General features: G+C 67.3%; 55 protein-coding genes, 1 tRNA gene and 1 pseudogene (2 of these 57 only partly in view). 24 read left to right on the forward strand and 33 right to left on the reverse strand.

All coding sequences use genetic code 11. The features are described from left to right. The 3 genes from BN3385_RS12450 to BN3385_RS12460 form a co-directional block, all read right to left on the reverse strand. Positions 1-743: the 5' portion of an NDMA-dependent alcohol dehydrogenase gene (locus BN3385_RS12450; protein ID WP_059017068.1), read on the reverse strand. It extends 364 nt beyond the left edge of the window; only the first 743 of its 1,107 coding nucleotides appear in the window; the start codon lies at positions 741-743; the stop codon falls past the left edge of the window. A gap of 18 nt (positions 744-761) precedes the next feature. Continuing rightward, complete coding sequence (locus BN3385_RS12455) at positions 762-2,048, reverse strand: cytochrome P450 (protein WP_059017069.1); 1,287 nt, start codon at positions 2,046-2,048, stop codon at positions 762-764. Between the two features lie 95 nt (positions 2,049-2,143). Continuing rightward, positions 2,144-3,412: a sensor histidine kinase gene (locus BN3385_RS12460; protein ID WP_231748720.1), complete on the reverse strand. Its 1,269-nt coding sequence runs from the start codon at positions 3,410-3,412 to the stop codon at positions 2,144-2,146. Between the two features lie 36 nt (positions 3,413-3,448). Between BN3385_RS12460 and BN3385_RS12465 the strand changes: the two genes are divergently transcribed. Beyond that, a complete protein-coding gene (locus BN3385_RS12465) occupies positions 3,449-4,135 on the forward strand; it encodes a response regulator transcription factor (protein WP_059017071.1) in 687 nt (228 codons plus the stop codon). Here the strand turns inward: BN3385_RS12465 and BN3385_RS12470 are convergent. The 10 genes from BN3385_RS12470 to BN3385_RS12515 all read right to left on the reverse strand — a co-directional run bounded on the left by BN3385_RS12470 (position 4,128) and on the right by BN3385_RS12515 (position 16,059). Beyond that, positions 4,128-4,319, reverse strand: coding sequence for a ferredoxin (locus tag BN3385_RS12470; RefSeq protein WP_059021865.1), 192 nt, complete (start codon positions 4,317-4,319; stop codon positions 4,128-4,130). The genes BN3385_RS12465 and BN3385_RS12470 overlap by 8 nt on opposite strands. A 92-nt stretch (positions 4,320-4,411) precedes the next feature. Continuing rightward, positions 4,412-5,083, reverse strand: coding sequence for a response regulator (locus tag BN3385_RS12475; protein WP_197415295.1), 672 nt, complete (start codon positions 5,081-5,083; stop codon positions 4,412-4,414). Between the two features lie 11 nt (positions 5,084-5,094). Next, the gene (locus BN3385_RS12480) at positions 5,095-7,575 is read right to left on the reverse strand and encodes a DUF4118 domain-containing protein (protein ID WP_059021867.1); all 2,481 of its coding nucleotides are present in this window, start codon (positions 7,573-7,575) and stop codon (positions 5,095-5,097) included. Positions 7,576-7,677: 102 nt separating this feature from the next. Continuing rightward, positions 7,678-8,541, reverse strand: a complete 864-nt coding sequence (locus BN3385_RS12485; protein WP_059017073.1) for a potassium-transporting ATPase subunit C — start codon at positions 8,539-8,541, stop codon at positions 7,678-7,680. 1 nt (position 8,542) lies between these two features. Then, positions 8,543-10,702: a potassium-transporting ATPase subunit KdpB gene (gene kdpB, locus BN3385_RS12490; RefSeq protein WP_059017074.1), complete on the reverse strand. Its 2,160-nt coding sequence runs from the start codon at positions 10,700-10,702 to the stop codon at positions 8,543-8,545. After that, positions 10,699-12,372 (reverse strand): potassium-transporting ATPase subunit KdpA, encoded by a 1,674-nt coding sequence (gene kdpA / locus BN3385_RS12495; RefSeq protein WP_059017075.1) that lies wholly within the window; start codon positions 12,370-12,372, stop codon positions 10,699-10,701. The genes kdpB and kdpA overlap by 4 nt, the downstream gene beginning before the upstream one ends. Further along, positions 12,373-12,462, reverse strand: a complete 90-nt coding sequence (locus BN3385_RS28140) for a potassium-transporting ATPase subunit F (protein WP_156432735.1) — start codon at positions 12,460-12,462, stop codon at positions 12,373-12,375. It lies immediately after the preceding gene. Positions 12,463-12,657: 195 nt separating this feature from the next. After that, on the reverse strand, positions 12,658-13,668 hold the full coding sequence (locus BN3385_RS12505) for a glycosyltransferase family 2 protein (RefSeq protein ID WP_197415203.1): 1,011 nt from the start codon (positions 13,666-13,668) through the stop codon (positions 12,658-12,660). Between the two features lie 130 nt (positions 13,669-13,798). Beyond that, positions 13,799-14,485, reverse strand: a complete 687-nt coding sequence (locus tag BN3385_RS12510) for a response regulator (RefSeq protein WP_059017076.1) — start codon at positions 14,483-14,485, stop codon at positions 13,799-13,801. After that, positions 14,482-16,059 (reverse strand): sensor histidine kinase, encoded by a 1,578-nt coding sequence (locus BN3385_RS12515; protein WP_059017077.1) that lies wholly within the window; start codon positions 16,057-16,059, stop codon positions 14,482-14,484. The genes BN3385_RS12510 and BN3385_RS12515 overlap by 4 nt, the downstream gene beginning before the upstream one ends. 106 nt (positions 16,060-16,165) lie before the next feature. Here BN3385_RS12515 and BN3385_RS12520 point away from each other — a divergent pair, with 106 nt between their 5' ends. The 4 genes from BN3385_RS12520 (at position 16,166) to BN3385_RS12535 (ending at position 19,659) form a co-directional block, all read left to right on the forward strand. Then, a complete protein-coding gene (locus tag BN3385_RS12520) occupies positions 16,166-17,545 on the forward strand; it encodes a cation:dicarboxylate symporter family transporter (RefSeq protein WP_059017078.1) in 1,380 nt (459 codons plus the stop codon). A gap of 155 nt (positions 17,546-17,700) precedes the next feature. Further along, a complete protein-coding gene (locus BN3385_RS12525) occupies positions 17,701-18,915 on the forward strand; it encodes a SpoIIE family protein phosphatase (protein ID WP_059021870.1) in 1,215 nt (404 codons plus the stop codon). Next, the gene (locus tag BN3385_RS12530) at positions 18,915-19,256 is read left to right on the forward strand and encodes an STAS domain-containing protein (protein WP_059017079.1); all 342 of its coding nucleotides are present in this window, start codon (positions 18,915-18,917) and stop codon (positions 19,254-19,256) included. Before BN3385_RS12525 ends, BN3385_RS12530 begins: the two co-directional genes overlap by 1 nt. Beyond that, the gene (locus BN3385_RS12535) at positions 19,243-19,659 is read left to right on the forward strand and encodes an ATP-binding protein (protein WP_059017080.1); all 417 of its coding nucleotides are present in this window, start codon (positions 19,243-19,245) and stop codon (positions 19,657-19,659) included. The genes BN3385_RS12530 and BN3385_RS12535 overlap by 14 nt, the downstream gene beginning before the upstream one ends. Here BN3385_RS12535 and BN3385_RS12540 read toward each other — a convergent pair. After that, the gene (locus BN3385_RS12540; RefSeq protein WP_059017081.1) at positions 19,656-20,333 is read right to left on the reverse strand and encodes a LuxR C-terminal-related transcriptional regulator; all 678 of its coding nucleotides are present in this window, start codon (positions 20,331-20,333) and stop codon (positions 19,656-19,658) included. The genes BN3385_RS12535 and BN3385_RS12540 overlap by 4 nt on opposite strands. 114 nt (positions 20,334-20,447) lie before the next feature. On the opposite strand from BN3385_RS12540, the gene BN3385_RS12545 reads away from it, so the two are divergent. The 4 genes from BN3385_RS12545 to BN3385_RS27615 all read left to right on the forward strand — a co-directional run bounded on the left by BN3385_RS12545 (position 20,448) and on the right by BN3385_RS27615 (position 22,892). Next, on the forward strand, positions 20,448-20,687 hold the full coding sequence (locus tag BN3385_RS12545; protein WP_059017082.1) for a hypothetical protein: 240 nt from the start codon (positions 20,448-20,450) through the stop codon (positions 20,685-20,687). A 108-nt stretch (positions 20,688-20,795) separates the two neighbouring features. Further along, positions 20,796-20,872, forward strand: a tRNA-Leu gene (locus BN3385_RS12550). An 87-nt stretch (positions 20,873-20,959) separates the two neighbouring features. After that, complete coding sequence (locus BN3385_RS12555) at positions 20,960-21,949, forward strand: hypothetical protein (RefSeq protein ID WP_059017083.1); 990 nt, start codon at positions 20,960-20,962, stop codon at positions 21,947-21,949. Next, on the forward strand, positions 21,942-22,892 hold the full coding sequence (locus BN3385_RS27615) for a hypothetical protein (RefSeq protein ID WP_082690447.1): 951 nt from the start codon (positions 21,942-21,944) through the stop codon (positions 22,890-22,892). The genes BN3385_RS12555 and BN3385_RS27615 overlap by 8 nt, the downstream gene beginning before the upstream one ends. Here the strand turns inward: BN3385_RS27615 and BN3385_RS12565 are convergent. After that, complete coding sequence (locus BN3385_RS12565; RefSeq protein WP_059017084.1) at positions 22,880-23,383, reverse strand: hypothetical protein; 504 nt, start codon at positions 23,381-23,383, stop codon at positions 22,880-22,882. The two genes, BN3385_RS27615 and BN3385_RS12565, sit on opposite strands and share 13 nt — an antisense overlap. 244 nt (positions 23,384-23,627) lie before the next feature. Here BN3385_RS12565 and BN3385_RS12570 point away from each other — a divergent pair, with 244 nt between their 5' ends. The 4 genes from BN3385_RS12570 to BN3385_RS12585 all read left to right on the forward strand — a co-directional run bounded on the left by BN3385_RS12570 (position 23,628) and on the right by BN3385_RS12585 (position 28,674). After that, a complete protein-coding gene (locus BN3385_RS12570; protein ID WP_059017085.1) occupies positions 23,628-24,659 on the forward strand; it encodes a LamG-like jellyroll fold domain-containing protein in 1,032 nt (343 codons plus the stop codon). Between the two features lie 31 nt (positions 24,660-24,690). Beyond that, on the forward strand, positions 24,691-26,871 hold the full coding sequence (locus tag BN3385_RS12575) for a hypothetical protein (RefSeq protein ID WP_059017086.1): 2,181 nt from the start codon (positions 24,691-24,693) through the stop codon (positions 26,869-26,871). 11 nt (positions 26,872-26,882) lie between these two features. Next, positions 26,883-27,788 carry an NAD-dependent epimerase/dehydratase family protein gene (locus BN3385_RS12580; protein WP_059021875.1) on the forward strand — a complete coding sequence of 302 codons (906 nt, stop codon included), beginning with the start codon at positions 26,883-26,885 and terminating at the stop codon, positions 27,786-27,788. Positions 27,789-27,852: 64 nt separating this feature from the next. Beyond that, positions 27,853-28,674, forward strand: coding sequence for a glycoside hydrolase family 16 protein (locus BN3385_RS12585; protein WP_059021877.1), 822 nt, complete (start codon positions 27,853-27,855; stop codon positions 28,672-28,674). A 7-nt stretch (positions 28,675-28,681) separates the two neighbouring features. On the opposite strand, the gene BN3385_RS12590 is transcribed toward BN3385_RS12585, so the two are convergent. Further along, complete coding sequence (locus tag BN3385_RS12590; RefSeq protein ID WP_059017087.1) at positions 28,682-30,457, reverse strand: sensor domain-containing diguanylate cyclase; 1,776 nt, start codon at positions 30,455-30,457, stop codon at positions 28,682-28,684. Positions 30,458-30,680: 223 nt separating this feature from the next. Here BN3385_RS12590 and BN3385_RS12595 point away from each other — a divergent pair, with 223 nt between their 5' ends. The 3 genes from BN3385_RS12595 to BN3385_RS12605 are packed head-to-tail and all read left to right on the forward strand — an operon-like array spanning position 30,681 to position 32,859. Continuing rightward, a complete protein-coding gene (locus BN3385_RS12595) occupies positions 30,681-31,550 on the forward strand; it encodes a hypothetical protein (RefSeq protein WP_156432736.1) in 870 nt (289 codons plus the stop codon). A gap of 38 nt (positions 31,551-31,588) precedes the next feature. Next, entirely contained in the window at positions 31,589-32,083 is a 495-nt protein-coding gene (locus tag BN3385_RS12600; protein ID WP_059017089.1) for a VOC family protein, read from the forward strand. A 59-nt stretch (positions 32,084-32,142) separates the two neighbouring features. Beyond that, positions 32,143-32,859: a hypothetical protein gene (locus BN3385_RS12605; RefSeq protein ID WP_197415204.1), complete on the forward strand. Its 717-nt coding sequence runs from the start codon at positions 32,143-32,145 to the stop codon at positions 32,857-32,859. Between the two features lie 133 nt (positions 32,860-32,992). Here the strand turns inward: BN3385_RS12605 and BN3385_RS12610 are convergent, their stop codons facing one another. From BN3385_RS12610 to BN3385_RS12630, 5 genes are all read right to left on the reverse strand, one after another. Beyond that, positions 32,993-34,153, reverse strand: a complete 1,161-nt coding sequence (locus BN3385_RS12610) for a hypothetical protein (RefSeq protein WP_059017090.1) — start codon at positions 34,151-34,153, stop codon at positions 32,993-32,995. A 221-nt stretch (positions 34,154-34,374) separates the two neighbouring features. Beyond that, positions 34,375-35,157: a bestrophin-like domain gene (locus BN3385_RS12615; protein ID WP_197415205.1), complete on the reverse strand. Its 783-nt coding sequence runs from the start codon at positions 35,155-35,157 to the stop codon at positions 34,375-34,377. Continuing rightward, on the reverse strand, positions 35,154-35,984 hold the full coding sequence (locus tag BN3385_RS12620) for an acyl-CoA thioesterase (protein ID WP_059017091.1): 831 nt from the start codon (positions 35,982-35,984) through the stop codon (positions 35,154-35,156). Before BN3385_RS12620 ends, BN3385_RS12615 begins: the two co-directional genes overlap by 4 nt. Positions 35,985-36,015: 31 nt before the next feature. Continuing rightward, positions 36,016-36,357 carry a hypothetical protein gene (locus BN3385_RS12625; protein WP_156432737.1) on the reverse strand — a complete coding sequence of 114 codons (342 nt, stop codon included), beginning with the start codon at positions 36,355-36,357 and terminating at the stop codon, positions 36,016-36,018. 47 nt (positions 36,358-36,404) lie between these two features. Continuing rightward, a complete protein-coding gene (locus tag BN3385_RS12630; RefSeq protein WP_059017093.1) occupies positions 36,405-37,550 on the reverse strand; it encodes a GTP-binding protein in 1,146 nt (381 codons plus the stop codon). 144 nt (positions 37,551-37,694) lie between these two features. Between BN3385_RS12630 and BN3385_RS12635 the strand changes: the two genes are divergently transcribed. Both BN3385_RS12635 and BN3385_RS12640 read left to right on the forward strand, forming a co-directional pair. Continuing rightward, positions 37,695-38,708 carry a hypothetical protein gene (locus tag BN3385_RS12635; RefSeq protein ID WP_059017094.1) on the forward strand — a complete coding sequence of 338 codons (1,014 nt, stop codon included), beginning with the start codon at positions 37,695-37,697 and terminating at the stop codon, positions 38,706-38,708. Between the two features lie 58 nt (positions 38,709-38,766). Next, complete coding sequence (locus BN3385_RS12640) at positions 38,767-39,480, forward strand: MgtC/SapB family protein (protein WP_059021883.1); 714 nt, start codon at positions 38,767-38,769, stop codon at positions 39,478-39,480. Positions 39,481-39,490: 10 nt separating this feature from the next. Here BN3385_RS12640 and BN3385_RS12645 read toward each other — a convergent pair whose 3' ends face one another. From BN3385_RS12645 to BN3385_RS12655, 3 genes are read right to left on the reverse strand one after another with little or no spacing between them, the layout of a single operon-like run. Then, on the reverse strand, positions 39,491-40,114 hold the full coding sequence (locus BN3385_RS12645) for a flavin reductase family protein (protein ID WP_059017095.1): 624 nt from the start codon (positions 40,112-40,114) through the stop codon (positions 39,491-39,493). A gap of 8 nt (positions 40,115-40,122) precedes the next feature. Next, the gene (gene zwf, locus BN3385_RS12650) at positions 40,123-41,616 is read right to left on the reverse strand and encodes a glucose-6-phosphate dehydrogenase (protein ID WP_059017096.1); all 1,494 of its coding nucleotides are present in this window, start codon (positions 41,614-41,616) and stop codon (positions 40,123-40,125) included. A 46-nt stretch (positions 41,617-41,662) separates the two neighbouring features. After that, on the reverse strand, positions 41,663-42,673 hold the full coding sequence (locus BN3385_RS12655; RefSeq protein WP_059017097.1) for a CobW family GTP-binding protein: 1,011 nt from the start codon (positions 42,671-42,673) through the stop codon (positions 41,663-41,665). Between the two features lie 167 nt (positions 42,674-42,840). On the opposite strand from BN3385_RS12655, the gene BN3385_RS12660 reads away from it, so the two are divergent. Then, positions 42,841-44,736 (forward strand): glycoside hydrolase family 2, encoded by a 1,896-nt coding sequence (locus tag BN3385_RS12660; RefSeq protein ID WP_059017098.1) that lies wholly within the window; start codon positions 42,841-42,843, stop codon positions 44,734-44,736. Here the strand turns inward: BN3385_RS12660 and BN3385_RS12665 are convergent. Continuing rightward, complete coding sequence (locus tag BN3385_RS12665) at positions 44,711-45,514, reverse strand: acyl-CoA dehydrogenase family protein (protein WP_059017099.1); 804 nt, start codon at positions 45,512-45,514, stop codon at positions 44,711-44,713. The two genes, BN3385_RS12660 and BN3385_RS12665, sit on opposite strands and share 26 nt — an antisense overlap. Positions 45,515-45,574: 60 nt before the next feature. Here BN3385_RS12665 and BN3385_RS12670 point away from each other — a divergent pair, with 60 nt between their 5' ends. Further along, complete coding sequence (locus BN3385_RS12670; protein WP_059021885.1) at positions 45,575-46,681, forward strand: acyl-CoA dehydrogenase family protein; 1,107 nt, start codon at positions 45,575-45,577, stop codon at positions 46,679-46,681. Between the two features lie 6 nt (positions 46,682-46,687). Here BN3385_RS12670 and BN3385_RS12675 read toward each other — a convergent pair whose 3' ends face one another. Next, positions 46,688-47,539: an IclR family transcriptional regulator gene (locus tag BN3385_RS12675; protein ID WP_231748722.1), complete on the reverse strand. Its 852-nt coding sequence runs from the start codon at positions 47,537-47,539 to the stop codon at positions 46,688-46,690. An 80-nt stretch (positions 47,540-47,619) separates the two neighbouring features. Then, complete coding sequence (locus BN3385_RS28595; RefSeq protein WP_197415206.1) at positions 47,620-48,873, reverse strand: histidine phosphatase family protein; 1,254 nt, start codon at positions 48,871-48,873, stop codon at positions 47,620-47,622. 183 nt (positions 48,874-49,056) lie between these two features. Between BN3385_RS28595 and BN3385_RS12685 the strand changes: the two genes are divergently transcribed. Further along, positions 49,057-49,422 carry a cupin domain-containing protein gene (locus BN3385_RS12685; RefSeq protein ID WP_059017100.1) on the forward strand — a complete coding sequence of 122 codons (366 nt, stop codon included), beginning with the start codon at positions 49,057-49,059 and terminating at the stop codon, positions 49,420-49,422. Here BN3385_RS12685 and BN3385_RS12690 read toward each other — a convergent pair. From BN3385_RS12690 to BN3385_RS12705, 4 genes are all read right to left on the reverse strand, one after another. Continuing rightward, entirely contained in the window at positions 49,419-49,841 is a 423-nt protein-coding gene (locus BN3385_RS12690) for an organic hydroperoxide resistance protein (protein WP_059017101.1), read from the reverse strand. The genes BN3385_RS12685 and BN3385_RS12690 overlap by 4 nt on opposite strands. A gap of 17 nt (positions 49,842-49,858) precedes the next feature. Continuing rightward, on the reverse strand, positions 49,859-50,290 hold the full coding sequence (locus BN3385_RS12695) for a MarR family winged helix-turn-helix transcriptional regulator (RefSeq protein ID WP_059017102.1): 432 nt from the start codon (positions 50,288-50,290) through the stop codon (positions 49,859-49,861). Between the two features lie 51 nt (positions 50,291-50,341). Continuing rightward, positions 50,342-50,797: a hypothetical protein gene (locus BN3385_RS12700; protein ID WP_231748723.1), complete on the reverse strand. Its 456-nt coding sequence runs from the start codon at positions 50,795-50,797 to the stop codon at positions 50,342-50,344. A gap of 95 nt (positions 50,798-50,892) precedes the next feature. Continuing rightward, positions 50,893-51,897: a hypothetical protein gene (locus BN3385_RS12705; protein ID WP_059017103.1), complete on the reverse strand. Its 1,005-nt coding sequence runs from the start codon at positions 51,895-51,897 to the stop codon at positions 50,893-50,895. Positions 51,898-52,401: 504 nt separating this feature from the next. Between BN3385_RS12705 and BN3385_RS29320 the strand changes: the two are divergent. The 3 genes and pseudogenes from BN3385_RS29320 to BN3385_RS12715 all read left to right on the forward strand — a co-directional run. Further along, positions 52,402-52,797: pseudogene (locus tag BN3385_RS29320) on the forward strand (PE-PPE domain-containing protein); the annotation flags it as partial. A 115-nt stretch (positions 52,798-52,912) separates the two neighbouring features. After that, on the forward strand, positions 52,913-53,590 hold the full coding sequence (locus BN3385_RS29190) for a PE-PPE domain-containing protein (RefSeq protein WP_286141759.1): 678 nt from the start codon (positions 52,913-52,915) through the stop codon (positions 53,588-53,590). A 9-nt stretch (positions 53,591-53,599) separates the two neighbouring features. Then, entirely contained in the window at positions 53,600-55,060 is a 1,461-nt protein-coding gene (locus tag BN3385_RS12715) for an alpha-L-fucosidase (protein WP_059017105.1), read from the forward strand. Here the strand turns inward: BN3385_RS12715 and BN3385_RS12720 are convergent. Together BN3385_RS12720 and BN3385_RS12725 are read right to left on the reverse strand one after the other, a co-directional pair. Further along, the gene (locus BN3385_RS12720) at positions 55,057-55,830 is read right to left on the reverse strand and encodes an amino acid ABC transporter ATP-binding protein (protein WP_059017106.1); all 774 of its coding nucleotides are present in this window, start codon (positions 55,828-55,830) and stop codon (positions 55,057-55,059) included. The two genes, BN3385_RS12715 and BN3385_RS12720, sit on opposite strands and share 4 nt — an antisense overlap. Continuing rightward, positions 55,827-57,240, reverse strand: partial view of an amino acid ABC transporter substrate-binding protein/permease gene (locus tag BN3385_RS12725; RefSeq protein ID WP_059017107.1) — the 3' portion only. 65 nt of this gene lie beyond the right edge of the window; the window shows 1,414 of its 1,479 coding nt (coding positions 66-1,479); its start codon lies off the right edge, out of view; the stop codon is at positions 55,827-55,829. Before BN3385_RS12725 ends, BN3385_RS12720 begins: the two co-directional genes overlap by 4 nt.

Raw genomic sequence — 57,240 nt, forward strand, 5'->3', positions numbered from 1 at the left:
GTGAGGTCGGCCACCAGGGCCTGCGCCTCCTCGACGGTGGCCGCGGTGTGGGTGGCACCGAATTCGAGGGAGCGGGTGCGTTTGTACTCGATCGGGTCGAGGGCGACGATCACCCGCGCGCCGGCGATCTTCGCGCCCTGGACGGCGTTGATGCCGATACCGCCGACCCCCATCACCACGACGGTGTCACCGTCGCGGGTCTCCCCGGTGCGTACCGCGCTGCCGTAGCCGGTGGTCACGCCACAGCCGACCAGCGCCGCGGTATCCAAGGCGATCGACGGGTCGACCTTGACCACCGAGGACACCGGTACCACGGTGTACTCGGAAAACGTTCCCAGCACACACATCTGGCCCAGGCCCTGCCCCTTGGCGTGGAAGCGAAACGTCCCGTCGAGCTGTGGGCCGGCGATGATCGCCGCACCCAGCACGCACAGGTTGCTCATCCCGCGAGCGCACGGCTCGCAACGGCCGCACGCCGGGATGAAGCTGAGTACCACCGGATCACCCTCGGCCACGTCCTTGACCCCGGGACCGACCTCGACGACCACCCCGGCGCCCTCATGGCCGCCGACCACCGGCAGTTGCATCGGCATGTCCCCGGTGATCAGGTGGTCGTCGGAGTGGCACAGGCCGCTGGCCGTCAACCGAACCATCACCTCGTCCTGCTTGGGTCCGTCGAGCTCGACGTCCTCGACCTCCCACTTCTGGTGCAGGCCCCACAGCACCGCGGCTTTCGTCTTCATCGCGTGGCTCCCTGATTCTCAGTGCTTTTCGGGTGTCCAGGTGGCCGGCAGGCTGTTGATGCCGTTGATGAAGTTGGCGATTTGGAAGTTCGGTTCGGGTGCCGAGATATCCGGGATGCGGGTGTAGACCTCGGTGAGCAGGGTCCGCAGCATGGTACGGGCCAACGCCGCGCCCAGGCAGAAGTGTGGGCCGCCGCCGCCGAAGGCGATGTGCGGGTTCGAGTTTCGCATGATGTCGAAGGTGTGCGGATTCTCGAACACCTCCTCGTCACGGTTGCCGGAGTAGTACCAGAGCACCACTTTGTCACCGGCTTTGATCTCCGAACCGCGCACCGTGATGTCCTGGGTGGCGGTGCGCCGCATGTGCAGCAGCGGTGAGGCCCAGCGCAGTACTTCCTCGACGGCGGTGTCGATGCGGCCGGGAATGTCCTCGATCAGGTTGGCTTTCTGGTCGGGGAACTTCGAGAACGTGTAGATGGCATGTGCCGAGGCATGCCGGGTGGTGTCGTTGGCCGCCACCGCCAGCAGCACGAAGAACGCCTTGAGTTCGTCGTCGGTCATCTTCTTGCCGTCGAACTCGGCCTGCACCATCCAGGTGAGCAGGTCCTCGCCCGGTTCGGCGCGGCGCTGCGGAATCAGTTCGGCGGCAACGGCGTGTAGGTCCATGACCGAGGTCATGAACACCTCCAGTTCGCTCTGCTCGCCGCGAATGTTGGGGTCGGTCCAGCCCAGTAGGCGCTGCGCGGCGTTGACGGCCTTGTCCCGGATCTCGCCCTCGGGCAGGCCGAAGAAGCTGCCGAAGATGCGGCCCGGCAACTTCACCGAGACCAGTTCGACGAAGTCGCCTTCACCGAGGTGCGACATCTCGGTGATCAGATCGCGGGCGTGGCCGCGGATCCAGCCCTCCAGGCGGCGCATGTTCTTCGGTTTGAACGCGTCCATGGTGATACCGCGCAACTGGCTGTGCCGCGGGGCGTCCATCGCGATGAACGACTGGGCGATCTCCACGGCCTCCGGGGCGAAGTCCTCCATGGTGATGCCCTTGGCCGAGGAGAAGATCTCCGGATGCCGGCTGGCCATCCGGATGTCCTCATGCTTGGTCAACGACCAGTAGCCCTGCGGGTTGAGTTCCGGTGGCAGCAGATCGGATTCAGCGGGGCCGCTCCAGGGCACCGGGCTCTCCCGGCGCAGGATCGCGAAGGCCTCGTCCTTTTCCTCCGGCGTCTTCGCCCAGAAGCTGCGCGCGCCGAGATCGATATCGGTGCGGGTGGGTGTGCGGGTGGATGCGGTGGTGGGCGCGGTCATGGACGTCCTTCCGTCGTGCTCGCACCCATCGTCTTCAGGACGTCATCCGTCGGGGACAGCCGCGCGTGCCAATCCCTGGCCTGCGCGGGCCAGGATCAGGGCTCGATGGGCGCCCGGAACGTGGCCAGCAGGCCACCGCCGTCGCGGGCGGAGAAGTCGACCCGCCCACCCATCGCCTCGACGATCTGCTGAACGATCCACAGGCCCAGCCCGGCGGTGCCGCGTTGGCCGCCGGCGCTGACGTACTTGGCGGTGAGTTCGCCCAGGCTCTCGGCGGGGATGCCCGGGCCGCGGTCACCGACGGCGATCACCAGGTCGCCGTTGGTGCGCGTACAGGTGACGTCGACGGGGGCGCTGCGGCCGTGCCGCGACGCGTTCTCCAGCAGGTTGGTCAGGACCCGGCGCAGGCCTTGGGCGTTGATCGCGACGGCGGACAGCTCACCGGTGGTGCTGACCCGCAGGCGCGGTGCCGCGAGCCCGGCCGCGTCGGCGGCGGCGCCGATCACCTCGGTGACGTCGATCCGCCGGACCCGGCCGGTGGAGAACGTCGGCCGCCGGCTCAGCGCCACGTCGGACAGTGCGTCGATCATGTCGGACAGGTGGTGGACGTGGCGGCGCGCCAGCTGCAGGCCGGTGTCGTCGTCGGCGGTCAGGGCATCCATCAGCGCCTGCAGGGAGGCGATCGGGGTCCGGAACTCATGCACCAGCACCTGCAGCCCGTCCTGCTGGGACTGGTAGGACCGCAGCAGCCGGGCGCGCAGGTCGCGTTCCTCCTCGGCGGCGGCATGCTCGGCTTCGGCTTCGACGAGGGCGCGCACCCGGGAGCGGTGTTCGCGGTCGGCGAGTGCGGACAGGCCTGCGGTGAGGATCGCGATGAACACCAGATACAGCGCCGTCCACCCGGCCTGCAACAGCGGTGTCGGTGCCACCGTCGGTACGGGTTTGGCCGTCACGACCAGTGCGGTGTAACCCGCCCCCAGAAGTAGTGCCAGCGAGAGGGTTTCGACGAATGTCAGGCGGGCTGCCGAGGCGATCACCACGAGAGGCAGCACCGACACCAACGGGCTGTGCACACCTGCGGTCAGCGCGATCAGCGCCAGCGTGAAGAGGCTGTCCGCCGCGCCGACCAGCCAGGCGTAGCGAGTGCGCCGCACTTCCAGGTGCGGGTTGGCCAGCAGGACCAGCGAGTACACCATGGCGGCGGCGACGACGGCGCCGGCGATCGCGGCGTGCTGGCGCACCCAGTCCGGTCCGATCAGCAGCAGCACACCGATCGAGGCCACCACCGCGGTGCGCACCGCCACCACGATGCGGGCCACGCCCAGGTCGTTGTCGTCGATGGCGGTCGGATCGAGCTGTCTCACCCGGCTGACCATAGGGATACCGCTAGCATCGCGGCCATGAACGCCAAAGTCGGCGGCACGAAGATCGTCGTGGTCATCGTCGATGACCACGAGCTCTTCGCGCAGGGGCTGGCCCTGTTGCTGACCCGCGACTGGGGTGAGCTGTTCAGCGTCGGGGGGCAGACCACGTATGTCGAGGAGGCTGCCGACCTGGTGGCCTCCTGTGACGCCGACGTGGCGATCATCGACCTGACCATGCCGCCGCTGGGCGGGATCGCCGCGATCCGGCACATCAAGGCGCGCCACCCGCGAACCCGGATCCTGGCGCTGTCGGGAACCGATGATTTGAGCCTGGCCGAGGAGGCGCTGCGTGCGGGAGCCGACGGGTTCCTGTCCAAGACGGCCCGCCCGGAGTCTCTGGCGGGACCGCTGTGGACTATCGCCGAGGGGTTGCGGGTCGTCGACCCGACTCTGCTCGACGCGCTGCTGAGCAACACCCGCAAGCCGCCGTCGGCGTTGATGGACACCCTGTCCGACCAGGAGCTGCGGTTGTGGACACTGCTGGCCACCGGGATGGAGACCGGCGACATCGCCCAGCGCATGCTGGTGTCGGAGCGCACCGCCAAGCGGATGGTGGCGGCGCTGCTGCACAAGCTCGGTGTGACGAACCGGATCGCTGCGGCGGCCATGGCGGGTCGGTTCCGGTTGCTCGACGACCTGGCGGACGCCGACCGGCTCAGCTGACGGCGATCGCCAGCGCCGGGCACATGGCGGCGGCCCGCACGGCCCGGTCCCGTTCGGATTCCGGCGGATTCGGGTCCAGCACCACGACCTGGTCGGCGCCGTCGGGCAGGTCGAACAGTTCGGGTGCGGCCATCAGGCACTGCCCGTGCCCTTCGCACAGCGTGTAGTCGACGGTGATGTGCATGGCCGTCATTGTTGGCGCCGGGTGTGGGTCAGGGCCGGGCCGTCCGCGCCAATGTTGGCCCGCCGGGGCCACATCCGCCACCGTCGGCGAACCTAGGCTTCGAAGCGGTAGCCCATCCCGGCCTCGGTCAGCAGGTGACGTGGATGCGACGGGTCGTCCTCGAGCTTGCGGCGCAGCTGCGCCAGGTACACCCGCAGATAGTGGGTCTCCTTGGCGTAGGCCGGTCCCCAGACCTCGCGGAGCAACTCCTCGCGGCCGACGAGCTTGCCGCGGTTGCGCACCAGCATTTCCAGCATGCCCCACTCGGTGGGCGTCAGGTGTACCTCGGTGCCGTTCTTCACCACCTTCTTGGCGGCGAGATCGACAGTGAACGAGGAGGTTTCGATCACTGGTTCGTCGGTTTCGGAGGCGGCCGCACCTCGGCGCACGGCGGCCCGCAGCCGGGCCAGGAACTCGTCCATCCCGAACGGTTTGGTCACGTAGTCGTCGGCCCCGGCGTCGAGCGCCTCGACCTTTTCCGCGGAATCGGTCCGCGCCGAGAGCACGATCACCGGCGCCGACAGCCAGCCGCGCAACCCGCCGAGCACCTCGATTCCGTCCATATCGGGCAGGCCCAGATCCAGCACCACCACGTCGGGCGGATGCTCGGCGGCCGCCTTGAGCGCCGCCGCGCCGGTGGCCGCGGTGATGACCTCGTAGCCGCGCACGCTGAGGTTGATCCGCAACGCCCTCAGAATCTGCGGCTCGTCGTCGATCACCAGCACCTTGACCTTGTTCACGGCGCCGCCAAGTCGACGATGACGGTGAGCCCTCCGCCGGGGGTGTCGGTGGCCGAGATGCTGCCACCCATTGCCTCGACGAATCCCTTGGCCACCGAAAGGCCAAGTCCGACACCGTGCTTGTTGTTGCGGTCGCCCAGTCGCTGGAAGGCCTCGAACATCTGATCTTCGGTGCCGCGCGGCACACCCGGCCCCTCGTCGACCACGTTGATCAGAATACGGTCGCCGACCCGCCCGGCATTGACCCGCACGATGCTCTCGGGTGCGTAGCGCAGCGAGTTGTCGATCAGGTTGGCCAGCACCCGTTCCAGCAGACCCGCATCGGCCATCGCCACCGCATCACCGACGTCGACCTTGATCCGGTCCAGTCCGCTGCGGCCGAACCCGGTGGCGCCGCGCCCGATCGACAGCAGGGCGCGCTGCACCACCTCCTCGAGGTACACCCTTTTGAGCTCCGGACGAACGACCCCGGTGGCCAGCCGCGAAGAGTCCAGCAGGTTATCCACCAGGGCGGTCAACTGATCCACCGACTCCTCAATGGTGGCCAGCAGTTCGGCGGTGTCCTCGGCGGAGAAGTCGATGTCCTCGCTGCGCAGGCTGGACACCGCGGCCTTGGCGCCCGCCAGGGGGGTGCGCAGGTCGTGGCTGACCGCCGAGAGCAGGGAGCGACGCAATTCGTCGGCTTTCTCGATGGCCTCAGCCTTGCCGGCCTCTTCGGTCAGCTCACGCTGGCGCACCAGCCCGGCGGCCTGTTTGGCCACCGAGGTCAGCACCCGCCGGTCGCGAGCGGGCAGCTGGCGCCCGGCCATCAGCATCCAGAATTCGTCGTCACCCACCTCGATCGCGGTGTCGGCGGAATCCACCGTCACACAGGGATTCTCGCCGACGCAGGCGACGATCTGCTCGTCGTCGCCGAGCACCCGCAGCACGCTGACGGCGCGCTGGGAGTAGGTCTCGCGCACCCGCTCCAGCAGGGTGTCCAGATCCGCACCGCGCAGCACCGACCCGGAGAACAGCGTCAGCAACTCGGCCTCGCGGGAGGCCTGCCTGGCCTCCCGCTGGCGGCTGGCCGCACTGTCCACCAGGGCGGCCACCGCGACGGCCACGGCCAGCATGACGAATTGGGTGATGGCGGCGTCGGGTTCGGCGATGGTGAACGTGTAGCGCGGTGCGGTGAGGAAGTAGTTGAGCAGCAGACCGGACAGCACGGCCGATACGACGGCGGGCACCACGCCACCGAGCAGGGCCACCAGCAGGATGCCGACGAAGAACAGTGCGCTCTCACCGGCGGTGTTGAGGTAGCGGTCCAGGAACGCGACGTTGATGGCGCAGACCAGCGAGGGCACCACCACCGCGGCCACCCAGGACAGGGCCCGGCGTTCGCGCGGGGTCGCGGCGCGCACCGAGAACCCGCGCCTGGCCTCCTCATGGGTGACCATGTGGACGTCGATCTTGCCGGACTCCTGCACGATCGCCGCGCCGATACCCTCATCGAAGATGCGCGCCCACCGCGACCGGCGTGAGGTGCCGATCACCAGCTGGGTGGCGTTCATCTCGCGGGCGAAGTCCAGCAATGCCTTTGGCACGTCGTCGCCGACCACGGTGTGCACGGTGGCTCCCAGGCTGGCCGCCAGTTCACGCACCTTACCCATCTGCGGTGCACTGACTCCCGACAACCCGTCGCCGCGCACCACGTGCACGATCATCAGTTCGGCGCTGGACTTCGAAGCGATCCGGGATGCCCGGCGCACCAGCGTCTCCGACTCCGGCCCGCCGGTCACCGCAACCACCAACCGCTCGCGGGCCTCCCAGGTCGCGGTGATCTTGTTCTCCGCGCGGTACTTCGCCAGCGCCGCGTCGACCTGGTCGGCCAGCCACAGCAGCGCCAGCTCCCGCAGCGCAGTCAGGTTGCCGCGGCGAAAGTAGTTCGACAGCGCGGCGTCGACCTTCTCAGGGGCGTAGACGTTGCCGTGAGACAGCCTGCGGCGCAACGCCTCCGGGGTGATGTCCACCAGTTCGATCTGGGCGGCGCCGCGCACGATCTCGTCGGGCACCGTCTCCTGCTGCTCGATCCCGGTGATCTGGGCGACGACGTCGTTGAGGCTTTCCAGGTGCTGCACGTTGACCGTCGAGATCACCGAGATGCCGGCATCCAGCAGTTCCTCGACGTCCATCCAGCGTTTCGGGTTCTTGCTGCCGGGAGTGTTGGTGTGGGCCAGCTCGTCGACGAGCACCACCTGCGGGCGGCGGGCCAGTACCGCGGGCACGTCCAGCTCGGCGAACCGGCCACCCCGGTAATCGAGGTAGCGCGGCGGGATCACCTCGATACCGTCGAGCAGTTCGGCGGTCTTCTTGCGGCCGTGCGTCTCGACCACTGCGGCCACCAGGTCGGTGCCGCGCTCCAGGCGCCGGTGGGCCTCGCCGAGCATCGCGAATGTCTTGCCCACGCCCGGTGCAGCGCCCAGGTAGATGCGCAGCTCGCCCCGCCGCGGCTTGTCACCGGGCGGGGCGGACTGCGCACCGCTGCTGGTTACCCGCGGCGGCTGGACGGTATCCACATGATCATCATTCACCGCGGGTCAGCTCTTGAGCGGGTACTTCTCGTCGAGTGCGATGTTGAGCTGCACCACGTTGACCCTCGGCTCGCCGAAGAAGCCCAGCGTGCGGCCCTCGGTGTACTGCGCGACAAGCGTGCGGACGGCTTCGGCGCTCACCCCACGGACCTTGGCGACCCGGTTGACCTGCAGCTGCGCGTAGGCGGGGGAGATGTTCGGGTCCAGGCCGCTGCCGCTGGCCGTGACGGCGTCGGCGGGCACCGCGGGATCGGCGGGTGCTGCGCCGCGGATCGGCACGATCTGGCCGGCCGCGTAGTCCTCGCCGGCCTTGGCGCACTGCACCCGCACCCCTTCGTAGGTGTCCAGGAACGGACGCGCGGTGGTGTCGCAGGGTTCGTTGACGCTGATGACCTCGGTGGGGTGCACGACGGCGCCGCGCGCGTCACGCGGGCCGATCACCGACAGCACCGCACCCACCCCGTCGCCGGTGCAGAACGGGCGGGCGCCGTCGACGCCCTCGAGTTCACCGATGGCCTTGCTGCGCGTGCACACCTGGGTGAGCAGGCTGGGCTTGTCGGGTTGATCGACGATGCTCTCCGGGCCGAGGTTGGAGGCCCCGGTGGTCAGCGGGTCGTAGCCCGCGGCCGACGGGCGGCTCTGGAAGTACTGCGGTAGCGGGTTGCCGTTGGCGTCGGTGAAGGACTGGCCGATCAGGCTGGAGGCGACGGGTTTTCCGTTGACCTCCACGATTGAGCCGTCGGCCTTGTGCTGCAGGCCGGGGATCTGGGCCACCAGCCAGATGAACAGCGGGTAGCCGATGCCGAGAATGACGGTGAGCACGAGCAGCGCCCGCAGCGCGGCCCAGTGTTGGCGGATCAGGGAATTCATGTCACATTCCTGGGAAGAACTGGATGACGAGGTCGATGAGCTTGATCCCGATGAACGGGGCGATGATTCCGCCGAGACCGTAGATGTAGAGGTTGCGGCTCAACAGCTTTGACGCACTGCTGGGCGTGTAGCGGACGCCGCGCAGCGACAGCGGGATCAGCGCGATGATGATGATCGCGTTGAAGATCACCGCCGACAGGATGGCCGACTGCGGGCTGTGCAACCGCATGATGTTCAGCAGGTCCAGGCCGGGGAACAGCGCCACGAACATCGCCGGGATGATCGCGAAGTACTTGGCGATGTCGTTGGCGATCGAGAACGTGGTCAGCGCACCGCGGGTGATCAGCAACTGCTTGCCGATCTCCACGATCTCGATGAGCTTGGTCGGATCGGAGTCCAGATCCACCATGTTGCCGGCCTCTTTGGCCGCCGAGGTGCCGGTGTTCATCGCGACACCGACGTCGGCCTGGGCCAGTGCCGGTGCGTCATTGGTGCCGTCGCCGGTCATCGCGACCAGCTTGCCGCCGGCCTGCTCCTTCTTGATCAGGGCCAGCTTGTCCTCGGGGGTGGCCTCGGCCAGGAAGTCGTCGACACCGGCTTCGTCGGCAATGGCCTTGGCGGTCAACGGGTTGTCACCGGTGATCATCACCGTGCGGATGCCCATCTTGCGCATCTCGTCGAAGCGTTCCCGCATGCCCTGCTTGACAACGTCCTTGAGGTGGATGACGCCGAGCACTTCAGCTCGTCCGTCGAGTTTCTGGCCTACCACCAACGGTGTGCCGCCGCCGGCGGAGATGCCGTCGACCAGGGTGCCCAGGTCGGTGGGCACCGTGCCGCCCTGATCGCGTACCCACTGCGCCACCGAACTGGCTGCGCCCTTGCGTAATTGGTGGCCGTTCTCCAGGTCGACGCCCGACATGCGGGTGGTGGCGGAGAACTCGACCCACTCGGCGTTGACCAGTTCGCCCGGGGTGCGAGCCCGCAGGCCGAAGTTCTCCTTGGCGAACACCACGATCGAGCGTCCCTCGGGCGTTTCGTCGGACAGGCTGGACAGCTGCGCGGCGTCGGCGAGCTGTTCGGGGCTGACCGAGGGCAGCGGCACGAAGTCCGAGGCCTGCCGGTTACCCAGCGTGATGGTGCCGGTCTTGTCCAGCAGCAGGGTGTTGACGTCACCGGCGGCCTCCACGGCGCGCCCGGACATGGCCAGCACGTTGCGCTGCACCAGCCGGTCCATACCGGCGATCCCGATGGCCGACAGCAGCGCGCCGATCGTCGTGGGGATCAGGCAGACCAGCAGCGAGACCATGACGATGCCGGTGACACCGTCACCGGTGAGCGCCAGTGAGTCGGGTACCCCGGGGTTGTTGGCCTTGGAGTAGATCGCCAGTGGCTGCAGGGTCACGACGGCGAAGATGAAGATGATCGTCAGCGCGGCCAGCAGGATGTTCAGCGCGATCTCGTTGGGCGTCTTCTGCCGGTTAGCGCCCTCGACCAGAGAGATCATCCGGTCGATGAAGCTTTCGCCGGGCTTCTGGGTGATCTGCACGACGATGCGGTCCGAGAGCACCGTGGTGCCGCCGGTGACCGCCGAACGGTCGCCTCCGGACTCCCGGATCACCGGTGCGGATTCGCCGGTGATGGCCGACTCGTCCACCGAGGCGATACCTTCCACCACGTCACCGTCGCCGGGGATCACCTGTCCGGCTTCGACGACGACGACGTCGCCCTGTTGCAGCAGGGGCGCGGCGATCTCCTCCTCGGTGCCCGGCCTGCCCGGCGACCAGCCGGTGAGGCGGCGGGCCATGGTGTCGGCCTTGGTCTTTCGCAGCGATTCGGCTTGTGCCTTGCCCCGGCCTTCGGCGACGGCCTCGGCGAGGTTGGCGAACACGACCGTGAGCCACAGCCAGAACACGATCAGCCAGGCGAACCAGCTCGGCGTCAGGAACGCCAGGATGGTGCTCCACACCGCGCCGATCTCCACGATGAACATCACCGGGTTGCGCCACAGTGTGCGCGGGTCCAGCTTGCGCAGCGCGTCGGGCATCGAGGCCAGGAGCAGCTTCGGGTCGAGCAGGCCTGTCGCCTTCTTCTTCTCGCCCGTCGTCACTGCAGCGTGACGTTCGGCGACCAGTGTTGCGCCAGGTTGACGTTCGGCGGTCATGGGTGGATTCCTTCAGCGAGGGGCCCGAGTGCGAGCGCGGGCAGGAACGTCAGGGCCACCAGGATGAGTGTCACCCCGGTGACCATCCCGACGAACTGGGGACGGTGGGTGGGCAGTGTGCCGATCGATTCCGGTGTATGCCCTTGGCGGGCAAGCGAACCGGCCAGCGCCAGCACCAGGATGATGGGCAGGAACCGGCCGAAGACCATCGCCAGGCCCAGTGCGGTGTTGTACCAGACGGTGTTGACGCTGATCCCGGCGAAGGCCGAGCCGTTGTTGTTGGCTGCCGAGGTGAAGGCGTAGAGCACCTCGGACAGGCCGTGCGGGCCGGTGTTCAGCATGCCGGCGCGCTGGCCGGGCATCGCCATCGCCACCGCGGTGCCGGTCAGCACCAGCAGCGGGGTCACCAGGAAATAGCTTGCAGCAAGCTTGATTTCACGCGGAGTGATCTTCTTGCCCAGGTATTCCGGGGTGCGTCCGACCATCAGGCCGGCCACGAACACCGTGATCACCGCGAGGATCAGCATGCCGTACAGGCCTGACCCGGTGCCGCCGGGAGCCACCTCGCCGAGTTGCATGTTGAACAGCGTCATCATGCCGCCGAGGCTGGTGTAGGAGTCGTGGAACGAGTTCACCGCGCCGGTGGACGTCAACGTGGTCGCATCGGCGAAGATCGCGGAATCGGCGACGCCGAATCGTTGTTCGACACCTTCCATCGCCGCGCCGATCGCCGTCGGCACCGTGCCGTGATGCTGGGACTGGAACTGCAGCATCAGCGACACGCTGATCACCGCGAGCACCCCCATCACGGCCACGATCGCGTACCCCTGCTTCACATTGCCGACCATCCGGCCGAATGTGCGCGGCAGCGAGAAGCTGATCACCAGCAGCAGGAAGATCTCCACCCAGTTGGTCCAGGTGGTCGGGTTCTCGAACGGGTGCGCGGAGTTGGCGTTGTAGAAGCCGCCGCCGTTGGTGCCCAGTTCCTTGATGGCCTCCTGGCTGGCGACCGGCCCGCCGGTGATGGTCTGCTGCGCACCGGCCAGGGTGTTGACCACCTGGTCGTGCAGGTGGAAGTTCTGGATGACGCCGCCAGCGAGCAGAATGATCGCTGCCACAACGGAAATCGGCAGCAGGATGCGCAGACTGCCGCGCACCAGATCCACCCAGAAGTTGCCGAGCTCGCCGGCGTTGCGCCGGGCGAAGCCGCGCACCAGGGCCACGGCCACCGCCATGCCCACCGCCGCGGAGACGAAGTTCTGGACCGCCAGCCCGGCCATCTGCACCAGGTGGCCCTGGGTGGACTCACCGGAGTAGGCCTGCCAGTTGGTGTTGGTGACGAAGCTGACCGCGGTGTTCCACGCCAGTGCCGGGGTCATCGGGGTGGCCGGGTCGTTCAGGTGCAGCGGCAGCTTGCCCTGAACCAGCTGAAAGACGAACAGCGCCAGGATGCTCACCGCCGAGAAGGCCAGCACGCTGCGGGCGTAGGCGCCCCAGGTCTGCTCCGAGCGCGGGTCGGCGCCGATGGCCCGGTACACCGCACGCTCTACCCGGGAGTCCTTCTCCGAGGTGTAGACGCGGTACATGTAATCGCCCAGCGGTACGTGCACCGCCGCCAGTGCGGCGATCAGGGTGACGAGAAAGACGATCCCCGCCGATGTTGTAGTCACCTAGAACCTCTCCGGAAAGAGCAGCGCGGCGGCGACGAACAGCGCCAGCAGCACCGCGAGAACCAGGCCGACGGCGTTCTCGTAGTTCACAGCCGCTCGACCAACCTCTGCACCAGGCCGAGCACGGCGAAGACCGCCAGCGTCAGCACCAGGTAAATGACGACTCCCATGTCTCTCCGTTCTCCAGGGAACGGAAGTGACGCTAGGAGGCCCGGTCGGGGGTGACGGCTCGCCTTGACGCTTTCTTTACGGCCGGGTGGCGGCGTCTTGACGGATTCCGAATGCCTAGCGGTCGACCTGCCACTGGCGGGTATCGACGGCGGCGACCGACGGGTCGAGCCGGTGGATGCGTCGCACGCCGTGGCGCACCTCGTCGGTCATCCAGCCGGGGCGCTTGGGGCCGGGGACGCTACTGGCGTGCCGGCGCTTGGCGAGCTTGCGGATCTCCCTGGCATAGAGACGGTCCTGCAGGATCGTCCACAGCACCCGGAAGCCGTCCTTGAACGTGTTGAGGTTGGTGCTGCCGTGGTAGCGGTCGTGTTCGAAGCTGGGCACCTCGGTGATCGCGGCGCCGGACAGCGCGAACCGGCCGATGATCAGGGCTTCGATCTCGAAGCCGTCCCCGCGCAGCATCTCGGGCGCCTCGGCCTCGGTGTCGGGGAGGTCGAGCATGTAGAGCTGGTCGGCCCAGAAGGCGTTGTAGCCGTAACAGAGGTCGGTGAACCGGGTCTTGGTGAGCACACTGGCCAGGATGTTGAGGCCCTTGTTGCCCAGCGAGCGGATCACCGTGATGTCCTCGCTGCCGCCGCCGCGGCAGAAGCGGCTGCCCTTGGCCAGGTCGGCCCCAGCGGTCAGGGCGTTGATGAAGCGCGGGATCTCGTGCGGGTCGGCCGAGCCGTCGATGTCGAACATGACGATCGCGTCGCCGGTGACCTGGGCGAAGCCGCACGCCAGGGCGTTGCCCTTGCCTTTGCGGGTCTGGTACACCACCTTGGCGGTCGGCAGCGCGTCGCGGGCGGCCTGGGCCGATGCGTGGTCGTCCTCGCTGACGACGACGATCACCTCGTGGAAGTCCTTGAGGTAGGGCAGGATCTCGCGGATGTTGGGTGCCTCGTTCTTGGCGGGCACCACGACACTCACCCGCGGGTTAGCCGGGCGACGTTGACTCTTGGGGCGGCGGCGGTCGATGATCGGCTGACCGTCGGCGCCGATCATGGGGTTTCCGTCGGCGTCGAGGACGTATCGGACCGGTGTCCCGCCATTGACATGGTCGCGGGCAGCGCCGATATCGGTCACCTCGATACTCCTTCGCCACATTTCTTGGGCTTCCGTCATACAGCATCAATGGTATTCGACGGCTTGGTCAGAAAAATTAGCAAAAAGTAATGCAATTGGTTGTTTCGTCAAGCAGCTGAATTTGCCACGTTCAGCGCCACCGATAGCGGGTGCTGGGCCGGCCCGTCTTGCCGTACTCGGTCTGCCGCGTGACGGTGCCTTCGTCGGCCAATCGTTCCAGGTAGCGCCATGCGGTGACGCGGGAAACCCCGACCTGTTTGGCGACGTCGTCGGCGGTGACGCCGTCGGTTCCGTCGCGAACGGCGCGGGCGATTTCGTCATTGGTTGCTGGCGCGACACCTTTCGGTGCGACGGATTTGTCGGCGCTGCGCAATTCGGCCAGCGCGCGGTCCACTTCGGCCTGACTGGCCGCTTCCGTTCCGGCCGGAAGGGCGCTGCGGTAACGGCTATAGCGTTCCAGCCGGTCCCGAAATGCTGCAAAAGTGAAAGGCTTCAGCAGATACGCCAATGCGCCATGTGAGACGGCCGCGCGGACCATTTCCAGGTCCCGCTCGGAGGTGATCGCGATGATATCGGGGGCTGGCCGCAGACCCGACAGCGCCGAGGCCAGGGCAATGCCGCTGGCGTCGGGCAGGCCGAGGTCGAGCAGCACCAGGTCGATCGGCGTTGGGGTGGCCGACGCCTCGGAGGCGATCCGCATGGCATCGCGCGCGGTTGCTGCCACTCCGGCCAGCGAAAAGCCTTTCAGCCGCTCCAGGTAGGTGCGGTGGGCTTCGGCGATCAGCGGCTCGTCCTCCACGATCAGCACCGTGATCATCGGTCCGGCCTCTCGATCGTCACCGTCACCACCGAGGCGTAGCTGATGTCGGCAGCCAGGGTGCCGCCGTGGCGTTTGACGATCTGGGCGATTAGCGCCAGGCCCAGGCCCTGGTGGCCGGCGGCGTCGTAGGCCCCCTCGTCGGCCCTGTTGTCGGCTTTGGTGGAGTAGCCGCGCTGCATCGCGCGGTCGAAGGTTTGGGCGTCCATCCCCGGCCCGCTGTCGGCGACGGCGATCTGCAGCCGCTGGTCGTCCTGGGTCACGGTCACCTCCACCCAGGGGTCGTCGCGGTCGCAGGCGTCCATCGCGTTGTCGATCAGGTTGCCCAGCACGGTCACCATCTCCTGCGGGGTCAGCATGAGGTCGTCGGCCTCAGCGGGCAGCTGGGTGTCCTCGGTGATGGTCAGGGCGATGCCGCGCTCGTCGGCCTCAGCCGTCTTGCCGAGCAGCAGTGCCATCAACGCGGGATCGCCGACAGCCTCGGAGAGCCGGTCCACCAGCTGTTGGGACAGCGCGAGCTCCTGGGTGGCGAACTTCACCGCCTCCTCGGGGCGGCCCATCTCGACCAGCGTGATGACGGTGTGCAGTTTGTTGGCTGACTCGTGGGCCTGGGCGCGCAGCGAGTCGCTGAACATCTGCAGCGCGCTGAGTTCGCCGAGCGCACCCTGCAATTCGGTGCGGTCGCGGATGGTCACCACCTCGGAGTCCGAGGCGCTGACCGCCGAGCGGTTGACCACCAGCACCCGGTCGTCGGTGACGCGAAGCTCGTCGCGCACCCCGGGGTCGTTGCCGCGCAGGAACTCCGGCAGATCGGTGCGCTGGATCGGACCGGCAGGCAGGCTCAGCAGCCGGCGGGCCTCGTCGTTGACCAGGGCCACCCGGTCGCGGTCGAGCACGATCAGGCCTTCGGAGACCGAGTGCAGGATCGCGTCGTGGTGGTCGTACATCACCCGCAACTCGTCGGGGGCCAGGCCGTGGGTCTGGCGCAGAATGCGACGGCGGATGGCCCACACCCCGACGAACGAAAGTGCCAGGGCGCCAACGCCCATCCCGACGATCGCCGGCCACTGGGAGCGCCAGCGCGTCGCCAGGCTCTGTTCGGTGATGCCGGCGGCGACCAGTCCGACGACCTGGCCCGCCGCGTTGCGCACCGGGGCGACGGTCCGGATCGACGGCCCCAGTGTGCCGGTGTAGATCTCGGTGTACGTCTCGCCGCGCAGGGCGGGTTCGATGTTGCCGATGTACTTGCCGCCGATCATCGCCGGGTTGGTGTGGGTGAACCGGGTGCGGTCGGGCGCCATGATCGTGATGAACGCGATGTCGGTGCCCTTGCGCACCGCTTCGGTCACCGGCTGCAAAACCCTTGTCGCGTCGCCTCTTTCGATGGCCTCGGCGGTGGATGGGGCGTCGGCCAATGCGACGGCGATCGCGGTCACCTGTTCGCGGGCGGCCTGGTCGCCGTCGCGCTTGGCGTCGTAGAGGGCCAGCCCGCCGCCGGCCAGCACCACCAGCGCGATCACCACGGCCTGCAGCGCGAAGGCCTGGCCCGCCAACGAGCGGGGCAGTACCGCCATTGCGCACCTCCACCGCTGTACTAAATGAACTTAAGCGTGACCTGGCTCACGCGAGTTGTGACCATCCTTACAGACCACAGGCTCGTGAACTGGAAGGAAACCGACTATGACCACGGTTTTGGATCGCCCCAGCGGCGACACGCCGGCGCCCAAGAAGCGCCGCGACCGCACCCACTGGCTCTACATCGCGGTCATCGTCGCGGTGATCGGCGGCGTCATCCTCGGACTCGTCTCCCCGGAGGTCGGCAAGAGCGTCGGCGTTCTGGGCACCATGTTCGTCAGCCTGATCAAGATGATGATCGCCCCGGTGATCTTCTGCACGATCGTGCTGGGCATCGGGTCGGTGCGCAAAGCCGCCACGGTCGGCAAGGTCGGCGGGCTGGCCTTCCTCTACTTCCTGGTGATGTCCACCATCGCACTGGCCATCGGCCTGGTGGTCGGCAACCTGCTGCATCCGGGTGGAAGCCTGAAGCTGTCGGAGTCGGCGGCAGCCAAGGGCGCGCAGCTGGCCGAGAAGGCCCACGAGTCGGGTGGCCTGATGGAGTTCATCCAGCACATCATCCCCACCTCCCTGTTCTCCTCGCTGACCGAAGGCAATGTGCTGCAGGCGCTGTTCGTGGCGCTGCTGGTCGGGTTCGCGCTGCAGGCCATGGGCAGCAAGGGTGAGCCGATCCTGCGCGGTGTCGAGCACCTGCAGCGGCTGGTGTTCAAGGTTCTGGCGATGGTGCTGTGGCTGGCCCCGATCGGTGCCTTCGGTGCGATCGCGAACGTGGTGGGCCAGACCGGCTGGAGCGCGGTGACCAACCTGCTGACGCTGATGTTCGGCTTCTACCTGACCTGCATCGTGTTCGTCTTCGGTGTGCTCGGGGTGCTGCTGCGCACCGTCTCCGGGGTGTCGATCTTCAAGCTGGTGCGCTACCTGGCCCGCGAGTACCTGCTGATCTTCGCGACCTCCTCCTCGGAGTCGGCCCTGCCGCGCCTGATCGCCAAGATGGAGCACCTGGGTGTGCAGCAGAGCACCGTGGGTGTGGTTGTGCCGACCGGGTATTCGTTCAACCTCGACGGGACCGCGATCTACCTGACGATGGCCTCGCTGTTCATCGCCGACGCGATGGGCAACCCGCTGTCGATCGGTCAGCAGATCAGCCTGCTGGTGTTCATGATCGTGGCCTCCAAGGGTGCGGCCGGTGTCAGCGGCGCCGGGCTGGCCACATTGGCCGGCGGCCTGCAGGCGCACCGCCCCGAACTGCTCGACGGCGTGGGCCTGATCGTCGGCATCGACCGGTTCATGTCCGAGGCACGTGCGGTGACCAACTTCTCCGGCAACGCGGTGGCCACCCTGCTGGTCGGGTCCTGGACCAAGACCGTCGACATGGGCAAGGTCAACTCGGTTCTGTCCGGCAAGGATCCGTTCGACGAACTGACGATGCTCGATGAGGACGCCCCCGCCGAGGCGGCGCCGCAGAAGGAGGCCGTGGCCGCCTAGATAGTGAACTCACGACACCCCGGGACGCTCATCCCCGGGGTGTCGTGCTGTGTGTGGTGGCGCGGGCGGCGCGTAATCTGGCAGGAACGTGAGTTGGGGCGCGAGGAGGTCGGTTGGCGGCGGCTGAGGTTCCGGTGGATGGCGAGGATTCCGGCCTGTCCGCCCCGAGTCGGGGCGAACGATACGGGCTACCAGCCGAATTGGAGGATCTACGGCTGCGCTCGCTGGAGCAGATTCAGGCGGTCTACGACGCCGACGGCCGGTTCGTGCCGATCACCCAGATGGCCCGCAGCGTGTTCGGCGTCCCGATGGCCGCGGTGTCACTGATCGACCGGGACCGCCAACTGTTCCTGGCCGCCGACGGTCTGGCGCTGGGGGAGTCGGTGGACCGTTCCGACACGGTCTGTCAGGCCGTCATCGCCCGCAGCTACGAGCAGCCCGAGCCCAGCGCCCTGGTGCTCGACGACGCTTCGTCGGACCCGGAGTTCGCGGACGTGCCCGGTATCGGCGACGGCGGCATCAAGTTCTACGCCGGCCACCCGCTGTACGGGCCGGGCGGTCATGCCGTCGGGACGTTCTGTATCTACGACACGGTTCCCCGCACCCTGGACAGCGCGCAGCTCGACACGTTCAGCCAACTGGCGGCGTGGGTGCAGCGGGAGCTGCAGAGCTCCGAGCATCTGGACCGCGCGGCCGCGGTGCAACGTCAACTGTTGCCCCGGGCGATCGGCGATCTGACCGGGTACACGGTGCGCGCGGTGTGCATCCCGGCGTTCGCGGTGGGTGGCGACTTCTACGACCACCACAGCGGGCCTGATGGCCTGACGATCACGGTGGCCGACGTGATGGGTAAGGGCATGGGTGCGGCGATCCTGGCCGCCAGTGTGCGCTCGGCGCTGCGAGCGGCCTCCTCGGCGGCCGGCGGCGATCCCGCGGGTGCGGTGAATGCGGTTGCAGCACAGCTGGTGGATGACCTGTCCGAGACCGCCAGCTTCGTCACGCTGTTCCACGCGCACCTCGACGTGGCCGCGGGGGTGGTGCGCTACGTCGACGCCGGGCACGGGCTGGCGGCGATCGTGCGGGCCGATGGTTCGGCCGAACACCTCAAGGGCGCCGGGCTTCCGCTGGGTGTCACCTCGGATGCGCGGTGGGATTCGGGATCGGTGGTGCTGGGTGCGGGTGACACGTTGATCGCCGCCTCCGACGGCGCCCTCGATCTGCTCGGTGGCGAGTTGCACACCGGTGACGCGCTGGACTTCCTGCGGGCGCATCCCGATCCGGACGAACTGTGTTCGGTCTTGGAGGCCGAGGTGTCCGGGCGCACGCCGCTCGATGACGTCACCGTGATCGCGATCCGGCGGGAGGGCTGATGGGGCAGTGGCCAACGCGCACAACAACATCCGGTGCCGTCGTCGTCGTGCCGGAGGGCCGGCTCAATGTGGCGGCCGCGCCGGCGCTGCGCACCCAGTTGCTCACCCTGGTGCAGGGTGGGCAGTCGCGGGTGGTGGTCGACCTGTCGGCGGCGGAGTCCATCGACTCGTCCGGCCTGGGGGCGTTGATCTCGGCGTTGAAGGCGGCCCGGCAGGCCGGCGGGGACCTGCGGATCGCGGCGCCCTCGACGCGGGTGGTGGCCGCGCTGGAGCTGACCAATCTCAATCGTGTTCTCCCGCCCCATCCTTCGGCAGACAGTGCCTTCGATGAGCCAGCCTGAGCCGGCCTACGGTCTGGACACCACGACAGGCGCGACGACGCTCGACGAGGTACAGAACGTGCTCGACCAGATGTGGTCGGCGCACCCCGAGGTGCCCGACATGGTGCGCATCCACGTCGATCTGGCGGTGGCCGAGATCGCCGCCAACATCATGGAACACTCGGCGCAGGGCCGGGCCGTGCGACTGCGAATGACCGCTGGTCTGGCCGACGATCAGGTGCGCATCGAGTTCACCGATGACGGCCGGCCCACCGAGGTGGATCTGGATGCGGTGGACCTGCCGGAGTTGATGGCCGAGTCGGGTCGGGGGTTGGCGCTGGCGCAACGGGTGCTCGATGAGCTGTCCTACCGCCGGGATAGCACCGGCAATCACTGGGTGCTGGTGCGCCGGACGGTGCGTTAGTTCGGCCGCGCCGCACCGAGTTTCGCGGTGCGCTGCGCACGAGCGACGGCGACGGCTTCGGCGCGGGAGCTGACCCCGAGTTTGGTGAGCAGGCTGTGCACGTGGTTCTTGACGGTGTGCAGCGCGACGGTGAGCCGGGAGGCGATCTCCTGGTTGGACAGGCCGTCCTCGATGAGCTTGAGGATCTGCTCCTCGCGCGCGGTCAGCACCGGCAGCGCGGTGTCAGGGTCGGGGTTGGCGGCCAGGGCATACACGCGGCGAACCAGGATCGCCGAGATGGCTGGCGAGCAGCTGGACTCGCCGCGGGCGGCAGCGTGCAGGACGGTGAGCAGGTCGGCGAAGGACTCGGAGCGCAGATGCAGGCCGGTGGCTCCACCGTCGGCGCAATTGACGATGGTGGCGTCGTCGTCCTCGCGCAGGCCGAAGACGCTGACCTGGACGCCGGGGGCGGTGTCGAGACCGACCTGCAGCAGGGTGGCGCTGTCGCGGGTGTTGACGTTGAGCAGGACGACGGACGGGGTGTCGGCACCGACCGCCATGAGCAGCGACGGGGTGTCCCAGGCCTCGGTGACATCGAAGCCGTGAATGCTGAGCTGGGCGGTGAGGCATTCGCGGGCCAGGCGGTCGTCATCGACAAGGACGATGCGCACCGGGGCGGGCGTCTCGGTGCTCAACCGGCGTCCTCTCGTCACGTCGTGCGGATTGCAACCAGTTTAGGGGAGGGACTAGATCCGGATTGGCTCCAACGGTCTATACCGTTTGCGCAGGCAGAGCCCGATATTTGAGACATGACCGCAATCGCCCTCACCTCGCCGTTCGAACTGCTGACCCTGCCGTCGTTCGCGCCGGCTCCGGTGTGCGACCTCGCCGAACGACGGGTGGTGACCGCGGGGGCCGCGGCGGTGGCCGCCGAGCCGTCCTTCCACATCGAGCTGGGGGCGCGCGGGCATCTGTATCTGGCTCTGACCGCGGCGGTGCTGATGCTGGGCACGCTGCTGCTGATCCTGCAGGCGGCGCCGGGCGTCTGATCGGGGCTCCGCTTCCGAGGGCATGACGTCGGTGCCCACCTCTGAGCGACTTATCGCGCCGCTGTAGGGCGGGCTGCCCCGGGCGATGACATACCCTCTTGCCTGCGGGCCCCCATAGCCCAATTGGCAGAGGCAGCGGACTTAAAATCCGCCAAGTGTCGGTTCGAGTCCGACTGGGGGCACCAGCCCATCTCGCCACACCGCGAGCACCCACCACAACTGTTACCGTGACCGCACATCGACGCCCGGGGGTCGATCTGTGGAGGACGCGGTTGGACGCTGATGCGGGTGTCGAGCACTCAGCCGTGCTGACCCAGCACCGCCGCGATCTCGCGGTGCTGGCCGTGGTCTTCCTGCTGCTGTTCGCGTTCTCCTACAGCGAGGACATCGTGTTCGCCGTCCTCGAGGCGACCAACCGCGACCATGTCGGCGGATGGCTGGTCGGCCTGCTCGGATTCGACATCGCGGTACTGGCCGTGGTGGGTCTGCTGAAGCGCTTCATCACCCGTGCTGACGGCGACGAACCCCGGCTGTGGCGATGGTGGTGGACGGCGTTCGGCGCCGTGGTGGCCCTCGACATCCTGTTGGTCCTGCTGCCCGAAGGTCACCCGCTGGCGATCGACCTGGCCACGTCAGCCGCCCTGGCCATCCTGATGGGCATCGTGATGGCGGTATCACTCAACGCCGATCCGCTGACCCTGTTCAGTGCCGCCAAACGTGCGGACCCAGCCGCGAGGTGGGCCCGCGTGCGCGCCGTCATCCCGCTCGTCATCGGTGCCTTCGCCTGCTACCTCGCAGCAACGGCTTTCGACGACTTCTTCGACCTCGACACGGTGCGCAGCCTGGATCCGGAGATGGCCGCCGACGTCGCCGCACTGCCGCTCACCGAACGGCTCGGCGAACAGGCCTCACTCTGCGAGGGCGCGGTGAGTCCGGCGTTCTTTCAACAGGTGGTCGCGATCATCCCGTTGTTGCTACTGACCCTGGGCGTCGAATTCAACTTCTTTCGCCGGGCGCTGGCCGAGCCTGCCCAGCGCGCGGCGGCCGCCACGACGGTTGCCGTGATGGCGATTGCGCTGTCGCTGGCCGTCTCGACATTGCCTTGGCCCGCAACGGGTTGCGGGGGAGTGCTCGGCTATTGGCACGAGTATCTGACCTTCGTCGTCTCTGTCCAAGGCATCGCCACGGGCCTGGCAACGCTGATCTGGTTCCTGGTGGCCAGCAGTCCGGACCAACGCATGGCGGAGGCCGGCCATGTCTAGCTCCGAGGTGCGGCGACGCGGTGATCGCGCAGTCGTCGGGGTGGTCTTCCTGATGTTGTTCGCCTTCTCCTATAGCGAGCAACTCGTCTCGGCACTGTTCCCCGATTCCGGCGGGGAACAGATGGGCTGGCGGATCGCGGTGGTGGTCGTCGACGTCGTCGTACTCGGCCTCGTCGGATTGATGAAACGCACTGTGACACAGGCCGACGGCGACGCGCCGCGGCTGTGGGGATGGTGGTGGACCGGAGTCGTGGTTCTCATCGGCATCGATCTGATCCGGCTGCTGCCGGTGCAGTCGATCCGCATCGACATCCTCAGCGCGACCCTCTACGCCGCTGCCATGGGGTGGACGACGGCCGCCGCGGTCAATGCCGACCCGGTCACACTCGTGCGCACCGCGCGCCGTATTGCGCTGCCGCGGGACTGGTCCCGGGTCCGCGCGATCGTGCCCCTGGTGGTGGGAACGTGGATCTGCTATCTCGCCGCCGCCGCCTTCGTCGACTACTTCCAGGCCGGCGCGGTGCGCACGCTCGACCCGGCACTGGCCGCCGAGGTCGCCGCCCTGCCCAAGCCCGAGCAGACGACGGTGCTCTCCGCGCTGTGCGAAGGCGCGATCAGTCCGGTGTTCTTCCAGCAGGTGGTCGGGGTGCTGCCGGTGCTGCTGCTCACGCTCGGCATCGAGTTCAACTACTTCCGCCGCACCCTGACCGACGCGGGACAACGCGCGGCGACGGCGGCCACCGTGACGGTGATGGCGGCCGGTCTGGTCGGCGCGCTGTCCACCTTGCCGTGGGACGGGCAGGGCTGCGGGGACATCCTGTCGAGCTGGCACGAGTACGTAGCGTTCGTGCTCTCGGTGCAGGGCGTGTTCACCGGCCTGGCGACACTGGTATGGCTGCTGATCGCCAGCACACCCGATGCGGCCGCGAGTCAGTCCGGGTAGCCCAGGCTCCAGCCCCGGTAGGTCCAGCCATTCCCCACGTGCGGTGTCGGCAGAATCTGGATGTTATGCCCGTTGCCATACCCGCGTTTGAGTCCCTGGACGCCGCCGGACACATACGTGCCATCCCCGCGGGCAATGTCGATGTGGGCGCCGAACGGGCTCTTGCTGAAGACGAGCGCGCCGCGCGGGGCGTTCATGTCGGTGTGGATCTCACCCTGGCTGAGCAGGGTCTGGTACATCGTTTCGGCGGCACCGTCCCAGCCGTACTTCGCCTGCGATACGCCGTAGGCGTAGGCCACGAACGCCTCACATCCCCACGGGCCGAACATGTCTGTGCCGAGCGCGCTTTCGGCCTTGGCGATGGCGGTGTCGGCACCTGGGATCAGCTCGGCGTCGACACCGGGGATCGGCTCGGCGGCGGCACTGGGCGCGAAGGAAAGTGCGACGGCAAGCGCCATCGTGGACAGCAATGAACAGATGCGGGCGTTCATGTCGTGGCTCCGTCTCCCCGTCAACACGAACGGCCTCGTCGGTGGGGCCGCAACTCGATCGGTATGGGCGAGCGTGCAACGCTCGCTGTAGATAAGTTAGCCCGTCATTCAGGTTTTGTTCAGGTACCCGGCGCGGCGGTCGGTTAAACGCCCGGCAGACAATGTGACGCATTCCTGAATAAGCAGCACCGAAGCGCAGTGTCCTCTAACGTCATCGGTGGTCCCTCACCCCCGGAGGCGCGTCATGGCCGAGCCATGGGAACTCGTTCTTCACCACACGTACTCCGGTCCGCCCGGGCTCGTGTTCGACCATTCGTCGACCAGGCGATGTCACGGCCAACCCGTCGGCCTGTCCGACGATGACTATCTCACCGACGGTGCTCAGCCCGGGTCCGGCGCGATCCGTCTGAACGGCGGGGCGAGTTGTATCCGGGTGCCGTCCTCACCGAGTTGGAGCCCGGTGGGCGGTGTGCGAGTCGAGATGCTCTGTGAGACCGACCTGATTCGCAGCGGGGGAGCGCTGGTCTGCGCCGACAGCTTCTCATTCGGAACCGACCAAGGCTACTTCGGTGGCCAATTCGCCCAGACTACGGGCGGATCCAGCGCCGTCGCTGAAGGCGGCACGGAACCCCGACCGCTACCGGCCGCGGACTGGATGACGCTGGCCCTGCAGTATGACCCCGCCGGTGTTCACGTCGAATTCGACGGGACCGTGGTGGCGCAGTGGCGGGAGTGGAACGGGTTGCTCACTGCGACAGCCGGACTCGTGATCGGCAATGACTACACCGGACAGAACGGTCTGACCGGACGCATCGACGACCTCAAGATCTGGCGATTGAACCCGCACTTCCTCGGCGACCGTTTCGTTGAGCGTCCGCTGGAACCTGAGGTCGGCCGCTGCTGGGCGGAATGGTCGAAACGACTCGACGCCGTGATCGCCTCGAACCCGGACTGCTGGAACCGCCTGGCCGTGCTGCTGCCCAAGGCGATGTTCGCGACGATGGAAGCGATCTCGCACTTGCCCGGTATCGAATCCCAGTTCGCCGAGCTGACCCTGCGTTATCAAGAACAGTGGTCGCAGGGACAGCTCGGCCAGGTCTCCGCTGTGCTGGCCGATCTGGTCGCACTGCTGCGCGGCGCCGGGTTCCATCCGTCGCAGATTGCCGACCTCCAGGCCCTTCTGAACGACAGCTGCTTCGCATCGCTGCAGGAGCAGTTGCCGATCAATTGCGACGTCGAGTTCACCGACATGTTCTCGATCTCCGAATCCTTCTAGTCCTGCCGCGACGCACCACAAGGAGCACCCCATGGCGAGTCGAAAGCTGGCCTCCAACAAAGAAACCGGTGATGCTTCCGCCTTTGAGACGACGTCGTTCCAACCCGGGCCGAATACCGTCGTCCTGCTGTTCGTCACCAGCGCGCGGCCGGTCTTCGGTGGGGGTGTGCCGAAGACTCCCACCATCACCGGTAACGGCCTGCTGTGGGTTGAGGTGCTGACGGTCCTCTACGGGGGTAACCGAGACCGGCGGCTGACCTGTTTTAGGGCATCAGGCGCCGCCCCGACAGCCGGTTCCGCCGTGATCGACTTCGGCGGTGAGACGCAGGATTTCTGCGCCTGGTCGATCTTCGAGTACGGCGATGTCGACGTCACCAAGGCCAATGGGAGTGCGGCGGTCGCCCAGGCCGTCCCTCAAGAGACGACCGGACAGTCACTGACGGCGTCGCTGTCGCCGTCGGCCGACCCGAACCGCAACGTCGTTGTCGGCGCGATCGCCGTCGACTCGTCAACGGGAGCCGCGATCGATGTGGCGCCCGGGGCCGGCTTCACCGAGATCGATGAGCAGTCGCTGACTCAGTTCCTCAGTAAGGCCGGCACCTTGCACACTCAGGACGCCCCAGCGACGAACCCGGTGATCAGCTGGACGTGGGACTCGGCGCAATCGGCCGCTGCCATCATCCTGGAAATCAAGGCGGCCCCGCCGAAAACGGATCCCGGCGATCGGCAGACGAGTCCCGCCGACGACCAGGCGTTGGTCGAACGTCTGGCGCCGGTCATGTTCTTCCATCCCGACGAGAAGTATTTCCCCAGCGACGCGAAACGATTCGTCGAGCACGCGGCGTTGTGGACCGCCCGGGTTCCCGGAGACGACAAAAACGGGTGGGGAGGCGCGCCGGGCGACCCGTTCCCGCGTCAGCCCACCGTGCCGGCCAAGGGCCTGGCCGCTAGTGCGGGCGAGCCCGGCGACTTCCGCTTCGATGACCCCCTGGGCGCCGGCAACGATCACCGCTTCCTGGAACTCGGTGGTTGGAAGGACGCGACGGAGACCCACGAATCCGGCGTAACCAATACGACCACGAACGTCTACAGCGATCGCACTGCCATCACAGCGCTCTACGACGGGGAACTCGAGCCCAGCCGATTCTGGTACCACGCCGAAGTGTTCCATCAGGACCGGCTACGGGTGATCGCCAATCGGGTACCGGGGGTGAACCTCGAACCGGTGCTCAGCAAGCTGACCAAGCCCACGATGGTGTGCTACTACTTCTTCTTCCCGGCCCACGACCAGTCCGTCGGCAGCGCCGGCGGCTGCACCGGCATCGAGGCCAGAGAAGTGTCTTCGCACGCCGGCGACTGGCAGTGTCTGGCGATCCTCGGCGAAGGTGCCGCTACCGCGTTCACCCCGAAGTTCTTGGGAATCACCGGTTCTCGTCCCAGCGGCGAGACACAGTTTCCCGCCTACCAGTACGACGATGACCAGAACACCGCCATGATGGTCTCACCGTGGTCGGCTGCCAACCCGGCGGTGACCGACGGCCATCCGCGCCTCTATGTCGCGGCGGGCACCCACAGCCTGTACGTGACGCCCGGGCCGCAGGCCGTCGACCCCTATCCCGCCGGCAAGCAGCCGGAGTACTGCGGAACGCTGGACACTCCGACACCGCCCGGTCGTGGCGACTCCGAAGGCGACCTGTGGCTGAACGCAACAAGGGACATCGCTGTTCTGCTGGCCAAGATGATTGCGGGGGGCGCTTTCGGATTTCTCGGCGCCACTGCGGCGCTGGTCGCGTGCATCGCCGAGATCTCGCAATACCGCTCGCCCTTCGCTCCCTTCGCCGCCGAGCCCGGCCCCGATGGCGCCGACCCCGACCAGCCGCCTGCCGCTCCGGGCGCCGGCAAGACCGTCAAACCGGCGACGATCACCGTCCCGGACGCCGGCGCCGACGTCGTCGACTGGCGTTCGCGCCCTGGCAGTCCACTCACCATCGACGGCCGGGTGTACGACTGCATGGTGGACCGCGCCAAGCAGCTGTGGTGGCCCAACCCGGACACCACGACCGGCTTCAACGGCCGCTGGGGCCAGCACGTCACCGCCGACAGCCTGTCCCGGCGCGCGGGCCCGCGGTTTCCGAACTACCCGCAGATGTTCCTGCTCGGTCTCGCTGACGGCCTCGGCCGAACGCCTCCGTTGTTTACCCTGGGCGGATGAGCCCGGAGGCGATACGCGGATCCAAGATTCTGATCACCGGGGCCAGCGGCCAGGTCGCCGTCCCGGTGGCTCTGGCCCTCGCGGCCGACAACGAGGTGTGGGGCGCGGCCCGCTTCACCGATGCGGCCGCCCGCGAGCGACTCGAGAAGGCCGGCGTCCGCTGCCACACCGTCAACATGGCCGCCGGCGACTTCACCGGCCTGCCCATCGACTTCGACTACGTCCTCAACCTCGCTGTCGCCAAGAGCGGCCGCTGGGACAAGGACCTGGCCGCCAACGCCGAATCCGCCGGACTGCTCATGGCCCACTGCCGCGGCGCCAAGGCCTTCCTGCACTGTTCCTCCGGTGCCGTCTACGACCCGCCCGATGACGAACCGCGCACCGAGCGCACCGTGCACGGCGATAATCACAAACCGCTGCTGCCCACCTACTCGATCTCCAAGATCGCCGGCGAGGTCGTCGTCGCCACCATGGCACGGGCCCTGAACGTGCCCGCGACCATCGCCCGCCTGAATGTGCCCTACGGCAACAACGGCGGGTGGCCGCTGTTCCATCTCGACATGATGCTCGGCGACATGCCCATCCCCGTCCCGCCCGGCGGGCCGGCCGTCTACAACCCGATCCACGAAGACGACATCATCGCGATGATCCCGAAACTGCTTGCGGTGGCGTCGGTTCCGGTGACGACAGTGAACTGGGGCGGCGATCAGTTCATCAGCCTTCAGGACTGGTGCACCTACCTCGGCTCCCTCGTCGGCAAGGAGCCGGTGTTCCAGGAGACCGAGCAGACCCTGCGCGGCAATCCCTTGGACGTCACCAAGATGCACGAACTCATCGGACACACCACCGTCGATTGGCGCGACGGCATGCGCGCGATGGCCGCTACCTTCCACCCGGAGTTGGTCGAGTCACGCTGAGCGCGATTCGGTGCGTTGGCGCTCCAAGAATCCCCGATCACCTTATGGTTTAGCCGTGCGTGAGTTGGATCGTCGAAACATGCTGTTGATGTCGGGGCTGGGCCTGCTGGCCGCTGCTGTCCCCTTACCGAGCGCTCAGGCGCTGCCGTCGCCGCTGCCCGAAGCCCCTGCCGGCGGCTATCTGTTCGTCGACGAGTTCGACGGACCAGCTGGTTCGGCGCCCAATTCGGCCAACTGGACCGTCCAGAACTGGCAGGACGACGTCTGGCCGCCGGTCGCAGGTCAATATCGTGACGACCGGCAGAACGTGTTCGTCGACGGCAACTCGAACCTGGTGATCCGGGCGACCCAGGATGCCGACACCTACTACACCGGCAAGGTGCGCGGGAACTGGCGCGTCCCGATGGGCCATACCTGGGAGGCGCGGGTCAAACTCGACTGCATCACCTCCGGCGCGTGGCCCGCGTACTGGGCCGTGAACGAAGACCCGCTGCCCGACGGCGAGGTCGACATCATGGAGTACTACGGCAACATGAGCTGGCCCCCGGGCACCACGGTCCACGCCGCATCGAACGGCAAGACCTGGGAGAGCAAGTCGATCGCCGGATTGATCGACGGCGCCTGGCACACCTGGCGGATGCGCTGGGACGCAGATGGATTCAAGTTCTGGCGCGACTACACCGACGGTGCGGCGCCGTACTTCTCGGTGCCACCCAAGCCGATCCCGGTGCACGGCAATCCGACTGACTTGCGCTGGCCGTTCAACAATCCCGGCTACTGGATGGCGCCGATGTTCACCCTGGCCATCGGCGGCCCCGGCGGCGGCGACCCGGCCCTGACCAAGTTCCCGATCTCGATGCTGGTGGACTGGATTCGCATCTGGTGAGCGCCGGCTAAGCCTGTCGGCTGCTCTCCTGCGGTTCCACCAACACGACAGTGTTGCGGTCGCCGGCCTTGGCCTGATACATCGCGGCGTCGGCACGGGCCAGCACCGAGGAGACCGTCTCGCCCGGAATGGCAAGCGTGGCACCGATACTCAGCGTGGCTCGGATGGTCTGGCCGTAGTCGGCGATCGGCTCGGCCGCCCGCGCCCGGATCGTCTCGCTGATCTCGATCAGCTGATCGACACTCGTCAACCCCGGCAGCACCACCAGGATCTCGTCACCACCGGTGCGTCCCACCGTGTCGCCCGGACGCACACAGTCCCGGATTCGTGCCGCCAGTGTCGACAGCACGGTGTCCCCGAACCCGTGACCCCAGGTGTCGTTGATGTTCTTGAACCGGTCGACGTCGCAGAACAGGATGCCCAGATGCACCCCGAATGCCGGCGGATGCTCCAGTGCCTTCTCCAGCCGAGCCAGCGCTTCACCGCGATTGGCCAGCCCGGTCAGGGTGTCGAACCGGGCCAGCTGTTCCAGCTGCTGCTCGACCTTGACCCGGTCGTCGACGATGCGCAGTGCGGCGATGATGCCGTCGTTCTTCCCGTCGGCATCGACATACGGTTTCGCGTGCCCATCGACCCACCGGTAGTCACCGTCGGCGGAACGAACCCGTAACCGCTGCGCGACCGGACTCTCGTCGGTGATCTGGCTCAGGACCGCCACCACATCCGGAAGGTCATCGGGATGGATCTGGCTGCTGAACTCCGAGCCGATCCATTCGTTCATCCGGTATCCCAGAGCGGGTTTCACCGACGGTGACACCCACACCACCTTGGGGCCGCGCAGATGGACGATCACGTCGACCGCGTTGTCGGCCAGGATCCGGTACCGCTTCTCGGCTTCGGCGCGCTCGCGTGCTAACTGCTCGGCTCTGATCAGCAGGTCTTGCTCGCTGCGGCGAAGGCGGAATCCGATGACCATCGTGATGGCCGTGCAGATCAGCACCGACAACGCGAACGCGGCCCGCTCACTGCGGCCCGATGCCAGAAAAATGCCCCGCAAAACCGCCACGAGAATCGGGAAGCCGATGCCCAGACCGTAGAGCCGAATCAAGGCGCCCCGATCGGGCCGGGACAACAGCCACTCCAGCGGCGGACGGTCGGGGCGCGCCGTCGACAGCGCGACCGTCAGCGCCAGCACGGCCACCGCCGTCGACATCGCGATCCCGGTCATCGGGGCGTCGTAGATCAGCGTCGTCGCGTCGAACAAGTAGGCCACCAGCGACACCGCTGAAATGACCAGACCGATGGACATGCAGACCGCCCACAGCGCGGAGGTCCAGCGCCGCTCCATCCGAAGCGACACCGTCGCCACAGCGAGCGCGCACAGTGACGTGGCGGTCTGCAGGCTCGGGCGGCCGGGCCATGGTGAGGCAACGGTCTGCAGAGCCTCGTGGAACCAGAGTTGGTCGAATCCGAACGCCCTACCGGTGACGTACTCCGCCAAGACCGCGACGGCGAAAACTGCGACCAGGATGGCCAGGCCGCGGCCGACCCATACCAGTGCGCGACCCTGGCGAGATTGCAGCAGAACCGCAACCGCCAGAGTCCCCAGCGACAGGGAGGTCCACGGCGTCATCGGCGGCCAGGCCGGATTGATGCGGGTCAGGTAGACGGTTCCGGTGCTCCAGCCCACCCAGCCCAGGGCGGCGATGATCAGCACCAGGAGCGCCGCGACCCGACTTGCCCGGGCCAGCACCTCCCGCAGGGGAGTGCGGGGTTTGTCCATCGATCGCGCCTCCCCCCGAGGTGGTGCAACAGCATTTCTTGCTGCACGAACATCCTCTGCGGCATCGGCCCGCTTGGCAACTGTCCGCGCGGGGTGAAAACGGCTCTTCTCCGAAACTGCATAAGCTACAAAGACGAGTGTTGATTCCTCCGCACGGTGCGTAGTCCGGGTGTACCGTTCGCCCACAGCGATCTCACAGCTGTCCTGGTCGAAGGGGGCCAGCATGGGCCGTCATTATGCTGCGACGTTGACGTGCGGTGCCGCAATCGCCGGCGCGCTTGCCCTCGGTGCAACAGCGTTGGGATCCGCTGCACCGGCCAACGCCACCTGTGCCTCGTTCTTCGGCATCGGCAACAGCTCGCTGTGCAAGAGCAATCCCACCAGCGTCGCAATCGCCATCGGGTCCGGCGCCTATGCGGACGCCTCGGGAGCCTGGTTCGGAGCTGCGCTCGCCCTGGGCGACTCGGCGTACGCCGCGTCCAATCAACCCCTCGACTTCGCGATCGCGGCTGGCGACTCGGCGCAGGCGTATGCCAGCGGCATTATCGGGATCGCTGTTCAGCTCGGTGCCAACGGAGAGGCCGCCACTAATGGCCCGGGGGTCAGCGGTGACGGGCTCGGGATCAACGTCGCGCTCAGCGTGACACCGTCGACCCCGGTTCTTTTCGGCTCGGTGACTCTCGCCGGCGGCACCGGAAACATCGCCATCAACCTGTTCGGTGACGGATCGTCGTTCGGAGCCAACCTCATCAAGGCAGAGGGCAACCTCAACAACGCCGTCAACGTCTTCGGCAACAACAACAGGGTTGCCGCGGGCCTGGCCACCGGTTCGGTGAACACCGCAGTCAATCTCGGCGGTAGCGGCAACATCGTGTACGCGGGGCCGGGACCGTTTGCGAACTCCTATGCGGTGCTGATCTCCAACACCACCGTCACCAAGTCCGGTCCGGGCTTCAATGTCAACGGTGTCAAGGTCTTCGGGGCCGCCGCGACGCGCAACGCCAAACACACGGCCGCAGGAGCCGACACCAGCAAGAGTCCCGGCGCCGCGAAATCCACCCACCGCAGCGCCGGTCACAGCGGCCGGGACTGAACGCCGCGACGTCGGCCCGGGTCTGGCATCATCCGGGGATGATCCAGGGCTTCTCCCATATCGGCATCTGCGTCACCGACCTCGACCGCTCGATCCGGTTCTACACCGAGGTGTTCGGGTTCGTGGTGCTCTACCGGCTCGACTTCGAGAACAACGAGGTGGCCGCAACCATGGAGCAGGAAGGGAAGTTCCGCTCGGCGATGCTCCTGCGCGACGACATCCGGATCGAGCTGCTGCAGTGGGTCGACGTCGCGACTGTCGGGTCGGGGGAGCGTAAGCCGATGACCGAACTCGGCTTCACCCATCTGTCGTTCCGCGTCGAGGACATTGACGGGCTGACCGAGGCGATCATCGCCGCCGGCGGGCAGTTCCTGGAGTCGACCCGCACCGTGCTCGGCGATGTTGCCGATCCGACCTCCGGCCGATTCATCTACCTGACCGACCCCGACGGCACCCGCATCGAACTGATGCAGAACGTGCCCGACCTGTCGGGCATCAGCGCCGCGGACATTGCGGCCGCCGCGTCCGGTTAATCCGGCAGTTCCCGGCGCGCCAGGGCAGCGATCCGGCGCGCGGACGCGATGATACGGATGTGACTGCTGATACCAGTGTGACGAATGCCGGCCCCACGGCCGAGGCGCCCGCCGAGCAGCCCGGCGAAGCTCCCGCCGCCGAACCCACCCCGCAGCGGACCTGGTCGATGCCGAAGTCCCCGGTCAGCCGCGCCCAAGCCGATCAGTGGGGTCGTGCGGCGCTGACATCCGTCGCCGCCGCGGGCCGGTTCGTGGCGGGGGTCGGGCGCGGTGCCGCCGGTGTCGTGCGCCGGATCTGGCGCACCATCGAGGCCATTCCGCCCGCGCTGCAACTGTTCCTCGGCACGGCCATCCTGCTGGGGTTCGGCGTCGTCGGCGCGCTGTCGCTGACCGGCACCGCCGGCCTGGTCTGCACGGTGGTCGTCATCCCGATCTGCGCGGCCACCCTCGGTGCCCTCGGCCACCGCTGGTACAGCGGGCTGGGCACGCCGACCTCGCAGGCGCACAGCGCCGAGCCGTCCGAGTCGGACCTTCTGCGCTCGGTGCACTACGTGGACCGCAAGCTCACCACCGCGCTCACCTCATTCGGCACCGAGCAGCACCAGCAGGCCGTCATCGCCCTCTTCCAGGCCAAGACCGCCGTCGAGCTCACGCTGGGTACCGAGGACGACACGGCGAACTATGCCGATCTGACCCTGCGCCCCGACGATTACGGTCTGCGCCCCCGCGCTGCGGTGGAACCTGCTGTCCGAGAGGGTAATTCGCTCGCCTCCTAGCGCCGAGCGTGCGTCCACTGCGAGAATCAGCGTGACTTCTCGCAACCAGTGCACACTCGGCGAGAGGGGCCGCTGCCGACAACGCAACGGGTGGGACCTGAACGTCAGGCCCCACCCGCTGCGGTCTGCTGAACTACTCGCCGGCGCTGCGGGCGCTACCGCCCGAGGCCCGGCTGTGCCCGCCCTTGTCTGACGCCGAGGAGCTGGAATCCCGGCTGGCCCGTGCCTCGCTACGCGAGCGTCCCACCCCGGCGACGCTCTTCTCCGTCACCGGCGCTGAGGCCTCGGCCTCCGAGCTGGCGTCCGTGGTGCTGTCGGCCGGGTCGGTGGTGGCGGCGCGGGCCTTCACCCCGCCACTGGACACTGCCGGTGTCTCGGCAGCCTCGGTCTGCGCCGGTGTCGCCGGAGCGGTCACCGACTCCGCAGCCGCGGGTGCCTCGGCGACCGCCGCTGCGCGCGCCGCCGCCGCTGTCGGCGGTGCCGGAGCCCCCAGCGCGGCGGCGATGGTGTTGCGCGCACTGAGCAGCGCGCTGACCAGCCCGGCCGAGAAGTCAGCGCCCACGCTCAACAGGCCGACAGTGCCCCGCGGCTCGTAACCGTTGAGCAGTGCGTTGGTGATCACCGCCGGTGCGTTGACGATCGCGTTGAGCGCCGTCGGGATGTCCCCGGCCTTCAGTGCGTCGAACACCGCCTGTCCGGTATCGCCCACCGCGCCGAACACGCCAGCAATCGGCGAGATAGCCGCCAGCCCGATCGGAAGTAGAGCGTTGGGCAGTGCGGTGAGCACGTTGGCAACGTTCTGTGCGATTTGCCCGGGGATGTTGAAGATGGGCAACAATCCGATCGCCGGAGCCAGGACCAGGCTGATTCCGGCCTGGAAAATCGTGTCCGTTGCGTCAGCGATCTTTCCTGCAGCCAGCTGCTCCCCGGCCGTCAGCAAAGCCTGCGGAAGCGCGGACAGTCCCGCGACAAGACCGCCGCCGGCTTCCGACAGCGCGTTGAACGCGGTCGTCGCGTAGGCCGTCTGGTTGGCCAGCAGCTGATCCAAAATCGGTGTCGGGTTGGCCTGGACCTGTGTACCGAGGGCCGAAATGTTGGCAAATGTCGTGTTCAGGACGTCAACCCACTCCTGAATGGGGTTGACCGCAGCCGTCAGCGTCGTTGCCACATTCGACATGTGCAATGCCGGCAGGTGGTCGGCAACAGGTGCCACCATGATCGGCGACAAGGCGATGGCCCCCGCCGTCAGCAGTGCTGCCCCCTCGGTGGCCCTGGATCGTAGAAATGCCTGCACAGTGACTCCCCTAACCTAGTCGGTAACTTACCGAGAGGTAAGATTACTGCGGGGTAAGGAAGGTTAGGATCGGTTTCGTTAAATTCGCTAGCTTCATTGCTGTGAGTTCTCTGCCAGCGAGCTGGAGCGGCGCTGACGGTGATCCGGCACCAGGACCATGCGCAGCGCCCAGCGAAGGTGACGTTCCCGCAAGAAACGGCTGTCAAACGTCGACGTCGGACCTATTTCTGGAGGATCGACACGACCTCGTGCAAGGGCTCCGACGTGGTCGCGATGCCGCCCAGGTACGGGTGGGACAGCTCGAGGATGAGGAAGAGATTGGCCGCGACGATCAGTCCGACGATGGCGACCATCGGGTAGTGCATGCCCGGCTTCTCGACCCCGTAGATCACGACCGTGCCGACCACCATGGCGCTCGTCAGGAAGACGACGGCCCACAGCGGCCAGGGTGGTCCGGTGTCCTCCCGCGCGGTCAGCAGCCGCACGGTGCGCGCCTGGCTGATGCTGTCGAGCTTGGTCATCGACGTCGCCAATGCGCTCTTCTGGACATCGGTGGACGGGTCGACCTGGCGGTAGGCGGCGGTCAGCTCGGCCAGGGCGGTCTCGGTCTGCGGTGAGCGGATGCCGGTGCCCTGGTCCCACTCGACGATGGCGGACTGTTCGTAGCGCAGCAGGCTCGCGCGCAGCCGGTCGCTGTCGGCCCGGGTGAAAGCGTCGATATTCCTTGCTATTTCGACGGCGGCGGCGCCCTCATCGCGGGCGTTCGCATCAGCGCCATTGGTCTGTCCCCACATCGACGAGACCACGAAACCGATGAAGAACGCGTAGATGAATCCGATGAACCCGTAGGTGAACTTGGTGACGTCATTGTGTTCGTCACCGGTCAGCGCGGGGAATCGGCGGCGCACCACCGCGACAAGCAGCATCGCGCCACCGGCGACGAGAACGACCAGGATGAGCAGCAGAAGCCCCGGCGGGATGTGCCGGATGATCCATCCGCTCACGGGTGACCCGCAACTGCCGGCGGGAAATACGTCTCCTGTTCGACCGTGCACACCAGTTCACCGGTGCGGTTGAACATCTGCCCGCTGGCCAGCGCCAGGGAACCGGTGCTACTCGGCGTCCACTGGTCATAGAGCAGCCAGTCCCGCAGTTCGGCCGGCCGGTGGAACAGCACCGAGTGCCCGCGCTGCGCCGACTCGCCGACCTGCCCGCGGGGCACGTTGACCGGCTCGGCCAGGGTCACCGCCGACAGATAGACCACCATCGCTGCGATCAGCGTCGCGTCCTCCGGCACCTCGCCGCGGGGCCGCCACCAGATCCGGGTGCGGGCCGGTGCCGTGGTGTCGGCGTCAACCACCTTGCGGTCGAACCACTTCAGGCTCGCCCAGCCCCCCTCGTAGGCCTCGGCGAAATGCGGTGCCGGCTCCGGCAGGCCTTCGGGTGCGGGCACCTCCGGCATCGTCGGCTGATACTCGACCCCGTCGGGTGCGGCGCCGTCCACCGTGAACGACGTCATCGCCTCGAGCAGCATCCGGCCGTCCTGGCGTGCGGTGATCCGGCGCGCCGAGAACGTGCGGCCCTCCTGCAGGCTGACCACCTCGAAGTCCACTGGTCGGCGAGCATCGCCGGCCCGCAGGAAGTAGACGTGCATGCTATGTGGCGTGCGGCCCGGCGCGGTGTGTGCGGCCGCGATCAACGCCTGCGCGGCGACGTGGCCACCAAGGATGTGGTTGAGCGGGGCGGCAAGCTGATCGCCGACGAAGGACAGCTCGTCCACCCGACGAAGCGACAGCGCGGCAAGCACCTCGGCGTAGGACGAACGCGTCACCGCCGAAATGCTGCCAGATTGCCTCGCCGATTCACACCTGCGCCGCGCGCAGTTGTTTGGCCCGGGCGAACGAGGCCACCGTGACCACGAACTGGTTGACCTCGCGATCGTGCGCGCAGGCCTGCGGCGTGGCGCAGCACCACTGCCCGCCGCTGCCGCCGTCGACGTAGGACACCACCAGCCGGCGAATCGCGCGGCTGAACACCTCACGGCGACGGGGCGGCTCGTCGTGCAGAATCTGGGCTCGCAACGGTTCCCAGTCCTTGCGGCGGACGATCAGCTCGGTCGGTGTCCGGGTGACCACGATGGTCGTGGTCCGGGTGGTTCCGTTGATACCCACCTGGATGGCGTCGTCGATCAGTGGGACGGTCAATAAGACTGTCCCACAGTCCATCTCATCGAGTGCCGGGCATTCCATGGTCACTGATGGCTGTGGGTGACGCCCCACCGAGGGAGGGGATCGGGGTAGCGGGTCCAGACCGCCTCACCGGCGCTGAGTTCGGCATCGGTGAGCAGCGCGTCGCGTAGCAGTCCGTGTACCTGTTCGTGGTCGAGACGGACTCCGATGAATACGATCTCCTGACCGGGCTCGATCTCGGTGGCCGACCAGTACTGGGCGGGTTCGATCACCAGGTTGGGGCCGGCCTGCGACCAGATCGCTGCGATCGACGGCCGGCTGGCGATCCAGCAGAATCCCTTGCTGCGCAACACTCTCCGGAGCTGGCCGAGAGCATTGCTCAAGCGCAGCGGATGAAACGGGCGCTCGGCGCGGAATGTGGTGCTGCTGATGCCGTACTCCTCGGTCTCCGGGGTGTGCCCGTCGGCGAGTTCCTCCTCCCAGCCCGGCGCGTTCTCCGCCGCGATCGGATCGAACCGGCCGGTGTCCAGCACGGTGGCCAGCGGAACGACACCGTGGTTGGTCCGCACGATCGTGGCCGACGGGTTCATCCGGCGCACCATGGCCTCGACCGCTCCGGTGGTCTGCTCGGGGACCAGGTCGGTCTTGTTGATGAGGATGACGTCGGCGAACTCGACCTGGTCGATCAGCAGATCGGCGATGCTGCGGCCGTCCTCCTCGCCGGCGGCCATCTCGCGGGACGACAAGGCTTCGCCACGGGCGATCTCGCTGAGGAACGTCGAGGCGTCGACCACGGTGACCAGGGTGTCCAGCCGGGCCACCTGACCGAGGCGGAAGCCGTCGTCGAACTCCCAGCTGAAGGTCGCGGCCACCGGCATCGGCTCGGAGATCCCGGTGGACTCGATCACGATCTGATCAAACCTGTTCTGGGCGGCCAACTCTCGTACGGAGGTGATCAGGTCCTCGCGCAGCGTGCAGCAGATGCACCCGTTGGTGAGCTCGACGAGCTTCTCCTCGGTGCGGTCCAGGTGACCCTGCCCGGCGACCAGGGCGGCGTCGATGTTGACCTCGCTCATGTCATTGACGATGACGGCAACCTTGCGGCCCTCCCGGTTGGCCAGGATGTGGTTGAGCAGGGTCGTCTTGCCCGCGCCGAGGAAGCCGGACAGTACGGTGACGGGCGGTTGGAGCGGGAGCGTCGAAGTCATAACAATAACGATAATCATTTTCAATAAAGACGACAAGTTGGCGATTCTGTTCACAAAAACCCTGTTCAAAAGGCTTCTGTAGTTGCGCGGGCAAGAGTATGTTCCGGCTCACAGCCACTCCACAGCTCTCGTCTGGAGGTCACCATGACCTGGCTCCGCGCACGTCCCATTCCTGCACTCGCCGGCTCGGTGGTGCTCTCTGCTGCCTTGGCGGCGGGCAGTCTCGTTGGTGCGCCCAGCGCCAACGCCACCTGCGCGTCGGTGTTCGGCCTCGGCAACAGCGCCGACTGCACCAGCGGTCTGTTCAGCGTTGCGATCGCGATCGGGCCCAACGCCAAGGCGACTGCGCTGGCTCCACTGTCGCTGTCGCTCGCACTCGGCGGCTCTGCCACCTCGACTGCGGAAGCGGGGATGCCGATCAACGGCGGCAACCTCACCCTCGCCATCGGCGGAGTCGCCGCGACAAAAGGTCTCGGTAATCTCGCGGTGGGCATCGGCGGGTCGGCGTTCGCCAACGGCGGCATCAATGCCGCTCTCACTCTGCTCCCCAATGGCGGGCTGACGTCAGCCAACGGCTACGCCAGTCTGGCGGTACTGGCCTTCAGCACTGCCGGCGGCAACGTGTACACCAGCGGCAACCTCAACGCCTCCGTGGTGACGTTGAGCAACGGCGGCGTTGCCTCCAGTAAGGGCAACGGCAACCTGGCGGTCTCCGCGCTGGGCTCCTTTGCCAGCGCATACATCGAGGGCAACGGCAATCTGGCCGGAGTCCTGCTGTCGAACAGCGGTCAGGCGCTTGCCAACGGCAACTTCAACAACGCCTTCACCGTGGCGGTCGACGGCGCCTGGGCACAAGCGGGCAGCACCTCCCAACCCAGCACGCTGGCAACGGCTTTCAACGTCTTCAGCAGGAACAGCCAGGCCCTCACCAGGGGTGGGCCATTCGCCTACGCCGGCTCGATCCTGCAGGACGGCCCCACCATCACCCAGACCGGGACCGGCTTCAACATCAACGGGTTCAAGGTCGGGGGAGCTGCAGCGGTGAATCGCACCAAGGCCGGTTCGGCCAACGCGACCAAGGCCACTGCGGCCAAGGGCGCGGCGAAACCCTCAGGCAGTGTCGGCGGCAGTAAGCGCAAAGCCGCCAGCGGCGACTGATCCAGGTTCACCTGCCGGCCAACCGCAGTTCACCTGCTGCTGATAGTCAGCACCGGTGATCGACACCCTGGACTTTGCGCTGCGGATCGCCGCGGGCGTTGGCTTCGGCGCGGCCATCGGCCTGGAACGGCAGTGGCGCTCGAAGATGGCCGGGCTGCGCACCAATGCGCTCGTCAGCCTCGGCTCCGCGCTGTTCGTCCTGATGGGTGCCTACGCGTTCGGCGCCGGCGACCCGACCCGGGTGGCTGCGCAGGTCGCCTCCGGGATCGGTTTCCTCGGCGCCGGGGTGATCATCAAACAGGGTGCGAGCATCTCCGGCCTCAATACGGCGGCCACGCTGTGGGCGTCCGCAGCGGTCGGCAGTCTGGTCGGCGGCGGCATGTTCATCGCCGGTGCGATCGGAACGGTTGCCGTGATCGCCGCCAACGTACTGCTGCGGCCGGTGGGGCGCGTCCTGGATCGCAACCGCACCCTGGGCACCGAGCCGGGTCAAACCGAGTACCGCTTCGAGGTGCGCTGCCTGGTCGAGGCCGAAGGTGAGGTCCGATCGCTGGTGGTCGGGGCGATCACCCAGCCGCACTTCACCATTCAGTCCATCTCCGCCGTCGACATCGACTCCGAGAAACCCGGTGGGGAGGTACGGATCACCGCGATCGTGGTCGCCGAGGAACGTGACGATGCCGCCATCGAGGCGGCACTGGCCAACGTCATCGCCGCCAAACCCGTGACGGCCGTGCGCTGGTCGGCCGAGGACCTCAGCGGCGTCGACTGACCCCGACTGCTCAGCCGGGGCGCGACATGCGGAATTCGGCGTCCGGGCCGATCTCGAAGTACCCAGCGGGTCCGCCCGCGCGCAGGATCGGGCGGGGTCCCGCGGTGTCGTAGATGCCATCGACAAGGTGGTCGCGATCGATGTGGACCGCGACGACTTCGCCCAGCACCATCCAGGTGTCCAACGCCTCACCGGCTGCCGAGGTCAGCTGGATCAGCTGGGTCAGCCGGCATTCGAAGTTCACCGGACTCTCCAGCACCATGGGGGATTGCACCAGGGATGCCGGGATCGGTGTCAGTCCGGCGACGTCGAATTCGTCGACGTCGGACGGCAGCGATGCGGAGGTCTGGTTCATCTGCTCGGCGAGCCCGCGGGTCGCGAGGTTCCAGACGAAGTCGCCGGTGGCCTCGATGTTGGCGACGCTGTCCTTCCAGCCGATGGAGGAGAAGCCGACGATCGGCGGGTAGTAGTTGAAACCGTTGAAGAAGCTGTAGGGAGCCAGGTTTCGGCAGCCACCCGGTGCCTGAGTGGAGATCCAGCCGATCGGGCGCGGCCCGATGATCGCGTTGAACGGGTTGTGCGGGAGACCGGTTCCCTCGGCGGGGCGGAAGTAGTGTGCGTCGCTGTGGGCCACGCCCGAGCCTACTTCTTCTCCCGCCACACCCGCTCGAACGGCAACCGCCAGCTGTTCGGGGCGATCAGCTGGTGGATCGCATTGGGCCCCCAGGTGTCCTGGGCGTACATCTTCACCGCCGGCGGATCCTCAAGCAGATCCGCCGAACGCTCCCAGAGTGATTCGATGCCCTCGGCGGTGGTGAACAGGGTGTGGTCACCACGCATCGCGTCGAGGATCAACCGCTCGTAGGCCTCGAGCACGTCGTCGGAGTAGTCGGTCTCCTGGGTGGAGAACTGCATGGACAGCTTCTCCAGCTTCATGCCCGGACCGGGCCGCTTGCCATAGAACGACAACGACACCTTCGACGCATCGGCCAGGTCGAAGGTCAGATGATCGGGACCCTGCGAACCGACACCCGAGCCCGGCGGGAACATCGTGCGCGGCGCCTCCTTGAACGCGATCGAGATGATCCGCTGCCCCTCGGCCATCCGCTTGCCGGTACGCAGATAGATCGGCACCCCGGCCCAGCGCCAGTTGTCGATCCCAACCTTGAGTGCAATGAATGTCTCGGTGTCCGAATCCCGGGCCACCCCGTCCTCATCGCGGTACCCGGTGTACTGGCCGCGCACCACGTTCGCGGTGTCGATGGGCAGCATGGAGCGGAACACCTTGTTCTTCTCCTCGCTGATCGCCCGCGGCTCCAGGGCGGTCGGCGGCTCCATCACCACGAAGGCCATCACCTGGAACAGGTGGGTGACCACCATGTCCTTGTAGGCCCCGGTGCTCTCGTAGAAGTTGGCCCGGTGATCCAGGCCCAGCTTCTCCGGGATGTCGATCTGGATGTGGTCGATGAAGTTGCGGTTCCAGATCGGCTCGAACAGACCGTTGGCGAACCGGAAAGCCAGGATGTTCTGCGCCGCCTCCTTGCCCAGGAAGTGGTCGATGCGGAATATCTGCGACTCGCGGAATGTCTTGTGCACGAAGTCGTTGAGCTCGATCGCACTCGCCAGGTCGGTGCCGAACGGCTTCTCCATCACCACCCGGGAGCGGGCGACCAGATCGGCTTCCTTGAGCATCGTGATCACCGCCTGGGCGGCCTTGGGCGGCACCGACAGGTAGTGCAGCCGTCGTACTCCGGCGCCGAGTGCCTCCTCAGCCGTGGCCACCGCCGCGGCCAAGGCCTCGGGTCCGGCGCTCTGCGGAACGTAGGTGACCCGGCTGGCGAACTCGGCCCACTCCTCGTCGGAGAGCTTGTGGCTGCCGAAGTCGTCGATGGCCTCGCGCGCGATGGCCCGGAACTCCTCGACGGTGTAATCCTCCAGCGAGGTACCCACCACCTGGATGGACGGCGCCAGCGCTGACTTCACCAGGTAGGCCATCCCCGGCAGCAGCTTGCGCTTGGCCAGATCGCCGGTCGCGCCGAACAGCACGATGACGTGCGGGGCCAGCGGCTCCTGCTCGCGGCGACGGGGCCGCGCGCCGGGCGAGGGGTAGGCGATCTGCGGTTTGTCTGTGTCCACGTCGGGATGATGTCACCCGCGGGGCACCGCCGCACGGCTTAGCGAATCAGCCTGAGCTCAGGTGCCGCTGCAAGCGCCGCGCCGCGACCGCTGACGGCGGTCCGTCGGCGGGGCGCAGCGCGTCGAGCATCCGCTCGCGCACCGTATCCACGTCCAGGTGCATCCCGATGGCGACCAGTTCACTGCGGGTGGCCGACGCCGCCCCCCGCGCCACGTGCACCGACGGTCCGACGACGTTGACCACGACGGTGCGCCCCGCCGACCGGTGCCGCACCGCCACCTGACCCTTGATCCGGTACACCCCGGCGGGTGGATCCTCCAGCAGATCCAGCAGGCGCTCGACGTCGACCGGGGCCTGCGCCGTCACCGTCACCGCGTCGGCGTGCACGTGGTGGTGGGGGTGCGCGGGTTCGTCGACGAACGCGTCGCGGAACGACAGCTGCCCGCCCTCGTCGACGGCGGCGGCCACGTCGTAGAGCAGTGCAGGGTCGATCCGCCCCTCGCTGACCCCGACGACGTGGACCCGCGAGTTGCGTTCGCGCACCCGGTCTTCGATGCGCTGCAGCGTTGCGGCGCGCTCGGCCTCGGCCACCTGGTCCAGCTTGTTGACCACCACCAGCGTGGCCGCCCCGTAGCGGGCCGGCGCCACCCCACCGCAGTCGACGGTCTCGAAATGCCGGGCCGCGTCGACGACGTCGACCACCCCGCCGTCGCGCACCCCGCCGATCTCGCTGAAGCCGATGATGCGGGCCAGCGCGGCCGGATCAGCCAGTCCGCTGGCCTCGACGATGATGGCGTCCAGCCGCAGCCGGGGATCGGCCAGCCGGGCCAGCGCCGCGTCGAGCTGACCGTCCTCGGGCAGGCAGCAGATGCAGCCGCCGGCGATTGACGCGGGCTCGTCGATCTGCCCGCTGATCAATGCGGCGTCGACGTTGATCTCGCCGAAGTCATTGATCACCACACCCACCCGGGCCCGCGGCGTGCGCAGCACGTGGTTGAGCAGCGTCGTCTTTCCCGCACCCAGATAGCCGGTGAGCGCGATGACCGGAATCGCCATGCCCGCGAGAGTAACGCGCCCACCTCGGCGCGCGAAAAGCCACTGTGCGAAACCATATTTCGCACTTTGTGACAATCGGACCCGCCGAGGGCTACAGTGCCATCGGCAAGCCACGCCAGAGGCGTCGCGGGGGCGCGCCGCATACTCATCGTCTTGGGGGAACTGTCATGCCCGGTGGCTTCGTGCTGCCCTGGATCGGCCGTATCACGGCCAGTGCGCTGGTCGTTCTGGCGCTGCTCGCCACCGGCGCCGCGCCGGCGCAGGCCGTCGTGATGTTCCACCCGAAGCCCGTGCCGCTGCCCACGCCGTGGACCACACTCGTCGGGCCCGGCAACGCCCTGCCGGACTACCCCCGCCCGCAGCTGGTCCGGTCCGACTGGCTCAACCTCAACGGCGTCTGGGGCTACACCGGGCGCTCGGCGGGGGCCGCGCTGCCCGCGCCACCGCCGCCGGCCGCCTATCGCGAACAGGTGCTGGTGCCCTATCCCGTCGAGTCGGCGCTGTCCGGCATCGCCCGCCACGACGACGAGATGTGGTACCGCAAGGTGTTCACCGTGCCGAGCAGTTGGCACGGCCGCCACGTGCTCCTGCACTTCGGTGCCGTCGACCAGATCGCGACGGTCTGGGTGAACGGCCAGCAGGTGGCCCACCACGAGGGTGGCTTCACCGCATTCAGCGCCGACATCACCCGGGCGCTGCGCCGGGCCGGCCCGCACGAGATCGTGGTGCGCGCCCGGGACCGCAATGAGGCCAACCCCTTCCCGGTCGGCAAGCAGCGCAACGACCCCGAGGGACTGTTCTATACGGGCGCCTCCGGCATCTGGCAGACCGTCTGGCTGGAACCGGTGCGCGCCACGCATATCGACAAACTCGACATCAGCACCGACCTGACCGGGCTGACGCTCACCCCGAGAACCGTGGGCACCACCAACCAGCGCGTGGTGGCGGCGGTGTCCGAGCGCGGCGGTCGGGTGGTGGCGGTGGCGTCCGGACCCGCGGCGGCGCCGCTGCGCCTACGGGTGCCGGCTCCGCGGCTGTGGACGCCCGACGATCCCTACCTCTATGACCTGACGGTGGCGTTGGTCAGCCCGACCGGCACAGTGCTCGACGCGGTGTCCAGCTACGCCGGATTGCGCACTATCGGGACCGTCCGCGACTCCAGGGGCCGCCCGCGGATCGCCCTCAACGGCCGGATCACCTTCCTGCACGGACCACTCGACCAGGGGTACTGGCCGGACGGCATCTACACCGCCCCCACCGACGACGCCCTGAAATCCGACCTGCAGCGCATCAAAGATTTCGGGATGAACTTCGTGCGCAAGCACGCCAAGGTCGAACCCGCCCGCTGGTACTACTGGGCCGACACCCTGGGCCTACTGGTCTGGCAGGACATGCCGTCGCTGGACGTGTCACTCGACATCCCGGTGGGACCTGCACCGGAACCGCCGCCGGCGGCCAAGGCCAACTTCGAGCGCGAACTGCTCGCGATGATCGATCAGCTGCGCAGCGTGACGTCGATCGTGGGCTGGGTGCCGTTCAACGAAGGGTGGGGGGAATTCGACACCGCCCGGATCGCAGGCCTGGTGAAGGCGGCCGACCCCACCCGGATGGTGGACGCCAACAGCGGGGTCAACTGCTGCAAATCCCGGCCCGACAGCCGCGCCGGGGACATCTACGACGACCACACCTATGTCGGCCCCGGCACGACATTCGTGCCCGGCGACCCGCGGGTGCGGGTGGACGGCGAGTACGGCGGCCTGGGGCTGGCGTTGGCGCGCAACCGGTGGCCGGGTAAGGCGCAGGCCTACGAGATGGCCCGCTATCCCGATCAGCTCACGGCACGCTACGTGGCGGTGAGCCGTGCGCTGGAGGCACAGGTGCGCGCCGGTGGTCTCTCGGGTGCGATCTACACCCAGACCACCGACGTCGAGAACGAGGTCAATGGGTACCTCAGTTATGACCGGTGGGTGGTCAAGATGCCGATACCCGTTGTCGCCGAACGTAATCGGGCGGTGATCGCGGCTGGAACCCCGGCGATCAGCCCGCCTGATGTGCGGCGCTGAACATCCGGGCGGCCAACCGGCAGCCGGCGTGCACATCACGCCACAGCGCGGTCACCGGATCCGAGGCGTCCAGGGCGTGTTTGGTGTTGGCGATCAGCCGATCGGCGGCGTCCCGGGCCCGGGCCACCGCCTGCTGGTGGGCCCGCGCCGCGTTCGCGGGGGTGTCGGTCAGCGACCCGGCTACCTGAAGGCGGGCGGCATCGATATCGGAGGCCGCCCAGCCCACCTGTGCGGCAGCGGCATCGGTCACCTCATCACCCGCGTGGGATGTCGCGAGCCTGGTGCGGACCTGTTCGACGTGCGTGCGCAGTACCCCGTCGGCCGATCCCACCACCGCGGCTGCCGCAGCGGCCCCGGCCAGCACCTCGTGGTCCTCGCTGTGCTCCACGACATGCACGTCATCGGTGCGCGCACCGGACACCGTCACGTCGCAGATCCCCGCCGCGTGCAACCCGGTCAGCCCGGCCACCGGTTCGAGCCGCGCCGCGCTGCGCGGGATCAAGGCCTGCTGGCCGGATCCCACCGGCAACAGCAGCCAGCCCGCCTGTGCGGCGCCCACGACTGAGTCCCACCTGCCGCTGAGACCAGCCCGTTTGTCGAATGTGCCTGATCCGTGAAAACTCTTCGCGATCAACGACTCCGGGCCGAGCGCGGCTTTCTTGCCCACGCTGTAGGCTGCGGTCCTGAAGGCGGCGGCCAGCCAGCCCCCAGAGCCATCCGCCGCGGCGAGTTCGAACACCGCCGCGACGATGCCGTCGGCCTGCCCGGGCTCAGCCATACTCACCTCCGCGGTCGGTGACACATGGTATCCATGATCGTGGCACGCGGAGCCCGAGCGGTGAGACGCACGACGTCGCAGTCCGTTCTGGACGCCGTGCGGGCCTTGCTGCCCGATATCGCCGCGGCCGCCGCCGACGTCGACCGCACCGCTGCGGTATCACCTCGGGTGATCGCCGATCTGCATGCAGCGGGCTACTTCTCATTACTGCAACCGGCCCGCTTCGGTGGACTGGATGCCGACCCGGCCGACTATCTGACCGCTACCCGGGAACTGTCGGCGGCCTGCACGTCGACCGGGTGGCTGGCCGGCTGGCTGGGCGTCAACACCTGGGGATTGGCACTGCGCGATATGCGTGCCCAGGAAGAGATCTGGGGTGCTGACCCGCAGGCCCTGATGTGCTCGTCGTACGCACCCACCGGCCGGATGGAACGCGTCGACGGCGGCTTCTGGCTGACAGGACGGTGGAACCGGTGTATCGGCGCGAGCCAGGCGTCGTGGCTGAACGCCGCGGTGCTGCGCGTCGGCCCGGACGGCGCCGCCCAGGACTTCATGGCGGTGCTGGTGCCCAATACCGACTACGAGGTCGAACCACGCTGGAATGGATTGGGGCTCAAAGGAATCAGTGCCGAGGATATCGTCGTGACTGGCGCATTCGTGCCCGACCACCGGGCATTCAGCTGGCTGAACTCGCGAATTCCGGACCGCCTTGCGCCGGTGTTCCTGCTGCCCCAGCCCACGCTGTACACGCTCGCCGGCACCATCCCGTTGCTCGGTGCCGCGCAGCGACTGCTCGGTGAGCGACGTGCGGACCGGGCCGAGCCGCTGAGCCCGTTGGCGATGGCGGCCGCCGATGTCGAGTTGTCGGTCCGGCAGGTGCAGCGCAACGTGGCCGACCTGATCAGCTGTGTGGCGGCGGGCGGATTTCCGGAATCGGCACTGGTGCTGCGGACCCGCCGCGATCAGGTGATGGCCTCTGAACGGTCATTTCGGGCTGTCCAGGAGATCGTCCGCGACCACGGGTCGGGAATCGACGAGGCGCTGCTGGAACGGATCTGGCGTGATGTGCAGACCGCGCGTATGCATGTCTCGAGCAATGTTGAGCAGGTGCTGGCGCTGGTGGGACGGTTCAGTATGGGCCTGCCGGTCGACGACCTGATCTGGTAGAGCTCGTCACACCCAGTCATCGGAGGACAGCGTGCGCAGCACGCGCGAGAGCATGTCGTCGGTGACGGTCACGGTGTCACCTTGATCGGATGCCGTTGTGCTGCCGAGCTGTTCGGCGATGCCGCGGGCGGCCCGGGTGAGGAAGGGGGCCACCCTGGTCAGCCGGTGGGCGGGCAGTGTGCCGGTCAGCGAGATCCCGGCGAGCTCGCCGTCGCCGAGGGCGATCGGGGCGCCGATGCTGGACAGGCCCACCGCGAGCTCGCCGTCGTCGTAGGCCAGACCGTGCCGGGAACGGATCCGGGCCAGCTCCTGATGCAATATTGGCAGCTCGGATATCGTTGCCGCAGTGCACTTTCGCAGCGGTCCGGCGAGTAGCCGGTCGACGTCCTCGGCGGGGAGTTTGGCCAGCATCGCCTTGCCCAGTGCGCTGGCGTGGGCCGGGGTGCGCCCGGCCACCCGGGTCGGCACCGAGATGGGCGAGCGGCTGGCGACCTTGTCCAGGTAGAGAATGTCGGCGCCGATCAGGACGCCGAGATGCACCACCAGCGAGGTGTCGGTGTGTAACCGCCGCAGCACCGGCGATGCCGCACCGCGCAGCTGTGAGTGATCGACCATCCGGGACACCGGCAGTGACGAGGTGGCCACCCGGTAGCCGCCCGGACCGTGCTGGAGCATTCCGGTGCTGCGCAATTGGGTGAGGATGCGATGCACCGACGAGCGCGACAGTCCGGTTCTGGCGGCCACCTCGTCGAGCCGAAGCACCACACCGGCGCGGTCGAAGACGTTCATCACCGCCGTCACCTTGGTGACCATCGACGACGGCTCCCGGGTCGCGCGGGTACGCGCCGACTGTGTCACGACCATCTCCTTGCGTGCGTCAGGCTCGACTGTACGAAAGTCGGCCCTTTCCCGTGGGAAAGGGCCGACCTTCAGCGATATCAGGCAGCGTCGCGGTGCCGCGCGCTTCCGCCGGTCGACTTGCTCGTCGATCCGCCGGTGCCCGCACCCGCGGTGTCGTCGGAAGCGCCGGACGTCGCGCCGGCGGACCGGGCCTCGGACTTGGCCGAGGTCGCCTTGGTCGCGCTACCGGTCTCGGCCGCCGCCGAGGAGGTGTCCGCGGCCGCGGCACGGATCGCCGCGGCGCTCACCGGGGTGGTGGAGGCAGCGCTGCTGGCCGAGGTCGTCGGCAGCTTGCTGATGATCTGGGCCTTCAGATCCTCGACCGCCGCGGTGATCGCGGTGGTGATCTTCGGGCCGACGTTGCGGCCGAACTTCACGAACGAGTAGGCCGCATCCGAGACACCCTGCTGGACCGCGGCGATCACCTTGGTGATGTCCTGGGTCTTCAGTGCGTCGACAACCTGCTGGGCAGAGGCCGCCAGCTGACGGGTCAGCGTGCGGACCTGAAGCGCCACCTGCGCCTCGAGCGTGGGTTCGGTGCTGTAGAGCTTGCCGTTCCAGTTCACCAGGGTCCAGCCGTCCTCCGGGTTGCCCTCGATGACCACGTAGTCGGTGTTCTTCAGCGCGGCTGTCTGCAGGATGGTGAATTTCTGCACCAGGGTCAGGTTTTTGGCGTTCATCAGCGTCCAGAACATGATCGCCCCGCCGTGCGAGAACACGACGGCGTTGCGGTCACCGTTGTCGTAGATCGTCTGGAGCGCCGCGGCCATCCGGGCGTTGAACTGGGTGCCGTTGACGGTGTCGCTGGTGCCGTCGATGCTCGGCGTGAGATTGCCCTGCAGCCACTTGATCGGGGCCACGGCGTAGCCGGTGGAAGCCTGCGACTCGGGGGTGCCCTCGTACTTGCCGGCTTCGATCTCCTGGATCCCGGGCAGCACCGTGACCGGCAGGTTGAGGTACTCCGACATCGGTGCCGCGGTCTCCTGGGTGCGGATCATGGTCGAGGCATAAATGGCGTCGTAGTTGTTATTGCCGAGCTTGTCGGCGACGGCCTGCGCCTGCGTCTGGCCGAGTTCGGTGATGTGCGGGCCGGGCACGGAGGTGTCGATCAGACCCGAGGCGTTGCCTGCCGACTGGGCGTGCCGCACGAACGTCACCGTCATCAGCTCGGCTGCGGCGGCGGGGATCGCGGCGGCGACCAGGAGCGTGACCGAGGCAGCAGCGGCGCCGAGGTATCTCCCGAACTTTCGGCGACGCGTGCCGGTGGCGCCGGAATCCGAAGCACCGATCATGAGGAACTTCCTTCTCTTCGTTGATGAGGACAGTTCACGGTGAACGGGAGGTAAACGATCATCAAGACGCAATCCCATTTTTCGGGATCGAGAGAAAAAGTTAGATCAGGCTGAGCCGATATCTGGTTTGTGCGGCGAGCATGGGATCCACTGGTCGACCGCGAACCGCAGAGGAGATGGGTGATGCCCGGCTACAACCCCGCCATGCAGAAGGCCCGACTGACCGACGTCGAATCCGATGTACACGGCCTGATCTCGAAGAAGACCGCGAATCTGGACGGTGTCTCGGTCACCGAGGTGACCTTCCACGAGGGCGCGCGCTGGTCCAATGACCTCAAGGAGTACGCCGGCACGGATCTGTGCGAACTACCCCATGTGGCTCTGGTGACCAGCGGCGCCCTCGCGGTCCGGATGGCCGACGGCTCCGAGGACGTCTTCAGCGCCGGGGATGTGATGCTGCTCCCGCCAGGGCATGACGCCTGGAGCGTCGGCAATCAGGCCTGCACCTTCATCGAATTCTCAAAGGGCAACGACTATTACGGCCACTAGTCGTCGGTGACGGTCAGCGCGACGTCGATGTTGCCGCGGGTGGCGTTGGAATAGGGGCACACCTGGTGCGCCTTCTCGGCCAGCGCCACGGCGGTCTCGTGGTCGACATTGGGCAGGGTGATCTCAAGCTCCACCGCCAGCGTGAACCCGCCGTCGTCCTTGGTGCCCAGCGAAACCCGGGCTCCGACAGAGGAATCCGAGACGTCCGCCTTCTCCTGACGGGCGACCAGGCGCAGTGCGGAGTGGTAGCAGGCGGCGTAGCCGACCGCGAACAGCTGCTCGGGGTTGGTGCCGACGCCGGAGCCGCCCATTTCCTTCGGGATGCTCAGGGCGACGTCGACCTTGCCGTCGGAGGTGCGGCCGTGTCCGTCACGTCCCTCGCCGGTGGCCAGGGCCTCAGCGGTGTAGAGAACCTTCATGTCAAATCCCTTCTGATTCAGTGGTGGGAAAGCACTGCCTCGGACAGGCGCAGCACTGCGTCGCGGAGCGCGACAATCTCCTCCGGGCTCATCTCCGAGGACTCCATCAGCCGCTCGGGGATGCAGGCTGCCTTGTGCTGCAACCGCTTTCCGGTCGGGGTGAGCACGATATCCACGCGACGTTCGTCGTCGGCGGAACGCTCCCTGCTGATGTAGCCGATGGCCTCCAGCCGCTTGAGCAACGGCGAGAGGGTGCCCGAATCGAGGTGTAGCCGCTCGCTCAATCGACTGACATTGGCGTGCCCCTCTTCCCACAGCACCAGGAGGACCAGGTACTGCGGGTAGGTGAGGTTGAGTTCGGCCAACACCGGCCGATAGGCGGCCGTCACTGCGCGCGACGCCGAGTACAGCGCGAAGCACAGTTGATCGTCGAGTCGTGGAGCGGTCACGCCGACAACTATAGGACACAATTAAATTGTGCACAACCTAATTGAGCGGGCCTAGTAAGTTCCCGCCGCCCAGGTGCCCGCGGGGTAGGGCGGAACCCGGCCTGCCAGCGCGGCGTCGGTAGTCGAGCACAACGTGTCCGACACCGTGCCCCAGCTGGCGACGGGAGTAGCCGCGTCGCCGTCGACGTGAATCACGGCCGCCTGCCAGAAGTAGCCGATGCCGCCGTGCTCGTACCAGAGAAACCAGTCATCGCCGCGATGGCCCGCCCGGATCAGGCGCCGGAACGGCAGGGATGGGTCAAGCACCGAGTCGGTGCTGTTGAATGGTGCTCCGATATCGGCGATCGGTGGAAGCAGGGCGGTCAGCGCCGGCGGCAGTTGCCGCACGCCGGTGACGTCCTGGACCGGTGTGCTCAGGGTGCAAGCGGTGTTCGGGACCGCCTGCGCCGGGGCGGCCAGCACGATGGCGACGGCGGCACCGGCCAGGCTGAGCGATACGGCCTTCATCCGCCCACGCTACGTCCGGTCGCGGCGGCATTGGCCGGAAACGCCAATCGGCCCCCGCTTCCGGAGTGGGGGAGCGGGGGCCGAAGGTCCGTGCGCTAGTCGGCCGCGTGCTTGGCCCGCTTGGATCCGCCGGTGGACTTGCTGTGCGAGCCGCCGTCGGAACCGGAGTCGGAGTCGGCCTTGGCCGACCCGCCGCCATCGCTGTCGGTCGTCGCCGCGGCTGTCCGCTTGACCGCGTCGCTCAACCCGCCGTTGATAGCCCGGTTGATGAGGACCCGGCCCTGCTCGAGTCCGAGGCGGATGCTGCGGGGCGTCTTCTCGACGATCGCCTTGGCTGCCACGGTCTCCTCGAGGGCGGGCAGTTCCACCGCTTCGACCGGAACGCCGGTGCCGATGGTCACCTGCTCGGTCACCAGTGCGACATCCGCAGCGCCCTGCACGGCGGCGTTCCAAATCGCCACGGGCTTCAGCGATTTGATGGCCTCGGTGAGATTCTCACCGGCCTTGATGGATGCGGCGATGATGGTGTTGACGGCGTTCACCGTCGCGGCGAACGCCAGGCCGCCCGCATCGGGAATCGCGACCACCAGGTTCTGGGCCACGGCCAGTTGCTGCTGGAGGACCTTCTGTACCGTGCCGACGACCTGGTCTGTCACCTCGGTCAGCGCCCCGAGGGTCGCTGTCTGGATCGTCTGGATCGCGGCCTCGACATCACCGGCGAGTGCCTGCTGGGTGGCGATCACCAGTTGGCCGGGCAGGGCGAATGCCGCACTGCCCAGAGTCCATGCGCCGCCCGCAACGGCAGTGGTGACGGCGAACAGATACTTGGTCTGGTTGCCGAGCACGCTGCGCACGATCGGCAGCGGATCGTCGATCTCGGACTGGATGGCGGTGTAGACGTCGGCGAACGTCGCCTCCAGAACGGGCGAGAACGCCTCGAACGGATTGACCGGCTGCAGCACCATGGCGGTGTTCTCCACCGCGATGGCGCGCGTCGGCAGTGCCGCCACGTGGGTCGGCGCCATCGGCGCAACGGCGATGGCGCCGGCGCCGAGCATGGCGATGCCGGCGATGAGGTGGGACCGTACGGCAATCTGCATGGGACTGCCCCTTTCCAGGAGGGTTGACGTGATTTCAGGAAGCTACCTGAGAAGAATCTGAGATGAATGCGTTTCAGCAAAAATTATCTTCGGGGTAAGTTGCGCGTCATTTCCCGCGGCGTGGCACCGGTATTGCTGGTCTAGCTGGCATTACCTTCGCATAGTGGATTAGTACTAGCCGCGTCAGAAATACCACTCGAAAACACTGGCAAACTGATAAGACACGCTCGATAGCAGCTTATGGTTATTAGTTTGCTGACGGCGTATGCAGATGCAAATTTTGCATCATGAAGTAAACAGCACACTGGTTCTTCTGTTTGCAATAACGGTCTGAGCAACGCGATCTGGCCTTAAGGTTGCGGTGTTCCCGGAGCCGAAGGGAGGGTCGTGGCGAATCGGCAGCGAACGGCCCACCGGTTCGGCGTATGCATGGCCGCGGTCGCCCTGGCGGCGGGCCTGACGGCGGCGCCGGCTCCCGACGCCACCGCCGGCACGGTGCTGGCGATGTCCGGTAACGGCGGTGAGTTGGTGCCCGGCTACATCCGCTCATTGTTGGGCGGTAATCCCGTCTACCCGCAGACCAGCCCGCTGCCGCAGCTGATTGCCCTCGGTGAGTACCAGCGCGGGTACTTCGATCCCAGCAATCCGGACTCGCCCTACCGCGGTTACGACTACCAGCTGATCGACTGGCCTGCCGCCACGCCCCTCACTTTCGGCTGGGACGGGTACACCACCTTCGAACAGTCACAGCAGACCGGAGCAGCCAACCTCGACGCCGCTATCACCCGCACACTGCACGACCGGCCCGGCGAACCCATCGTGGCGGTCGGCTATTCGTCGAGTGCCAACGTGATGGTGCGGGAGCTGCGGGCGCTCGCCGCGGCCGGCTCGCCGCATACCGGCGACCTGAGCTTCGTGGTGATCGGAAACATGAACCGGCCCAACGGCGGAATCGCGGCCCGCCTTCCGGGGGTCACCGTCCCGTTCCTGGGGGTCGGACTGGACGGCGCTCGTGGTGATCGGAAACATGAACCGGCCCAACGGCGGAATCGCGGCCCGCCTTCCGGGGGTCACCGTCCCGTTCCTGGGGGTCGGACTGGACGGCGCCACCCCCGCCGATACCGCTTACCCGGTGCTCGATGTCAGCTGGCAGTACGACCCGATCTCCGACTTCCCGGTCAACCCGCTGAACCTGTTGGCGCTGGCCAACTCTGGGGTGGCCTTCCTGCTGTTGCACGCCAACTACTTCCCGGCCGACCTGACCACCACGCCGCGGGCGTTACCCGACACCACCGTCGGCAACATCACCTACATCACCCTCAAACCGCCGCGACTGCCACTGCTGGTGCCCGCCGCGGTGCTCGGGGTGCCACCGGTATTGCTCGACCTGGTTGAGCCGGCACTGACGGTCCTGGTCGACGCCGCCTACGACTACGACGCCGGCCCGGCCACCCCGGTGCCCCTGCAGCTGCAGACCAGGCCGGAGCGCCTCCAGCAGCTGCCCGGCAAGCTCACCGAGGCGATCCATCAGGGTGTGCGCGCGTTCGTCGAGGACCTGCGCCCCGGCGGACCTGCGGTGGCGCACAGTCGCCGGCCGTCACATCCCCCGTCGGCCGCCCAAAAGCCAACGACCGCAAAGCGATCCACGGCCGGAACCGCCCGGCACCGGACCGCCTCTGCAGATGCGGCGTAGCCTGCAAACATGTACGAACCCACCTGGGAATCGGTCGGCGCGCACCCGCTGCCAGGCTGGTACGACGACGCCAAGCTCGGTGTTTTCCTGCACTGGGGGCTGTACTCGGTGCCCGGCTGGGCCCCGCAGGTGCCTGACATCCAGCAGTTGCTGAAGGAGAATGGGCCCGCAGAGATGTTGCGGGACAACCCCTATGCCGAGTGGTATCTCAATACCAGCCGGATCCAGGGCAGTCCCACCTGGTACCACCACCGCGACACCTACGGACCCGAGGCCGATTACGACGACTTCGTGCCGGTCTTCGACGAGGGCACCGCCACCGCCGACATGGCGGCCATCGCCGCGACCTGCCGCGACGCCGGTGCTCACTACGTGGTGCTGACCACCAAACACCACGAAGGATTCTGCTTGTGGCCCACCGAACTGCCACACCCCCGCAAAGGTCGCTACCACGCCACCCGCGACCTCGTCGGTGACCTGCGGGAGGCGGTGCTCGATGCCGGGATGCGGATGGGCTTGTACTACTCCGGCGGCTACGACTGGCCCTATAACGATGCGCTGCTGGAGAACCCGGCCGACAGCTTCCTTGCCGTCCCGCACACGCCCGACTACGTCAGGTACGCGACCGCTCATGTGCGGGAGCTGATCGAGCGCTACCGGCCCTCGGTGCTGTGGAACGACATCTGCTGGCCCGCCGGTGGCGATCTGGCCGCGCTGTTCGCCGAGTACTACAACGCGGTGCCGGACGGGGTGATCAACGACCGCTGGATCGAGCCGCCCGGTCACCGCGGCGCGGTGAGTGACGCGCTGGCCCGGCTCGGTGGCTCACTGGTGCAGCGGTTCTGGTCGATCATCCCCGAGGACCGCAAGTCACTGACCTTCCCGGCCACCCACCACTACGACTTCCGCACCCCGGAGTACGCGCAGTACGACAGCATCCAGACCAAGAAGTGGGAGTCCACCCGCGGCGTCGGACATTCCTTCGGCGCCAACCGCAATGAGCGCCCCGAGGACATCGTCACCACCACCGAACTGGTTCGCTCGTTCGCCGATATCGTCGCCAAGAACGGCAACCTGCTGATCGGTATCGGTCCCGATCAGTTCGGCCGGTTCCCCGTCGAACAGTTGACCCCGCTGCGCGGGCTGGGGCAGTGGCTGGCGGTCAACGGCGACGCGATCTACGGCACCCGGCCCTGGCTCGTCGCACAGACCACCACCACCGAGGGTGGCGGTGTCCGATTCACCCAGCGCGACGGGGCCGTACACGCGATCCTGCTGGACCTCTCCGCGCGCGAGTTCGGCATCCGCGGCATCGACGCCGGCGGTGTCACCGAGGTGCGGATGCTCGGACTCGACGAGCCAGTTGCGTGGTCGGTGACCGACGGCATGCTGCGCCTGCGGTTGCCCGAGCGGATGCCGGTGTCACCGGCCGCCGTGCTGAGCCTCGGCCACGGGGCGCGCCCCGCCTAGAGCACCTTCGACAGGAACTCCTGCAGCCGTGGGCTTTTCGGATTGCCGAACACTTCTTCGGGGGTGTCGTCCTCGACGATGTTGCCGTCGGCCATGAAGATCACCCGGGAGGCCACCTCGCGGGCGAAGCCCATCTCGTGGGTGACCACCACCATCGTCATCCCGCCCAGGGCGAGTTGGCGCAGCACCTCCAGGACGTCACCGACCATCTCCGGGTCCAGCGCGCTGGTGGCCTCGTCGAACAGCATGATCGACGGGTTCATCGCCAGTGCGCGGGCGATGGCCACGCGCTGCTTCTGCCCGCCGGACAGGGTGGACGGTTTGACGCCCGCCTTCTCGGCCAGCCCCACCTGACCGAGCAGATCCATCGCCTTCTTCTCGGCGGCGGCCTTGTCCATCTTCTTGGTCAGCAGCGGCGCCAGTGTGACATTCTGCAGGACCGTCATGTGCGGGAAGAGGTTGAAGTGCTGGAACACCATGCCGATGTGCTGGCGCACCTTGTCCAGGTCGACCTTGGGATCGGTGAGGTCGAAGTGGTCGACTACCACCTTGCCCGCGGTGATGTCCTCCAGCTTGTTCAGGCAGCGCAGGAACGTCGACTTGCCCGAACCGGACGGTCCGATGACACAGACCACCTCGCCCTGCTTGATGTCGGTGGTGATGCCGTCGAGCACCACCAGCTCACCGAACGCCTTCTTGAGGTTCTCGATCTGGATCTTGACGGTGCCCGCGGGCTCGGCGGCCGCGGCCTCGGGGATGAGCTCGGTCATTTCACGATCCTTTTCTCGAGGCGATCCGAGAGCTTGGTCAGCGCCATGATCACGATGAAGTAGATGACACCGATGATCAGCCACATCTTGAACGACTGGTAGTTGCCGGCGATGATGATCCGGCCCGTCTGGGTCAGCTCGGCGATGCCGATCACCGACAGGATCGAGGTGTCCTTGAGCGTGATCACGAACTGGTTGATGTAGGACGGGACCATCGTGCGGATCGCCTGCGGCAGAATCACTTTGCGCATCGTCGGCAGGTAGCCGATGCCGAGGCTGCGGGCCGCCTCCATCTGCCCCTTGTCGACGGACTGGATACCGCCGCGCACGATCTCGGTCATGTACGCGCCGGCGTTGAGCGACAGCGTGATGATGCCCGCGGTGAGCGCGCTCATCTGGAAGCCCAGTGCCGACGGGATGCCGAAGTAGATGAAGAACGCCTGCACCAGCAGTGGTGTGCCGCGGAAGATATCGACGAACGTGGTGCCGATACCGCGCAGCCAAATCGACCGCGACACCCGGAACAGGCCGAAGATCACGCCGAGTACCAGGGCGATGGCGATCGAGACGACCGTGAGGATGACGGTCATCTTCAGGCCGGCCAACAGCATCGGCGAGGTGCTCTTGATCAGGCCGAGGAACGAGTTGTCGTCGGTGCTCGCCCCCTCACCCAGGTAGCTGTTGATGATCTGGTCGTAGCGGCCCGACTTCTTCAGGTTGTTCAGGCCGGCGTTGAATTTCGAGAGCAGTTCGGCGTTGCGGCCCTTGTTCACCGCGAACCCGTAGCCGGTCGGATCCTCCTTGGGGGTGACCGTCTTGAAGCCGTTGCCCTGCGCGATGCCGTACAGCAGCACCGGGTAGTCCTCGAACACCGCAGCGGAGTTGCCGGTCTTCACCTCGTCGAACATCGACGACGAGTCGGCGAACGAGACCACCTGGAAGCCGTACTTATCCTTGATGGAGTTGGCGAAGGTGGCGCCCTGGGTGCCGTTCTTGACCGCCACCCGCTTGCCGCGCAGATCCTCGTAGGACTTGATGTCGTTGTTGGTCTTGAGCACCGCCATCTGGATGCCGGACTCGAAATAGGGTTCGGAGAAGTCGAACACCTGCTTGCGCTTGTCGGTGATGGACATGCCCGCGATGACACCGTCGACCTGATTGGCCTGCACGGCCTGCAGTGCGGCGTCGAAACCCAGCGGTTTGATGTCGACCTTGAACTTCTGATCCTCGGCGATGGCGCGGATCAGATCCATATCGATGCCGACGAAATTGCCCTGCTTGTCCTGGAATTCGAACGGGGCGAAGGTGGTGTCGGTGGCGATCACATAGGTCTCGCCGTCGGCGGCAGCCTTGCCGGGGGAGAGCAGCGTGGCGCCGAACAGCGTGGCGAACAGGACGGCCGCCAGGACG

Source organism: Mycobacterium sp. M26, assembly GCF_001494595.1.
GTDB lineage: Bacteria > Actinomycetota > Actinomycetes > Mycobacteriales > Mycobacteriaceae > Mycobacterium.

Coding starts and splice junctions, on each gene's coding strand:
- BN3385_RS12635 (WP_059017094.1), top strand. CDS start 37,695: ATGACCTGGCTCCGCGCACGTCCCATTCCTGCACTCGCCGGCTCGGTG.
- BN3385_RS12700 (WP_231748723.1), bottom strand. CDS start 50,797: ATGAAGGCCGTATCGCTCAGCCTGGCCGGTGCCGCCGTCGCCATCGTG.
- BN3385_RS12520 (WP_059017078.1), top strand. CDS start 16,166: ATGACCACGGTTTTGGATCGCCCCAGCGGCGACACGCCGGCGCCCAAG.
- BN3385_RS12685 (WP_059017100.1), top strand. CDS start 49,057: ATGCCCGGCTACAACCCCGCCATGCAGAAGGCCCGACTGACCGACGTC.
- BN3385_RS12545 (WP_059017082.1), top strand. CDS start 20,448: ATGACCGCAATCGCCCTCACCTCGCCGTTCGAACTGCTGACCCTGCCG.
- BN3385_RS12570 (WP_059017085.1), top strand. CDS start 23,628: ATGGCCGAGCCATGGGAACTCGTTCTTCACCACACGTACTCCGGTCCG.
- BN3385_RS12535 (WP_059017080.1), top strand. CDS start 19,243: ATGAGCCAGCCTGAGCCGGCCTACGGTCTGGACACCACGACAGGCGCG.
- BN3385_RS12595 (WP_156432736.1), top strand. CDS start 30,681: ATGGGCCGTCATTATGCTGCGACGTTGACGTGCGGTGCCGCAATCGCC.
- BN3385_RS12715 (WP_059017105.1), top strand. CDS start 53,600: ATGTACGAACCCACCTGGGAATCGGTCGGCGCGCACCCGCTGCCAGGC.
- BN3385_RS12690 (WP_059017101.1), bottom strand. CDS start 49,841: ATGAAGGTTCTCTACACCGCTGAGGCCCTGGCCACCGGCGAGGGACGT.
- BN3385_RS12565 (WP_059017084.1), bottom strand. CDS start 23,383: ATGAACGCCCGCATCTGTTCATTGCTGTCCACGATGGCGCTTGCCGTC.
- BN3385_RS12470 (WP_059021865.1), bottom strand. CDS start 4,319: ATGCACATCACCGTCGACTACACGCTGTGCGAAGGGCACGGGCAGTGC.
- BN3385_RS12655 (WP_059017097.1), bottom strand. CDS start 42,673: ATGGCGATTCCGGTCATCGCGCTCACCGGCTATCTGGGTGCGGGAAAG.
- BN3385_RS12455 (WP_059017069.1), bottom strand. CDS start 2,048: ATGACCGCGCCCACCACCGCATCCACCCGCACACCCACCCGCACCGAT.
- BN3385_RS12590 (WP_059017087.1), bottom strand. CDS start 30,457: ATGGACAAACCCCGCACTCCCCTGCGGGAGGTGCTGGCCCGGGCAAGT.
- BN3385_RS28595 (WP_197415206.1), bottom strand. CDS start 48,873: ATGATCGGTGCTTCGGATTCCGGCGCCACCGGCACGCGTCGCCGAAAG.
- BN3385_RS12665 (WP_059017099.1), bottom strand. CDS start 45,514: ATGGCTGAGCCCGGGCAGGCCGACGGCATCGTCGCGGCGGTGTTCGAA.
- BN3385_RS12630 (WP_059017093.1), bottom strand. CDS start 37,550: ATGACTTCGACGCTCCCGCTCCAACCGCCCGTCACCGTACTGTCCGGC.
- BN3385_RS12465 (WP_059017071.1), top strand. CDS start 3,449: ATGAACGCCAAAGTCGGCGGCACGAAGATCGTCGTGGTCATCGTCGAT.
- BN3385_RS12720 (WP_059017106.1), bottom strand. CDS start 55,830: ATGACCGAGCTCATCCCCGAGGCCGCGGCCGCCGAGCCCGCGGGCACC.
- BN3385_RS12515 (WP_059017077.1), bottom strand. CDS start 16,059: ATGGCGGTACTGCCCCGCTCGTTGGCGGGCCAGGCCTTCGCGCTGCAG.
- BN3385_RS12705 (WP_059017103.1), bottom strand. CDS start 51,897: ATGCAGATTGCCGTACGGTCCCACCTCATCGCCGGCATCGCCATGCTC.
- BN3385_RS27615 (WP_082690447.1), top strand. CDS start 21,942: ATGTCTAGCTCCGAGGTGCGGCGACGCGGTGATCGCGCAGTCGTCGGG.
- kdpB (WP_059017074.1), bottom strand. CDS start 10,702: ATGACCGCCGAACGTCAACCTGGCGCAACACTGGTCGCCGAACGTCAC.
- BN3385_RS12510 (WP_059017076.1), bottom strand. CDS start 14,485: ATGATCACGGTGCTGATCGTGGAGGACGAGCCGCTGATCGCCGAAGCC.
- BN3385_RS12660 (WP_059017098.1), top strand. CDS start 42,841: ATGCCCGGTGGCTTCGTGCTGCCCTGGATCGGCCGTATCACGGCCAGT.
- BN3385_RS12530 (WP_059017079.1), top strand. CDS start 18,915: ATGGGGCAGTGGCCAACGCGCACAACAACATCCGGTGCCGTCGTCGTC.
- BN3385_RS12485 (WP_059017073.1), bottom strand. CDS start 8,541: ATGAATTCCCTGATCCGCCAACACTGGGCCGCGCTGCGGGCGCTGCTC.
- BN3385_RS12600 (WP_059017089.1), top strand. CDS start 31,589: ATGATCCAGGGCTTCTCCCATATCGGCATCTGCGTCACCGACCTCGAC.
- BN3385_RS12575 (WP_059017086.1), top strand. CDS start 24,691: ATGGCGAGTCGAAAGCTGGCCTCCAACAAAGAAACCGGTGATGCTTCC.